Genomic DNA, 56,970 nt, shown 5'->3' on the forward strand with positions numbered 1-56,970 from the left:
AGGCGCTACGCTTCAGGAAAGCACCGCAGCCGATCCAGAGACCATCAAGACCGCCGAAGCCTCAACTACCTCTATCAAACAAGAAGCAGGCACCCTGCGCTGGTTGCTTGGCATCAATGCACTCCTATTTCTAATAGAAATGATTTCCGGCCTGGCAGCCCAGTCCACTGGCCTAATTAGTGAGTCTCTTGATAATTTCGCAGATGCGGCGGTATACGGGCTCGCCCTTTATGCTGTTGGGCATAGCATAAGAATGCAGGTGCGTGCCGCGCATCTTGCTGGTGTTCTGCAGCTAATTCTGGCTGTTGGAGCACTAGCGGAGGTGGTGAGACGCTTTGTATTTGGCAGTGAGCCTGAATCGTTGGTGATGATGGCTATCGCATTCGTCGCATTGATTGCCAATGCCAGTTGTCTGCTGCTCATATCCAAACATCGGGAGGGCGGGGCGCACATGAAGGCAAGCTGGATATTCTCGGCCAATGACGTGGTGATCAATCTGGGGGTCATCACCGCCGGCGTTTTGGTCGCGTGGACCGGGTCCAATTATCCGGACCTGATCATCGGCACCATCGCCGGGGTCATTGTACTGAACGGCGCCAAACGCATTCTGGCTATCAAGGGTTAAGAGCAGTGTCCGTTGCGGGCAAAAATCGCTCACGGCATGACCTATTGCCCATTTCTGGCGTACTTCCTGCGTCGGATCAGGCGATAAAATGTCTGGGGCAACAATCAATGGCCTATGGCGAGTCTGTTTCTGTACCCCGTTCTTTAATTGGGTGCAGACATGGAACACCTGTGCTGCATTCAGTTGCCAATTGAGAAAACCACCAACTCTTCTTCACACGAATCAAGCCGTGCCATGTGAAACTCGGTTTGCTGAAAGATGAAGGATACTTTGAAATGTTAATTCAAGTGTTCCAATTGACCTTACCACCCCAGCTATCAATTATTGTGATGCTGTGAGCTTGCCGTCAAATCACGATACGCATCCATCAATGGACGATCCACGGTGTCATGTTCCGTTCGCTCCTGATCAAGCTTTTCAAGGGCTCTTAGCATAAATTCGGCAATATCAAGCCTTTCGCAGCTGCAGGCATGTTTGAAAGCATGCAAAACTACATACTCCAATTGTTCATCACTTGAGGTCGTCATTTAATCGCTCCTTAATCCGGTATTGGGTAAGAGAGGTTCTTGCCGAGAAGAACTTCTCCTACCGGTACTTTGACGCACTCACGATCTAATAGAACTTTTCAGTTCTTTCTCAATCCAATCACGCGATCACAACATACGCATTACCGGCACAATTTTACGGAGCCGCAATGCATTTGTTAAAACAAAGACCGAAGACAACGCCATTGCGCCTGCTGCGAGAACAGGAGTGAGCAGAATTCCAGAGAAAGGATAAAGCAGACCTGCAGCAACAGGGATAAGTGCGGTGTTATAGCCAAAAGCCCAAAACAGATTTTGCTGAATGTTTCGCATCGTCCGGTTGGATACTTCAAAGGCATTGATGACGCCGCCAAGATCGCCAGACATCAGAACAATATCTGCCGACTCAATTGCCACGTCAGTGCCTGTGCCTATCGCGATCCCAACATCGGCATGAGCGAGAGCAGGTGCGTCATTAATACCGTCACCAACAAATGCAATCTTCCGCCCCTCTCCACGAAGATCATTCAAGGCCGCAACCTTGCCGTCTGGCAACACTCCAGCAACTACATGATCAATTCCAGTTTCCTCTGCAATTACCTGTGCAGTCTCAAGACTGTCACCTGTTATCATTGCGACTTTCAGGTCAAGGCTGTGAAGCGCTTTTATCACGTCCCTGCTTGAAGGCTTTACAGGATCTGACACTCCGATAACAGCAGCAACCTGTCCGTCAATTGCTGCGTACAATGCTGTTCGCCCGTTTCGTGAGAGCTTTTGAACAACTGCAGGAAAATCTTTGAGATCAATCTGTTCTCGTCGCATCAGGCGTTCAGTTCCAACTAGGACAGTTGCATCATCAACCTTTGCTCGGACGCCGTAACCAGTGAATGAGGTGAAATCTGTAACTGGTTGGTCTGCGTCAATATTCTCACGGCGCGCCGTAGATACGATTGCGTTGGCAATCGGGTGTTCCGATCTGGCTTCAACAGCAGCTACATACCTTAAAACTTCAAGTTTTGTGAAGCCTTGAGCAACCACAAAATCGGTTACCTCTGGCCGCCCTTCCGTCAAAGTACCAGTCTTGTCGAGCGCAACGATCTGAACGGAACGAAGTTCCTGAAGTGCGTCTCCCTTGCGAAACAAAATACCCATTTCAGCTGCACGACCTGTTCCAACCATGATGGAGGTTGGTGTGGCTAACCCCATTGCGCAAGGACAGGCTATTATTAGAACAGAAACACCTGCCACCAACGCCATTGTAACGGCTGGCTCAGGACCGAACAAAAACCATGCCAAGACACTTAGTGCAGAAAAAAACATGACTGCAGGTACAAACCATTGAGTTACGCGATCAACCAGACTCTGAATGGGAAGTTTGGTGGATTGGGCTTCTTCAACCATCCGAATTATTTGCGATAATGTTGTGTCTTCACCAACACGAGTTGCGCGAAAACTGAAGCCTCCTGCACCATTCACGGTTCCTCCTGTGACTTTTGAATCAGCTTGTTTGGCAACAGGAATTGGCTCGCCCGTTATCATGCTCTCGTCAATATGACTGTTTCCCTCAACAATTACACCATCAACCGGGATTCGTTCACCCGGGCGCACTATAATAACATCGCCAACTTGAAGGTCATCAACAGGAACAATGACGCTTTCGCCATCGCGTTGTACTCGTGCTTCTATAACTTGAAGTCCCAGAAGTTTTTGGATCGCCGCTCCAGTCCTCCCCTTTGCACGGGCTTCCAGAAAACGGCCAAGCAGGATGAGAACAATGATGACTGCTGCGGCTTCGAAATATACTGCGCGAACTTCCACAGGTATAAGTTCAGGAAGAAATGTGGAAACGGTAGAGAATATATAAGCCGCTCCCGTTCCGAGTGCGACCAGACTGTTCATATCTGGAGAACCTTTCAGAAGAGAAGGGACACCTCTGATGAAGAAGTATCTGCCCGGCCCGGCAAGAATTGCTGTTGTTAAGATAAATTGCAGCGTCCAGTAAGTTTGCTGCCCGATCGTGCTTTCGATAACATTAGCAAGTTCCGGGATGATATGACCGCCCATTTCGGTCAGAAAAATAGGCAGAGTTAGCAAAGCAGCCCAAAGCGTACGGTAGGCTATTTCACGCGCAACCTGTTTATTCTTGATAGAACTGTCCGTTGTTTCTTTGATCTCAGATGGATAACCGGAAGCAGTCAGTTGGGAGGACAATTCAGTCGGAGAGACAACATTCTGTAGGAATTTCACCGCTACAGTCTCAGCTGGAAGGTTGACGGCTACGTCTATTACGCCGGTGACTTGGCCAAGCGACTTTGAGATGCGATTAACACAAGAGGCGCATGACATTGAATTCACACTTAGAGTTACGTTGCCATATTGGGGGGCATAACCAAGTTTCTGAAGCGCTTGAGCAATCTCGACAAGCCTTTGCGCCTTGTCGACCTTCATTCGGGCTGTCTCATTCGCCTGATTGACCGATACTTCTCCGACACCTTTCATCGCGGATAGAGTTTGCTCGATTCTTGCTACGCAAGAGGAGCAGGTTATGCCATCAAGTTTTATTTGCACGTGATTATGGTTTTGCATCTGAACCTCTGATTGTCTGCTGTTTAAGCAAGTATGAAGGTTCCAGTCACTGGAAGGTCAAGTATTTTGTTCGAAGTGTCTCACACGACGTGTACTTTGCTGTTTTCTTCCAATTTTTCGGCAAAAAATAGCGCGCACAAGTCACTGCTAAGAAAGCCATTAAGTGTTGGAAGGTTCTTCCTGGCCCGTCAACCAATGCGCCCCAAAAGCGGGAATGTTTCCAGCAGCCAGAACGCAAAGGCGGACATATAACCGGTCATCATCGCCGTCCCCATAGCAATCATGATCAAGGCCGCCGCTGCACGGAGATAACGCCCAAAGCGTCCTATGGATTTCAATCTGACAGACAGACTCTCGGTAAGCAGTGCTGCCATGAGAAACGGCACACCAAGCCCCACGGAATATACGATCAGCAAAGCAATACCATCGCTGACAGTTGCCGACGCGGCGCTGACAGTCAGAATGGCACCGAGAATAGGGCCAATGCAGGGCGTCCACCCGAACGCAAAAGCAAGCCCAAGCACATATGCCGAAGTCACACGCCCACCAGGCAGATCAAGATGAAAGCGTGCTTCTCGCATCATCCACGCCGGACGGAGCGTTCCCAGCATGAACAGCCCGAACAGAATGACAATGCCGCCACCAATCAGATTCATCTCGAACCGGTACCCGAGCAGGACCTGACCAAGTGCTGTTGCACTGGCCCCCAGAAGGACGAAAACCGTGGTGAAGCCCAAAACGAAACACAGGCTGAAACCAAGAGATGACAATCGACCAACTCGGATTGCCTCCGTTCTGGTCGAAAGAGAGGCACCACCCGCGATATAGGAGATATATCCGGGAACCAGAGGCAGCACGCATGGCGAGAGAAACGATATGAGGCCTGCGGCGAACGCGCTTATTATGCCGATATTGGAAAGTTCAGGCATTAATCTGTATTCCGTAAAATCAGGAACCAAGTATTCAGAGAACAGGAAGGTCAGCTAACCAAACAGTGCTAAGCCTATCTTTGTTCAGGGCTCTTTTCCTACTTTTGAGAACCAGTCTGTTAACTGATCGAGCCACCCCTTTTCAACAGGCGGCTTTGGGGGGTGGACAGCGTTTGTCAATCCGTTCACGTAAAGGATCAGATTCATCTGATTGAAACTCGTGCCGTGAAAAATACCGGCATGGCGGGTATTCCGATCGATAATATGAATCATCGGCGCAGACCCGTCACGCTGGCTCAATTTGGCGAATTTATCGGCAACAGTTACAGCACTGATATCCGAAGACGGCATAACAGGCCGCCAGTTCACCAGATCCCAAGAAGGAGTATCTGAAAAATCTTCGGAATGAACGGTAATGAACGTGACCATTTCCCGCATCGGGCTAATATTCAGCCTCGCCTGAGAGGACGCCAGTAGGGTTTGCTGTTCTGCACAGGCTGCACCACAATCCCTTGGCACAAAACTTAAAATAAGTATCTGATCATCAAGGTCGCTCAAATTAAAGCGACCTTGATTTTGGTTAAAAAGTTCTATCTCTGGAACCTTTCCGGTGTTTGTCACCTCAAAATATGGCTCTTTATCCGCCATCACCTCGTCAAGGTGTTCACCGGGATGATTCGCAAAAGCTGGTGAGGCCGTCAACGCCAGGATCAAAAACAACCACCGGATCATTCTGTTTCCCCCTGCGGCCCGGCGGCAGCTATGCCAAGAATGGCGACGTCAATGCTAATCTCGCCTGCGTTTTCAAAGCGCAATGTCATGGGAAACTTCTCACCTTCACGGAGTTTTTCATGCAATCCCGTCAACATGAGATGCATTGCCCCCGGCGCCAGAGTGACCGGGCGGTTGGCCGGAACATCCAGAGCCATGACATGTCGCATCCGGCGAACATCATCGACCGTGACGACATCATGTATCATCACATGGTCGGCCACAGCTGTGGTGATTTCCAGAAGGCGGTCGGTCGCAGCGCTTGTGATCGTAAGATATGCCACACCCGGACGGGATGTCAGAATCGTGGCACGTGCCCAGGCGTCAGATATTTCGACAAGGTTTCCGGCAGAAACCGGTAGTGCTGATAGCAAGGTCATGACGAGGGCGATGGCTGTTCTTTTCATATTGTACTCCCATTCATGATCGCGAGAATCCGGATTGCCATGTCTTCTGCCGGCTGATCTCCTTCACGAAAGACAGTCAGGTAACGCCCATCCGGTGCCATCAGATAAAGATGCCCGGAATGGGCCATCAAATAGCCGTCCGGTGCTGTATCGTCGTCCAACTTTTCGTAATAGACCCGAAAAGCCTCGGCGGCTGCAGCGACATCCTCCTTACTACCGGTCAATCCGATCAGCGCCGGATGAAAGGCCTCGACATATTCAGCCATGACATCAGGTGTATCGCGTACCGGATCAATTGTAATGAATATCGGTGCCACACGGTCGGCTTCGGATTCCATTCGGTCAAGCGCATCCGCCATATAGGCAAGTGTGGTCGGACAAACATCAGGGCAGTGTGTGAAACCAAAAAAGACAAGTTGCCAACGCCCCGGAAAGCTTGCTTCGGTCACACGGTTTCCCTGATGATCGGTCAAGGAAAAATCAGAGTGAATGGCGGCTTCTCCCGTCCCTTCGGCCCCCGACGACATTTGCTTGCGGTCGGAAGCCTGGAAGATATATGCGCCGCCAAAGAGCAGGGCAGCAAGAACAACCATCCCCCATAATATAGAACGGATGAAACGTAACCGGTTGAAATTATGCGATGTCATGAAACGATCCCGTAGAAAATCCCGCCCGGGTATTTGTCCCGGGCGGGTGTCATGTCACGATGTTATTTGTCGGAAGGCTTCGGCATTTGATCGGTCATTGCAGCCATCATTTCAGTACACTGCTCCATCATCGGACCCATCTGGCTCATCATCTTCATCATACCCATCATGCCCTGCATATCCCCCATGCCGGAATTGCCGTCATGCTCCATCATCGGGGATTGCATGTCCGGAGTTTGGGCTTCCTGGGCATAAAGGGCTGTTGTCGCCAGTCCCGCGACCATCATTGTGGCAATAGCGGTGAGTTTGATTGACTTACGCATCTTTAACATTCCTTTCGGTTGTGGACTCATGTCCCGACTGCGGAGTTAAAGACGCTATATTTGCGCCTGATGCAGCCGGGGACCTTCCGGCCTCATTGCCGGGAAGACTGTTTTTCGGGATTTCATCGGAGGAAGGGGCGATATCGCTGGCGCTCTTTTTCGACGAACAGGCCTTTTTGTTCATGCATAAACCCAGCGCACACATCGCTACGCACGGCAGAACGGAGAGGAGCAAAGGCGCGATGCCGGCGGCAACCAGCCAGCTCCAGTTAAATGCAAGTCCGGCGACAAGTGCGGTTCCTGCCAGCACGAGCAAACCGCGACGTCCCTTCAGGTAGTATCGAACGGCATGAACCACGTCATGTCCAAGCGAGGTATTGCCGGATTTGGTCCGTTGTATTTCAGTCATAGGGGATCCTTCCTCAATCGGTGTAGATGTGGGTTTCAAGAAATTTTATCATCTCTACTGTCGCCCATTCGGTCGGTCCGACAAGTCGACCAAGCTCGCGGCCGTTCCTGTCAATCAGAAGCGTCGTCGGTAAACCGGGGATACCCAGAGCCGTCGTGGTTTTCATGGTTGGATCGATGAAGAAGTCCAGATTCCGGATACCGATTTCGGTATAGAAATCCTGCACGACATCCACTCCGGCCCGGTCGATCGACAAGGCAACGACTTTGAACTCCGAACTGCCGAGTTCGGCCTGCAGGGCATCCAGAGTCGGCATTTCCTCCCGGCATGGAACACACCAAGTAGCCCAGACATTCAGCAAGACGACCGTTCCCTCGAAATCACTCAATGTCATGGGTTGACCTTCGACGTTTTCGAACCCGAACTCGGGAAGAGGCCGGGGAGCATCATGCATGACAAACGAGCGCTGTTGACTCTGCCTTACATTGTCCGCTGCCTGATCGGTGACATTCTTCTCGTTGCGTAACGAAACTATGGTCAATGTGGTAACAACCACCAGTATGATGCCAGCGGCAAACCCCACTTTCAGGTTCATATGCACTAAGAGGCTCTTCATCGAGGTGCCTCCGCAGTTCCGGCACCTGAGGCCTCATTACGCAATTTTTCGACCCTTGGCAGAATGGTCTCGGCCATCACTTTTTCCGTCACCGGCCCGACATGCTTGTATGCAATGTTCCCTTTCGCATCGACAACGAAGGTCTCGGGGACGCCATAGACGCCCCAGTCGATCGCCACACGTCCATTAATATCCGCGCCGGTTCTCGTATAGGGATCACCAAGACTATCGAGCCATTCTGCAGCGTCGTCAGGTTGATCCTTATAGTTCAGGCCATGCAGTGGGACGGTGCCGTCGCGAGCCAGTTTCATAAACACGGGATGCTCTTCGCGACACGCAACACACCAGGAGGCAAAAACATTGACCAGCGACACCTCACCTCTGATATCTGTACTCGACAAACCTTGTGTTCGACCTTTTACCGGTGGAAGGTCAAATTCCGGGACCTGTCTACCCAACAGGGCAGAGGGGAGTGTGTTGGGATCAAGAGTTAATCCCTTCGCTAGGGCCACACCCAATATCAATGCTATGCCAAGCGGTAAGAAATAGATCAGCCGGTTGAACCGTTTCTGCGGGCGATGTTCTTTGGGGACTGCAATCATCTCGCCCTCCCGTCTTTAAGATTGAGATTGTGCTGGAATTCGCGTTCTTCGTCCGACCAGACACTCTTGATATAACCGAGTACCGCGATGATCTCCTCATCACTCAGCACATCCTCAAATGCAGGCATATCGCTCTCATACCCCGGCACGACAGCGCCAACCCCGAACTTGGTGATCGCAAACAGTTCCTGATCGCTATGGCGCCATGTGTGGCCACTGGCATCGTGTGGCGGCGCGGGCATCCGCCCGGTGTCAAGGCGGCGCTTCCAGTTTTTCTGCCCCTCAAGATTTGAGCCATGACACGATGCGCAAAATTCAACATAGTCATCCTTGCCCAGTGCTATCTGTTCCGGAGTGAGCGGCTTTTCGAGAAAAGTCAGATTCTCGGGCTTCGCGCTGGCATCCATCACGCCGAACAACAAAGCCATGCCGACGCCAGCCATTAATCCGGTGACCATTGATCCGGGCGATACCGCACTCATTTCCCGCCCCGAAGATATTTAAACAACGCGAGAACGCTCATGATCAGGATCGCAAGGATCAGAAGAAACACAAGACCGCCTCCTGCCATCATCAGCATCATCATCGGGCCACCCATCATCGAACCATCCATCATCTGTCCAAAACACTCATTCATTGGCGTAAACGGCAATGCCGTCCTCTCCGAACGCATAGGTTTTCAGCGTCCCGGTTTTTTCACGTGCCATGCCCGGCGCATTTGGTGGCATGCCGGGCAGCGTGATACCCGTTATATCCGGGCGTTCATCAAGCATCCGTTCAATGATCTCGGCGGGAACCAGCCCGCTTACGACATATCCGTCAATCTCGGCCAAATGGCAGCCCAGCCCTTGCTCCGGGACACCGGCGGCAACGGATCGCTTGTCGAAATCGCGATCATCGACACGGGTAACCTGATATCCATTGGTCTCAAGATATTCGCCATAGGCATCACAGCATCCGCAGTTCGGGTCCCGATAGATTGTGATCGATTTGCTTCTCTCACCAGCTACTGTCACGTTCGTTTGCGCCTCTCCTTTTCCCGGAGCAAACATTGTAAATGCAGCACTTCCGGCAACAGCCAGAATCGCAACACCTGTCACAATCACTAATTTTCTCATCTGTTTCTCCATCATCATATGTTCGCAATGGCGGTCCACGTCCTGCCACCGTCTGGGCTTTGTAAAACCCCGTCGTTATTCACAATTACGAGATCATCAGCGCGTAGCGGATGAACCGCGAGTGCTGTTGCGATAACTTCTGAACGCTTTAACCAGGTGACACCCGCATCCTGCGATTGCCAAATTCCGGATGGCAATCCGGCATAAAGTGTGGCCGGTCGCGATACCGCACTGACCAGCGCACTCACAGGTTCACCCTCAGGTAAGGGTACTTTGGGAGTTGCCTGCTTTCCGGACGCAAGAGCATCCATGGCATCGCCCGGCTGAACATCCTGCCAACGGCAGAAACAATCCGGCACACGCGTTACACCGGTATCGGTTCCGGCATATAGCCAGATCCCACCCATTCCGGTTGCCAGATCGACTGAAGACAGTGCTGTCAGATCTCGCTCGGCATTCGCTAACCATGGCCGGTCCATGACAAACACCCATGACTGACCAGCATCATCGCTCTGCCATAAGCCGTCACCGCGAATGGCGGCATATATGGTATCTGGGTTTGTCGCCGCAGTTGTGATGGCAGTGACTGCCGCTTTTGGCAGTCCTTGCCCACGTACGTCCCAACTTTTCCCGCCATCTACAGACAGAACAATCCTGCCGGTATCCAGACCACCAATAACTCGGCCCGGCCGTTCCGGATGTGTTGCAAGTGTGAGAATGGAACCTGCCGACATCTCCGGCAATGTTATCCAGTTTCGATCCCTATCGCGATACAGAAGCAATGACCCGCGTGCAATAATCAGCGCATTGCTATCAAAAGCAATTGCACTGTTTGAGCTTTCACTAACCGCGGCAAGGGTTGTTGCTGGCAACAGGTAGAGGCCAGCACATGTCACGAGACCGCGAAGCAGCGCACGTCTGGAAACAGAGCCCGCGACTATGGTATTTCTTTTCATATGCAAGTTTCTCAAGGAGTTGGAGCATCAGAACGTAATCCGAATCCCGCTCACAATGATCCTATAAGGTTTGATCTTCAGAGGCCGGGCACCAGTAAAAGCGGGACGCTCAAGGCCGGGGCGGATTGCCGCCTGCTCGTTGAGTGAAGCTGAAGCTATGCTTTGGTGCATGTCGCGACTGCGCCAAGAAATACCGACCAAAGCCGACATTTTGGCACCCGTAGATCGGAAAACATGATTTCCAACCTTGTCTGAAGAAGCTGTAAGGCCCACAACAAAAATTGCGGGCACGAAGCATGTCATGAGAAATCGCGGTGATGCCCCATGACACTGATATCCTCAAACCAAAACGGATTAAGGAGATATCAGTTCAGAGTGTTGGTTCTGGGAGGGAATGGATCGGGAGAGTTTGAGCGGCCGGTAAGGCTGCCTGTCGGCCCGAAATGCTCGACTGAGGCGAGTGCAGGTATTGCAACTTGTACAGGCGAAATTGCGATAGTTGATACCTGAGGGCACGCAATATCGCAGTCCGGCATGATGTCGCCGCTGCCAGAACAATCCTGACAATTGTCCATTGCCAATTCCGCCATCGGCATCCCGACCTCCATAACAGCAGCATTGACCGTCTGGAAACTTGTCCCGACGGCAAAAGCAGCTATCAAAAGTATGGTCAAAAACCTGATGCGATTGAGCATGGTTTACTTCTATCCCAAGGATGCGATGCTGTCTATATCGAACTACAGTAAATCCTATTGCTGCACCTCTGTGCCCATATCCAGAGACTAGGAGAATTGTTGGGTTACGCAGCATTTAATAGGATTTGATTGTGCTTCATCTATAAATTGATTGTTAGCAAGTCATACCCGCAGATTAGTGAATAACTCAGCACAACAGGTTGTTCATCTGTAGCGCATAACGTGATTTCATGGCGACGAATGCAGTAATCTATTGTTTTCACCTTGCTGATGGCTCAAGCAGCAGATGTAAATTCGTGAAATAGTCTGTCTTTGCCACAATATTGCCACTTGACCGCATTGATACATCAAGATAACCATTGCGCTGCAACATTGTGATAGGATTCTCCTTTTGCGGATCATCTCGTGCATACTTTCGGTTATCATCGCGTTGACAGTAATGCTGTCTGGCGCTGAGGCCGTGCATGCCAAAGCCGCTGATATTAACAGTGGCCATCACAGTGTTGTCTCCGTCATGGCTGACAGTAGTTCTCACACACAGGATCCATCGCACAACGATGTTTGTGGCATGGCTGTTTGTGGTCCCTATGTGCAGCAAATGTCTGGTAACTGGAACGCTGCACCTGTTTTGTTGTCTGTAAAGTACTGGGCAAAAGACAGAACGCTCTCGCCTGCAGAGCTTGATGTTAGCGTCAAACCTCCCCGCACCTAAGATATTCAGTTCCTTATCTAAACTGCATTCGTGACGTAATCTGTCGCTATGAGTCCGATCACTGACTCTGTGTAAGGTTTGCGTAACGAGATCCTTTATACTGAATTATCTCGGGAGCATTTTCATGCCCAAATACACTACTTCTGTCCTTCGCCTTGCTGTTGCTTCCGCCCTTGCTATGGGTAGCCTTGCCGGTATCCAGACTTCTGCATTTGCTGGTGCAGGTCATAGTGGCGGTCATAATGATGGCGTCGAAATCGGAGCGCCTGGCGATATCTCTGATGTTCGCCGGACAATTCGGATCACGATGGAAGACAATTTCTATGACAAGGAAAAGATTGTTGTTCGCGGCGGCGAAACCGTTCGTTTTCTAGTCGAAAACAAGGGTGAGTTCGTTCACGAATTCAACATCGGCACCGCAACCATGCATGCTGACCATCAAAAAGAAATGATGATGATGATGGAACACGGGGCCCTTGAAGTAGACAAAATCAACATGGACATGATGGAAATGGACATGGGGAACGGTGAAACCATGAAGCACAACGATCCGAACAGCGTACTTCTGGAGCCGGGTGATTCTGCCGAGGTGATCTGGACCTTCCCGAAAGACGCAGAACTTGAATTTGCGTGCAATGTACCAGGCCACTACGAGAGCGGCATGGTCGGTAAAGTTCGCCTGCAGTAACCACTGCGCAGGGTCTCGCGCCAGAGGGAATCCCTCCCTGTTGCCTCTGGCGCACCTCAACCATCGGAGATCATGAGAATGAGAAAACTTCTTGGGCGTGCCCTTTTGGGGGCGCTAAGCACTATTGCTGTGTCAACAGCAGGGTATGCGGCAACCTATAATCTGTCTGTCGATTACGTTACCATCGACACAGGTGATATGAAAACCAAAGCAATTGGCTATAACGGGTCCTCGCCCGGTCCGACCTTGCGCCTCAAAGAAGGCGAAGATGCCGTCATCAACGTGACGAACAACCTGGACGAGACTACATCTATCCATTGGCATGGGTTGATCCTTCCCTACCAGATGGACGGTGTGCCGGGCATCAGCTTCACCGGGATCGAACCGGGCGAGACTTTTACCTATCGCTTTCCTGTCAAACAGAGCGGGACCTATTGGTTTCACAGCCACTCTGGCTTCCAGGAACCAGATGGCGCTTACGGCTCAATTGTTATCGAACCCGAAAAACGCGAGCCATTCAAGTTCGACCGTGAATATGTCGTTGTTCTGAAAGACAAGCACCCTCATTCCGGGGCGCGTATTCTGCGCAACCTAAAGATGATGCCGGACTACTACAACCGTAACCAACGCACGCTCGGAGACTTCATCTCCGACGTTTCGGAAAACGGTTTGGGAGAAACTCTCTCTGAACGTGGAGACTGGGGCAGCATGCGCATGATGCCAACAGATATTGAAGACGTTCAGGGCTTCGTCGGCCTCATCAATGGTAAATCACCGGAACAAAACTGGACCGGACTATTTGAGCCAAACGAACGTGTGCGCCTGCGCTTCATCAATGCATCGGCCATGACTTACTTCGACGTCCGCATTCCGGGACTTGAAATGACTGTTGTCCAGGCTGACGGCAACAATGTTCAACCGGTCAAGGTTGATGAATTCCGCATTTCGGTTGCAGAAACATACGACGTGATTGTTCAGCCGACAGCTGAAAAGCCGTATGCAATCATGGCCGAATCAATGGGACGCTCGGGTTATGCATTCGGATCGTTGTCGCCGCAAGAAGGGTTGAAAGCTGAAATGCCAGCCAGACGCATGGACGCTCCGTTGCTGACAATGGCGGACATGGGAATGGATCACGGTAGCATGGCCGGAATGGATCATTCTTCGATGGGCAGTGGTAACGAGAACGGTATGGCTGGAATGGACCATTCGAATATGGCCGGAATGGATCATTCTCAGATGGGAATGTCCAAAGATGATCCCTTCTATGCCGCTGGAAGTGGTTTGACACCAAAAGCAGCCAATGGCGGAAAGTTCCTCTCCTATGCCGACCTGAAGGCACAGAAGCCTTTGTACCCTGAACGGCCTGCAACGCGTGAAATTGAACTGCGCCTTACCGGAAACATGGAACGCTATACGTGGTCAATCAATGGCGTCAAATATGAAGATGCAGAACCTATCCGCTTGAAATATGGCGAACGGGTGCGCTTCAAGTTCGTCAATGAGACCATGATGTCACACCCGATGCATTTGCACGGGATGTGGTCAATCCTCGATACTGGCAACGGTAAATGGGATCCGGTTAAACACACCATCAATATCAACCCTGGCATGACCGTTTATTCGGAAACCGAAGTTGATGAACCTGGGCAATGGGCTTTCCACTGTCACCTTAGCTATCACATGGCTTCTGGCATGTTCCGAAAAGTGGTTGTAGAGGGCGGTCCAGCCGTCGCGGCACTTGAGAATGGAGTTCAATAACAATGAAAACACTAACTTTGGCCGCGATTGGTGGTGGTGTTCTTTCCACGATCCTGTCCTTCTCGTTCACTGCCAAAGCAGACAATCACATCTTTTATGGCATTCAAATGGAGCAGTTTGAATACCGCTCTGGTGACGAAGGGGAAAATCTTTTCGTTTGGGATGGTGATGCATTTGTTGGCACCGATGAACTGAAGTTACGTTGGCAAGGCGAAGGCGAGCGTGATCTCAAAAACGACCTTTACGAAAACTTCGAGAACAGACTGGTCCTGCAAACACCAATCAGCGACTTTTTCGATGCCAAAGCCGGTATTCGTCTGGATACGCCAAGCACAACAGATCGTTGGTATGGAACCGTTGGAATCATGGGGCTTGCTCCTCAATGGTTTGAAGTCGACGCTGATCTGTTTGTCAGCGAGACCGGAGACGGCAGTGCGCGGCTTGATGTTGAGTATGAAGGCTTGCTGACCAATCGTTTAATCCTCACACCTTCGCTTGAGCTGAATGCTGCGTTCTCTGACGATCGCGAGATTGAGGTCGGACGCGGGTTTTCAAGCGCAGAGATCGGACTGCGGCTTAGCTATGACCTCATCGACCGTGCCGTTGCACCGTATATCGGGGTTGCCTATGAGCGGAAACTCGGCAAAACCGCAGACTTTGCAAAAGATGACGGCGAAGATTACGAGGCAACTTACCTCGTAACCGGTCTCCGCCTTCTTTTCTAAGCATCACACGACAGGGAGGACTTTCCTCCCTGTCTGTTTTGCCGAACCTTCTCAAGGAACCTAACTACAATGATGGAAATCGTCCACGATATGGGGCATCGCTTGACGCACTACATATCAAGCGATGCACACTGGTGGGTTCATCTTGTATTCCATTTGGTGGTGTTTGGGGTGCCGGTTGCGCTAATTATTATTCTCAGCGCGACGGGATACAGGGCTTTAAGACGCCGCAGATCTGTTCTTGCGCAACAGGCTCAAAAGCCCTCGGCAAAGAGCGGAACAGCGCTCCTGCAGTACATATTCAGAGCTTCATGGAAGCGGCAGATAAAACTGGGGCTACTGGCGACGGCCTCTTTGCCGGCTCTTTACATGAGCCTCGAGCTTCCGAAGTTGATCATCAACAACGCCATTGAGTCAGGACATTTTCCAGTTACCTATTTAGGAATGGAGTTCTCTCAAACGATGGCTTTACTTACTCTCTGTCTGCTTTTTTTATTGGCGATTGGCGTGCATGGCTGGCTGAAATATCAGGTTAATTTGCAATCCGGTGCGCTGGCAGAACACATGTCACGCCGCCTACGGCTTGATATTTCAAAATTCAGCTTTCGAAAGCCATCCCCCAAAGGAGGGGAATTGATTCCGGTTATTGTGCAGGAGGTAGAGCCCGTAGCTGGATATGCTGCAGAGTCGATTGTGCTGCCTTTGTTACAAGGCGGTACATTCCTGACGATTCTGACTTTCATGCTCGTGCAAGATTTGGTTTTGGGCATCGCCGCAACCGCACTGTTGCCGCTTCAGATTTTTGTCATCCCCAGATTCCAGAAGAAAATTAATGCTTTGTCTCGAACGCGGCTGAAGGAAGTCAGAGTTCTCGGCGAGAAGATAGGGAACATCTCAAACGATAACCAGCCAGGTGCCCGGGATATTTACGGGTCATACAAGCGACTTCACGACCTTCGTCTCTCTATCCACAAGAACAAGTTCGCCATGAAGTCTTTAAACAATTTCATATCACAGATGACGCCCTTCTTCTTTTACACAATTGGAGGGTATCTGGTGATAAAAGGCGATCTCACGCTCGGGGCTCTAATCGCAGTATTAACTGCATACAAAGACATGGGCGCTCCGCTAAAAGAGCTCTTTCGCTACTATCAGGCGCAAGCCGATGCTCACGTCAGATACTCCGAAATCAAACCTTACATCTCAAAGGAAATCAACAGTACGGACAACCGGCTTGCAGATGTAACGGTTCTGTCTGAAGTCGGTTAAAAAAAACGTCCCCTTAATTGAGGTAGGTCAACGTAACTCGATATTTAAGGGCATAAGTGTTACGTTACTGCCCAAAGGAAGTTTGATCAATGAATGCACAGCAAGCACTAATACGCGCCGTACTGATCCTGCTCGTCGGGATGAGCGCTATTATGCTTGCTCCCCATATTGCAGTCGCGTCGACTGGATCTTTTCCTGCGCATTCTGCAGAACTCAATGGTTTTGACGTTGAACACCAGCATGACCTGGCTTCGTGCTGCCCTCAGGTTTCTTGTCACTCCACATCAGCGGTCCTTACCGAGATTATCCTACCGGTTTCCGAGTTTTCCCATGTACAGAACGGGATAGAAGAAGTGTCCCTTCAGCCGGTATCTCGGTCATGGATTTTCCAGCCTCCCATATCCTGATCCTCCCGAACAAATAGCGAATAACTGTTCTGGGTTCTGCACCTGCCGATGGCATGCGTACAGATTGAGCCTTGGTGTTCTGCACCATGCTGCTTTCAGACGGAACAGTCATACCTAAAGGTATTTATGGGATGGCGAAGAGAAATGGAAAATATTCTCAGTTGGTTGCTTTGGGGAGCCTTCATCATATTGATGATGCGCTTTGGTTGCGGTGCTCACATGTTTGGGCACAAAAAGCACACCCACAATAAGAAACAAGCGGACGGTCAGGCTGAGGCAATCCGATGGGAGCACCCTCAGTCCGCCGTTGACCCGGTTTGTCATAAAACTGTCGATCCGCGCATCGCCAAAACAGCCATTTATGGCGGTGAAGTATTCTACTTCTGTTCAGACACCTGTCGTTCGAAATTTGAAGTGTCGCCAGATACCTATGTCGATGGCAGCGCAATTAGCCGACAAACTCACGTATCGCCAAGCTAGTTCAGCGAAATCAATAGGCGGCAGCAACAGGACCAGGGTTGACTAGTTCCCTTGGTCTCACGTGTCTTCGAATATTTGATACATACGCATAAAACAAAGGCCCGAAGAAAATGAAAAAACAAATCAATTGGCCAAAGTATTTGGTTATCGGTTTTTTCGCAGTAGGGATCATCGCCATGACCCTGAATTCGTTTCTGCCCGGGAAAGATGACATCAAAGATCTTGAACTGACTGATAGCGGGATTGCGCTCCCCAGTTTCAGCAAGGAAGCCATGGTAGGAAACCAGCTTTTCGATATGAACTGTGCTGCTTGTCACGGAGGCAATGCAACAGGCACAGAGCAAGGCCCGCCGCTGATGCACAGAATCTACAATCCGGGACATCATTCAGATCGCGCATTCTATCTAGCTGTTCAAAACGGGGCAAAACAACATCACTGGCCCTTTGGCGATATGCCAGCCCAGCCTCAGGTCAGTTCGGAACAGGTAGCACGGATCATTCGTTATATACGCGAGCTGCAAGAAGCAAACGGCATCGCGTACCAAAAACACCAAATGTGAGGCAGGAATGGATCATCAGGCAGAATACAAGAAAAACAGTATCTCGCTCCTTGGCGCCATATCCATGGGCACCGGTGTTATGATCGGAGCAGGAATTTTTGCTTTGACCGGACAAATTGCCGAACTTGCAGGAAAGTGGTTCCCGTTGTCGTTCCTGTTTGGCGCACTTGTCACTGCTTTTAGCGCATATACCTACATCAAGATGTCCAATGCTTTCCCGTCTGCAGGCGGGATCGGAATGATCCTCCAAAAAGCATACGGGCCGGGAGCCATAGCAGGCGGCGCAGCATTGCTGATGGCCTTTTCGATGGTCATCAACGAGAGTTTGGTCGCAAGAACATTTGGAACCTATGTTTTGCGGGCGTTTGACCTGACAGAGCTTGAAGTTCTTATACCGGTATTGGGTGTTTGCCTGATAATTTTTGCATATGCTGTTAACAGAGCTGGCAACAAATCGGTTGGCCTGTTTTCAATGGTCATGGCCGCGTTGAAGATCGGCGGCATTGCATTGTTTGCAATTGCAGCGCTGTGGGCTGGTGGATACTCGTTCGAGCCGTCATCACCCGACGGCGCGAGCTTTCCATTGGCCGGTTTTGTCGCATCAATTGCTCTTTCAATTCTGGCCTTCAAAGGGTTCACAACGATCACAAACAGTGGTGCTGAAATCGTGAGCCCTCATAAGAATGTGGGTCGTGCGATTACGTTCTCAATCCTGATTTGCGTTGTCGTATATATTCTCGTGGCGCTTGCTGTTGGTTCAAGCCTTGACTTGGACGAACTGATAAAAGCCAAAGACTATGCCCTCGCCCAAGCTGCACAGCCAGCATTGGGGCCCATCGGATTTTATCTGACTGTGCTGCTCGCAGTCGTTGCGACGGCGTCCGGTTTGCTAGCAAGCGTGTTTGCGGTGTCAAGAATGCTCGCGATGCTGACCGATATGGAGATGATCCCGCATAGTCATTTTGGAATGTCGGGTTCAATCAAAGACCACACACTTGTTTACACGGTTGTCGTGGCAGCGCTGTTGACAATCTTTTTTGATTTAAGCCGGATCGCTTCACTTGGCGTGTTTTTCTATCTGGTCATGGATGTGCTCATCCACTGGGGATGCTTTAAGTACCTACGACAAGAAATAGGAGCACGCGGCTTTGTTATGATTACAGCGATTGTCTTTGACATCATCGTATTGATCGTTTTTGCCGGCATGAAATTGCAAAGCGACCCATCCATTGTTCTCATTGCAACTTTGATGATCGTTGCTGTGTTCATTTTTGAACGTTGGTTCCTGTCAAACTGGATAAACCAGTCGGCCAAGGCGCACAGTCACGATCACTCAGGACATTGATAAACCGCAGTGACATTGCGGCATAACAGCAGGAAGCAGACCATGTCTGAGCATCATCATAAGAAGCACCAGCATAATCACAAAATGTCTGATCAATCAGGACACGCGACGGATCCTGTTTGCGGTATGTCGGTCACAGTGGATGCCGATACACCACGCTCGAGGTACGGCAGTGAGACATATTATTTCTGTTCGCAGAAATGTAAGGGCAAGTTCGATAGCTCTCCTGAGAGCGTATTGTCCACTGAGGAAGAGGCATCTGCTGCAAACAGCGCTTCGTCATCGACTTCGGGTCGCTACACCTGCCCGATGCATCCAGAGATCATACGATCCGAACCTGGTTCCTGTCCGATCTGCGGAATGGCACTGGAACCGATGGATACACCAACAGAAAATGACGAACCAAACCCCGAGATTCAGGATTTCAAAAAGAGATTCTGGTTAGGCGCAGCTCTTACGGTGCCGCTGATTGTTCTAACGATGGGGCCCTTTGTTGGTTTGGGTTTCATCCGGGAAATGATTGGAGAACGCGTTACTCTTTGGGTTGAGTTGGTTCTCGGAACGCCTGTTGTCCTGTGGTCCGGCTTCCCATTCATGGTTCGTGGATGGCATTCTGTGGTGAACCGTTCTCTCAACATGTTCACATTGATCGGGATGGGTGTTAGCGCAGCTTATATATTTAGCGTCGTCGCAGTGATTTCTCCTGACATTTTTCCTGATGGATTCAGAGATGCACAGGGACATGTCGGTGTGTATTTCGAAGCTGCAGCTGTCATCGTTGTCCTTGTGCTTCTTGGCCAACTGTTGGAATTGGGGGCACGGGAACGAACCGGTTCGGCAATCAAGGCGTTATTGGGTCTTGCTGCAAAAACAGCCCGCATTATTGAAGATGATGGTTCTGAACGAGAAGTTCCTCTTGAAGATGTGACCGTCGGAATGAGCTTGAGGGTTCGTCCAGGTGACAAGATACCTGTCGATGGCGTTGTCGTTGAAGGACGGTCGTCAGTTGATGAATCCATGATTTCGGGTGAACCCGTTCCAATTGAGAAGAATCCAGATGATGATGTCACCGGAGCAACAATCAACGGGAATGGCAGCCTGATCATCCAAGCCAAACGGGTTGGCAAAGATACTGTCTTGAGCCAAATCGTTGATATGGTCTCCCATGCTCAGCGAAGCAAAGCGCCAATCCAAAAGGTTGCAGACACGGTTGCAGGCAAGTTTGTGCCTGCTGTTATCCTGGTTGCTTTGATCGCCTTCGTCGCTTGGGCCATCTGGGGACCAGATCCGTCACTGTCATACGGGCTTGTCGCAGCAGTCGCTGTTCTGATCATTGCGTGTCCTTGCGCTCTTGGTTTGGCAACACCAATGTCAATCATGACCGCTACCGGTCGTGGTGCGCAAATTGGTGTGCTCATTAAAAATGCAGAGGCCCTGGAGCGATTTGCGAAGGTCGATGTGCTCATCGTCGATAAAACCGGGACTTTGACAGAGGGTAAACCGAAACTAGCAGGTGTAATCGCTCAATCAGACTATCAGGAGGAGGAAGTTCTTTCTGCCGCTGCGGCGCTCGAAAAAGGATCCGAACATCCATTGGCTGACGCCATTGTTAGTGCTGCTCAGGAGCGCGGCTTGTCCCTTGATAAGGCAGAGGACTTTGAAGCTGTAACCGGTCAGGGCGTCACCGGAAAGGTGGATGGCAAGTCGGTTGCCCTAGGTAATAGTAAACTCCTTCAGACTCTCAATATCGATCATTCTGCTGTTGATAAAACAGCAAATGATCGGCGAGATATGGGGGAGACGGTAATGCATGTCGTTATTGATGGAAGAATTGCCGGGCTCATTTCCGTAGCCGATCCGATCAAGGACACGACGTTGGAGGCTTTAAAGGCGCTCAAGAAGCAAGGCTTCAGAATCGTCATGGCAACCGGTGACAACCAACGAACAGCAAAATCCGTTGGCAATAAACTTTCCATTGACGAGATTCGGGCCGATGTCTCCCCAGAAGACAAAGCCAATTTAATTATGGAACTCAAGGCTGAAGGCCATCAGGTAGCCATGGCAGGTGATGGCGTCAACGACGCCCCTGCTCTTGCTCAGGCTGATGTCGGAATTGCGATGGGTACGGGCGCTGATGTTGCAATTGAAAGTGCTGGTTTCACCCTCGTCAAAGGTGACTTGAGCGGGATTGTTAGAGCCCGAGAACTCTCGGAAGCAACGATGCGCAATATCCGGCAAAACCTCTTCTTTGCGATGGTCTATAACGCAGCCGGTGTGCCTGTTGCTGCGGGTCTGCTCTATCCGTTCTTTGGCATTCTCATCTCACCAATGTTTGCAGCTGCAGCCATGAGCTTATCCTCGGTATCAGTCATTGCGAATGCACTGAGGTTACGTCGAGCAAGTTACTAGCATCCCAATATTGACTGATTGGGCGAGGGGTGAACCAGACAAGGCTGACTTTAATACAAGACAGTTCACCCCTCGCCCATTTTAAATGACATACCAGCCAGCACTCAGAACTTTAAATCTCTTCTGATCCGTTCCCAAAATTCATCTGTCGGCTTTTTACACTTGGTAGCCAGAAATCTATTTTCACCTTGATAATTTCGGGTATACGGATTTAATGGTTGATGGGGCACCTTCACCCCATCAATCTGATACCACCCTCAGATGGTTGATAGATCGACTCCGTAGTTGAGTTCCTCTGCGAAGTCCGGCAGTCCGTAACCGATGGTTTTCTTGTAGAAAGGAGAGACCTTCGCAGTCGGTGCCTTCTTCTTGTGCTTCGTGGTGTAGAGCATTCGTGCCCGCATCACCTCGAAGGAGTAACCGCGCCCTTCACGGTTCTTGTCCTTGGCCAGTCGGTTGATGGACTCCGTGTAAGCGTTGGTGACGGGCATGTCCGTCTCGAAGTAGGTCATGGTCTCTTCGCGCCAGTTTCCCACTGCCCTGACCAGATCGCTCCAGACTTCCTTTTGGCCCTTCGGGATGGTGGCTATCCACTCGTCCAGGGCGGCTTCTGCCTGGAGCCGTGTGGTGGCGTCCCAGATGCCGTAGAAGCGCTCCTTGTGCTCGTAGGCGGCCAGCAGTTGCGGGAACGCGCCTGTCCAGGTCTCCATGATGAGGCGCTCCCGGTCTGAGACTTCGTGAGCGCGTTTCAGCAGGATTTTCCGGTCTCCCTTGAGAGTCCGGCTCTGGGACGGTTTCAGCTCCTTTCTGAGGCCCTTGCGCACTCTCTCTAGGGCATCGTTGGCCATGCGCACCACATGGAACTTATCGACCACGATACGGGCCTGGGGCAGCACAGCCTTGACCGCTGCCCGGTAGGGGTTCCACATGTCCATGCTGACGATCTCGACCTTCTGCCGGTCTTTCAGCTTCATCAGGTAGTTGGTCACCACGTCCTGGCGGCGGGTGGCCAGCAGGTCGAGCAGGGTTCGCTCCTCAATGTTGGTCAGAATGCAGCGGTAGCGCTTGTTCAGGTATAGCTCGTCAATGCCCAGGATGCGGGGCGTCTCGAAGCGGTGCCAGCGCCCCAGGAACTCGGCGCGGGCGTTGAAGATGTCGCGCACCGTCTTCTCGTCCAGGCCGGTCTGTGCCGCCACAAAGGTGTAGGGGTGGTTGAAGGATTCCTTCTCCACGTACTCATGCAGCCGCAGTGTCATACGGAATCCGTCCACCATCTCCGGTAGCTGGGGCCTGAATGTTGTCTTGCAGGCCCGGCAGGTGTATCGGCGGCGGACCACCCAGAGAGTGACCCGCTTGCCGTGGATGGGCAGATCACGATAGGGAACGTCACGCTTGCCGAACCGTACGAACTCACCCTGCACGCCGCATTCCTCGCAGGCGATGGGATCGGGCACGTCCACCTGGAAGTGCATTTCGTCGTCGGTTGATTTGCAGCCCAGTACTTGGTATTGCGGCAGGTGAAGGATGTTGTCGGGAAGTTCGGTCATGGTGTTGTATAGGCGTAGGTGTCAGTCAGATCCATCCGGCTCGGCATTGGTGTTTGCTTTTTTACCCAACAAGCTGCTGGAAACGAAAAGTAAGGCACCGAGGACAATTGCAATATCAGCCAGGTTGAAGGCCGGCCAATGCCAGTCTCGCCAATAGAAATCAAAGGAATCCACAACATAGCCGCGAAAGACCCGGTCAATCAGGTTGCCCATGGCGCCACCGAGGATAAGACTGTAAGCGATGGCTTCTCCTTTATGACGATTTTCAAGGATCAGCTTGATCAGAAAAATCGAGACCACTACCGCGATTCCGATAAAAAAGTAGCGCTGCCAGCCTCCACCATTCGCAAAAAGACTGAATGCGGCACCGGTGTTCCATAGGTGCACCCAGTTAAAGAACGGGGTCACCGAAACATACTCGCCATAGGCCATTGATTGCTGCACCAGCCACTTTACAGCCTGATCAGACGCTGCCAGCAGGCCCGATATGGACAATAGGGCATACGGCGAGAGCTTTTTGCCAATAATGAGCATTATTTAACCCTTCAACGCCAAAATGCGTCTGGCACCGTTAAGTACAATGCCCCCCGCGATGGTGCCGATAATCAGATCCGGATAATTGGAACCGGTCCACGCGACCAGGGCGCCGGCGGTGATGACCCCCAGGTTGATCACCACGTCGTTGGCCGAGAATATCCAGCTTGCCTTCATGTGCGCCCCGCCTTCCCGATGTTTGGATATGAGCAGCAGACAACTGGGATTGGCAATCAATGCGACGAATGCGATAGCCATCATCACCAGCGATTCAGGCTCACTACCGAATACAAAGCGTCTCACCACCTCTACGAGCACGCCCACAGCCAAGATCAGTTGCAGTACACCAGCAAGATGCGCGGCACGTACCTGCATTTTCACGCTATGTCCAACCGCATAAAGGGCAAGCCCGTACACCGCCGCATCGGCAAAATTGTCCAGGGATTCTCCAATCAGGCCGGTGGACTGGGCGATCAGACCGGCAGTCATTTCCACCACGAACAGAAGTGCATTGATGCCGAGCAACCAGCGCAGGGTCCCGGATTCTTGCTTAGCAGAAGCTGCCGAAAACTCGGCGGCCTTGATGGTCTCCGGATTTGCAGCGACGGTTTCCTGAAGCGAGGCGCCTAGCCCCAAGGTCTTCAGTTTCGAGGTGACGGGCTCGACCTCGCCGTCATGCACGACCTTCAGCCGGCGGTTCGACAAGTCGAAGGACAGCGCCCGAATCTCCTCAAAGCCGTTCAGGGCTAGGCGAATCATTCGTTCTTCTGATGGACAGTCCATCTTCGGCACGGCATAAACACTGACCCATCTCCCTGGCGCCTCGGAGGAGGCCTGTATATCGGTATCCGCTGCGGACGTTGCATCACCGCCACAGGCACCACCACAGGATTTGCTCATGATACGACTCCACTTGAACAATGTTGTGGTACCATTTAAAACTATAAAGCTACTATAAGGTCAATAGAGTAAAGAATCCGTTGGGGAGGAGGCTGATGCGCATTGGTCAGTTGGCGCAGTTGGTAGGGGTCGAAACACAGACGATCCGCTTCTATGAACAGCAGGGCTTGTTGCCGCCGCCTGATCGGCAGGACAACGGTTACCGTGTCTATACCGAGAAGCATGGTGAGGGGCTGGCCTTCATCCGTCGCTGCAGAATCCTGGGCCTGTCACTGGCTGAGATTCACGAACTACAGAGCTATCAGGACGATCCTCATCAGCCTTGTACCGCCGTCAACGCCTTGCTCGATGATCACATCTCTCATGTGCGGTCGCAGATAACCGCTCTGCAAGCGCTTGAGAAACAACTCGTTTCACTGAGAGCGAGTTGCAACGATGACCGGGAAGTTGAGGCGTGTGGGGTTCTTGCTGGAATTAGCGAAGGAAACATGCACCAGCAGTAGGTGAAGCATCAACCAGATAATCCGATGAGATGCCGGTCTGTCTCACTCTCATGCAAAGGTAAGATCAACCATTTAATCCGCTTACCCATAATTTCGAGTTTACGCACTGATAGATGCAATCCTGTATATTTACATTGTAGGGTTACATACATGCGATCATCATCAATTGGCCAATCTATTTTCATCGAGTCAGTGTTGATGCATTTATCTTCTAACCGCCTATACAATTTGACTGAACAGTTTTTGTATGAACAAAAATAATAATATACTTGTATTTACTCTTTTAAATCAGAGATCTGAATAATAACGAACTATATTAAATGTAATATAAATAATGCTGGCTGTGCCGGTACATCCATGTCCCAAAGATCATGATGCACCGTCTGGCGCACCCACTGGACCTGACCAGTCTCAAGGCTGAGTGCCACGATCGACGAGGAATAGGTTTCCACATTTTCATCGCGGTTCATGCCCAACTGATCAGGGACCTTGTTGCCCAGCGGCACGTAAATCATCCCAAGCGCCTCGTCCGCACTGGAAACCGACCAGCTGTTGGGCGAATTGGCGGTATAGGTCTGATCATCGGGGATCGGTTCGGTTTGTTCCGGATTACCGGAATCCCAGTTCCAGATCAGCTCGCCAGTATTGATGTCATAGGCGCGAATAACGCCAGACTGCGATTTGGTGGAATAGTTGTCATTCACGGCCCCGCCAATGATGATCTTGCCATCAGCGGCCACCGGCGGCGACGTTGAATAATAATAGCCCGCCGGATTGTAGGGCATGTTGGTTTCCAGATGCACCGTGCCCTCATCCCCGAATGACGGGCAAATTTCACCCGTTGCCGCATCAAGGGCGATCAGACGTGCATCGGATGTCGGCAGGAACACACGTTCGGTGCACGGGCCGGTTTCGTTGGTGGCCGCATCCTTGTAATAGGTGACACCCCGGCATGTCTGATGCTGACGGTCGGGATTTTGCGGAATACCCGGATCAAATTTCCACTTTTCCTGTCCGGTTTTAGCATCAATCGCAATCGCCCAACTGTGCGGTGTGCAAAGATACAGCGTCTCGCCGATCTTAAGCGGTGTGACCTGATAGGTGGTTTCAGGCACGTCACTTTCGCGTTTCAAATCACCGGTCTGATAGACCCAGGCCTGTTCAAGCGATGCAACATTATCGGTATTGATCTGATCAAGCGGTGAATAACGTTGCCCATAGCTCGTTCGCCCATAATGATGCCAATCGCCATTCGGCACGGAGCCCCCATATTGCGGGTTGTCGACAACCTTACTGGTTGGCAGGGTGCCCTCGATTGCATTGGGATTGTTCATCATCGAATAGACCGCAACGATCACGGCGATGACAATACTACCTTCAAGCACAAAGGACCGAACCGGTGTCGCATTCTCGCTTGCGCTGTCCTGATCCTGCGACGCCCGGACCAAAGTTTTGCGGAAAACAGGCGTCATCAGCCAAAGCCCGACAACAATGATCAGACCGCCGCGCGGGGCCAGTTGCCACCAGTCAAACCCGGCCTCCCACACAGCCCAGACCAGGCTTGCGAGTGTAAACACGCCATAAAACGGCAACAGAACGGGCTTGCGTGAAAAGGCCAGAAAGCTTGCAAACAGGAAGGCCAATCCGGCAAGCGCGTAATAGAAGCTCCCGCCGACCGCAATCAGCCATGCACCGCCAACAGCAAGTGCAAGACCAATCAAAGCCAGAAGGCCTGATGTCACTAGATTAATCATGGGGTAACCCTCGGCTAAATGAGGTCGCCAACCGTCATCAAAGACAGTGGACCGGAACTTGAGTCTTCAAAGGGGTTTATCCACAAACGCCTGAAAACCTTGCAAGTTCCACCGAGGACAAAAAAATCCCACCGTCAGACATGAGCCGGTGGGATGCGTTGATTGCGGTGCGTTCGCAATTAGTGGTGGGTTTCGATCACCATACCGCTTTTGACAACCTCGGTAATCGTCACACCCAGATTTTCATCAACGACAACCAGTTCCCCGCGGGCGACCAGACGGTTGTTGACGTAGATATCAACCGGCTCCCCCACGCGGCGGTCCAGCTCAAGCACGGCACCACGGGTCAGGCGCATCAATTGCGCGACCTGGATCTGGCTTTTGCCAATCACCGTTGACACACGCACAGGCACGTCATAGGCCGCCCCAATGTCAGAGGCCCCCATACGTACGCTAAACGGGTCCTTATCGTCGTCAGCCATGATTTCGCGCCATCCCGTCAAATCGAAAGAATCGTGAAGCTTGTATCTTAAAGGTGAGCTTTGAAAAAAGTGTTAGCAAGCCCAATCTGATAAAATCGACGATTGCTGATCGGTTCTGAAAATGTATCAGCACAATTTTACTGTCGTTTTTTGTATTATATTGCCCTAAACAGATGACGATTCCGGGCCAAACTTGGCCAAAAAGTGATCCAACCAGACATCAGGATGTTTCATGCCTTATGACCGCCAATGGGTGGCCGATGCCATCAGCACGATTGAAGCCGATTTCAACCGGTCTGCCGATACCCATCTGATCCGCCTTGATCTGCCAAAGCTTGGTGACATTGGCCTGTACCTTAAAGATGAGTCGACCCATCCGTCCGGCAGCCTCAAACATCGTCTGGCGCGATCGCTGTTTCTCTATGGGCTGTGCAATGGCTGGATCAACAATGACACCCCGATCATCGAGGCATCCAGTGGCTCGACCGCCGTGTCAGAGGCCTATTTTGCCCGCCTTCTTGGCCTGCGCTTTATTGCGGTGATGCCGAAATCCACATCACAGCAAAAAATCGATCAGATCGCCTTTTATGGCGGCGAAAGCCATCTGGTCGATCACAGCGGTCAGATTTATGAGGAATCGCAACGTCTGGCGCGCGAGCTGGGCGGCCATTACATGGACCAGTTCACCTATGCCGAACGCGCGACCGACTGGCGCGGTAACAACAACATCGCCGAAAGCATCTTTGATCAGCTCAAACGCGAACCCCACCCCATTCCACGCTGGATCATTGTCGGCGCCGGAACAGGCGGCACATCATCGACCATCGGGCGCTATATCCGTTATGGCCGAAGCCTTGGTCAGGGCTGTGAGCTTTGCGTGGCCGACCCGGAAAACTCGGTTTTCTATAATGGATATGAAACCGGTGACTGTTCGGTCACCAACAGCAAGGGATCGCGCGTTGAAGGCATTGGTCGCCCGCGTGTCGAACCCAGCTTCAACCCGACCGTGGTCGATCGCATGTATCGCATCCCAGATGCGGCCAGCTTTGCGGCCCTCTATTATCTAAAAAAGCATCTTGGTCGGCGCTGCGGCGGATCGACAGGCACCAACCTGATCGCGACCCTGTCGCTGATCTCGGAAATGAAGAAAGCCGGTCAAACCGGGTCGGTCGTGACCTTGCTCTGTGATGGCGGGGATCGCTACTGCGATACCTATTACAATCCCGACTGGCTCAAGGCGCAGAACATCGACCTGACACCGTGGACAGATGCACTCGACCGCTTTGACGAAACAGGCCTCTTTGACATGCCGCTTGATCATTGCAGCGGTTACGCCGGGCGTTCGGCAACCTAAGCCTCACCAATCTGCGAACACAAAAAAAGACGGGCGGTTAAACCGCCCGTCAGTCTTATCAGGGGAAGCTTCTCAGGGAGGAGAGACAGTCCTTAGCCGGTCACCGCAATCTTGCGCGGTTCGGGCTTCTGTTCTGCTACCTTTGGAAGAGTAAGCAACAGAACACCGTTCTTGAAGGATGCGGTAATATTGTCGGCATCAATGGTGTCATTCAGGCGGAAGGACCGCTTGAAGTTGCCATAGCTACGCTCGACAACATGGGCGCCATCCTTGCTTTCACGGCTGAATTTCTTCTCGCCGGTGATGGTCAGAACACCGTCAAGCACTTCGACATTGACGTCGTCCTGTTCAACGCCCGGGAGTTCGGCGGAAAGTTCAAAGTGATCTTCGCCGTCATAGATGTCGATCCGCGGGCTCAGCAACGGTTGGGTCACTTCGCCTTCTTCGGAAGATACCTGTGCCGACGGGGCTGCACGGTGACCAAAGATCGAACCGATCATGCGGTCAACGTCACGGGAAATAAGAGTGAAAGGATCACCGTAAGTCGGTGCAGAAGACGGACGACGGGATCCATTAAGAGTCTGAAGACCAGTCATTGTAGTACCCTCCATTACAGACGAGTATTCTTGCGCCATCAGTCCAGACCAGGCTGCAACCTTGACGCGTATCGGGGCACCATGCCCCTTTCCAATCTTGAGATAGATCGGGTGGAAATTTCTGCAAGTGGGTCGATGCATTTTTTTGCGAATTTTTGATTTTTTCTGATCGGCTGCTTGGAAAACTCCCTTCTGGCATTCCATTCCCTGGAAAAATTCAACACGACGCTGGCGCCCGCCCCGCCCTCGGATTAGCTTCATCCCATTGATTGGCGCACGCGCGTCACTGTCCGAGTTAAAGGAACGCATATGAGCACTCTTTTCACCCCGCTTTCACTGGGCAAGCTATCCCTTGATAACCGCATTATCATCGCACCGATGTGTCAGTATTCCGCCGATAACGGCAAGGTCACCCATTGGCATGACATGCATCTGGGCAATCTGGCGCAATCGGGTGCCGGTCTTCTGATTATCGAAGCCACCGCCGTCGAACCGGAAGGACGCATTACCTATGGCGATGTCGGCCTGTGGGATGACGAAACCGAGGCAGCACTTGGTAAAACGCTTAAAGCTGTGCGCAGCCATTCCGACATGCCGATTGCGGTTCAGTTGGCCCATGCCGGGCGCAAGGCATCTTGCGAAAAACCGTGGCTCGGGGGTCATGCCCTTTCCCCGGATCATGAAAATGGCTGGCAGGTCTCAGCCCCCTCTGCCCTGCCATTCCGTGACGGCGACCCAATCCCTGAGGCAATGACAAAATCACGCATTGCAGACGTCATTCAGGCCTTTGTCGAGGCGGCTGAACGGTCCGTACGGCTGGGCTTTGACGCGATTGAAATTCATGGCGCGCATGGTTATTTGCTCCATCAATTCCTGTCACCGCATGCCAACAAGCGTGACGATGAATATGGCGGTTCGTTTGAAAACCGCACCCGCATCGTGATCGAAATCTATGACGCCATCCGCAAGGCCGTTGGCGCCGACTATCCGCTGGGCATCCGTATTTCGGCAACCGACTGGGTCGAAGGCGGCTGGGATATTGATCAAAGCGTCGCGCTTGCCAAACTCCTCAAGGACCGCGGATGTGATTTTATCGACGTTTCGTCAGGCGGCCTTCATATCGATCAGCAAATCCCGCTCGGCCCCAATTATCAGGTGCCGTTTGCCGCCCGCATCAAGGCCGAAACCGGCATGACCACAATTGCGGTCGGCCTGATTACCGAGGCCGAACAGGCAGAAGCCATCACCTTTACCGGGCAGGCCGATGCCATCGCCCTTGCGCGCGGCATTCTGTATGACCCGCGCTGGCCGTGGCATGCCGCCGCAACGCTGGGCGCCGAGGTCAAGGCAGCTCCGCAATATCTGCGCTGTCAGCCCAGAACGCTTAAAAAGCTGTTTGGCTGACACCTTTTGAATTCATCAAAGAGCCCGCCAGTGTGCGGGCTCTTTTTTATTGCCGCTTAGACAAAGAAAAGGGGCCAGCCAATGGCGAGCCCCTTCCCTTATGCGATAGGTCGGTTGGGTAAGGCTTAGAAGCCCATGCCACCCATGCCGCCCATACCACCCATGCCGCCCATGTCAGGCGCGCCGCCAGCCGATTTGTCTTCGGCTTTCTCGGCGATCATGCATTCGGTGGTGATCAGCAGGCCAGCGACCGATGCTGCGTCCTGCAGAGCAGTACGAACAACTTTGGCCGGGTCGATGATGCCAGCTTTGACGAGGTTGGTGTATTCGCCCTTCTGAGCGTCGTAACCGAACTCTACGTCGTCCTGCTCAAGCAGTTTGCCAGCAACAACAGCGCCGTCTACGCCAGCGTTCTGTGCGATCTGGCGAACCGGTGCCTGCAGGGCACGGCGAACGATGTCAACACCGATGGTCTGGTCGTGGTTTTCACCTTCAAGGCCTTCGAGGGCTTTGACAGAGTACAGCAGAGCCGTACCACCACCAGCAACAATGCCTTCTTCAACAGCAGCGCGGGTCGCGTGCAGGGCATCGTCAACGCGGTCTTTGCGTTCTTTCACTTCGATTTCCGAAGCGCCACCGATTTTGATCACTGCAACGCCGCCTGCGAGTTTCGCAAGACGTTCCTGCAGTTTTTCACGATCGTAGTCAGAGGTGGTTTCTTCGATCTGGGCGCGGATCTGGCCAACGCGTGCTTCGATCTGTGCTTTCTCACCAGCACCATCAATGATGGTGGTTTCTTCTTTGGTGATGGTAACCGATTTCGCGGTACCGAGCATGTCGAGGGTGACGCTTTCCAGCTTGATGCCGAGATCTTCGGAGACAACCTGACCACCGGTAAGGATGGCGATGTCTTCGAGCATGGCTTTACGACGGTCGCCGAAGCCCGGTGCTTTAACAGCAGCGATTTTCAGACCACCGCGCAGCTTGTTGACAACCAGGGTTGCCAGTGCTTCGCCTTCGATGTCTTCAGCAATGATCAGAAGCGGCTTGCCGGACTGAACGACCGACTCAAGCAGCGGAAGGATCGGCTGAAGCGAGGAGATTTTCTTGTCGAACAGCAGGATGTACGGAGCATCCATTTCTGCGACCATTTTCTCCGGGTTGGTTACGAAGTACGGAGACAGGTAACCACGGTCGAACTGCATGCCTTCGACAACGTCGAGTTCGGTGTGCAGGCCTTTGGCTTCCTCAACGGTGATAACGCCTTCGTTGCCAACTTTTTCCATGGCTTCTGCGATCATGTCGCCGACTTCACGGTCACCGTTAGCAGAAATGTTACCAACCTGTGCGATCTCATCGCGACCGGCAACTTTACGTGCACGGCTCTGGATGGATTCGATCACTTTGGTTGTCGCAAGGTCGATACCGCGCTTCAGGTCCATCGGGTTCATGCCGGCAGCAACAGACTTGTTGCCTTCACGAACGATGGCCTGTGCCAGAACGGTTGCGGTCGTGGTGCCGTCACCAGCCAGATCGGCGGTTTTCGACGCGACTTCGCGAACCATCTGTGCGCCCATGTTTTCGAACTTGTCGGTCAGTTCGATTTCTTTGGCGACCGAAACACCGTCCTTGGTCACGCGCGGTGCGCCAAAGGACTTTTCGATAACAACGTTACGACCTTTCGGGCCGAGGGTCACCTTGACAGCATCTGCCAGGATGTCGACACCGCGCAGCATTTTGGCGCGTGCGTCAGTGGAGAATTTTACTTCTTTAGCAGCCATAATATTCTTTCCTCTCTATGAGACGGATGAACGTGGACAAATCACCCAAACGGGCTGACTTAGTCCATGATGCCCATGATGTCGGATTCTTTCATGATCAACAGCTCTTCGCCGTCGACCTTGACTTCGGTGCCCGACCATTTGCCAAACAGGACTTTGTCACCTGCTTTGACGTCGAGGGCTACGACCGAGCCATCTTCTTTACGAACGCCAGAACCAACAGCGATGACTTCGCCTTCCTGCGGTTTTTCTTTGGCGGTATCCGGAATAATGATGCCACCGGCAGTTTTGGTGTCGGATTCGACACGACGTACCAGTACTCGATCATGCAGCGGACGGAACTTCATTTTAGACAACTCCGTGTTTAAGCTAAGGCTCGTTAATAACTAAGACTAACCGGGATGAGCCCGTATTAGCACTCACCCCCGGCGAGTGCTAACAGCATTTATTGGAGTACCAGTTCAAAGTCAATAGGGAGATGTAAAAAGACGCAGAAATGTCACGATTTTTGGCGATTTCCGCGCACGCAGCGCAGCAAAAATCCGCCCCCGTTTTAAAGCGGGCTGATCAAAACATTTTCATGCCCGGGAAACAAGCCCCGACACAACACCGCAAAAGAATATATATCGGGCTGTCACACTTGCTTTTGTCAAAGGGCTGTTTGGCAGATCCGGTTCAAGCGACGAAGATGCATGGTTCAAACACCTATGAAAAAGCGGGTTTCACGTCTAAGCTCCAGCCAAAGAACGCAAATAACGTCCAATGACCGCGCAAACACCCGGATTGCAGAAAATGTCATGCAGTAAAAATTCATCGGCCCTGACGTCCGGGCCTTCAGGCAAACGACAAGAGCTGATGGCGCCTGCTTTTCTGTTATTTGCCCTAGTCGGTTTGTTTTCTTCGCAAACAATCAGCACTGATGCTTGGGCCGATGAGGCCGATGTCGAATGCCCGAAAAAGATTGCCTATGTCGAAAATGACCCGATGTCGCAGAAGTCGATTGTGATCTTGCAAAAACTCTATGCGGATCTCGGCTGCCCGCTTCAGGCCGTCAAACTGCCGGGGCGTCGCGGCCCCTTGCATTTCAATGAAGGTCTGGTGGACGGTGAATTGCTGCGTACGGTTGCCGCTGAAAAGAACTATTCGCGCGCCTTTGTCAGATCATCGGTTGCCCTGCGCGAGATCGCAAACCGGCTTTGGCGCAATCCGAACGATCAAGACCCGTCAACGCCGATTGCCTTTACGCTCGGCGTGATATGGCAGGAAAAGTACGTCCATGCCGATACGGCCAAAACCGGCATCACGCACAAGCCAATGATGTATAATACCGAAAAGCACCAGGCCTATGCCGAAGGGCGCATCACGCGTTTTCTGTCCGCAGATAGCAATATCGACGACATGCTGACACAGGGCATCCTGGGCAACACACCAGCACCGGTAATCGAGGAAACAATTTCGGTCTTGCCGCTTTATCATTATCTTGGCGCGGAATTCGCCCCCTTCATGAAAAAGTTCTCTGCCCTCGTCGCGCTAACGGATCCATTTCGCAAGGCCCAGAATCAGTAATCGCAACGACGGGTGCCGCAGCTTTGATAAAGCCGACCGCCCATTCAATTGCCAAGCTCAGAATTTTATAAAAATGCGCATATGCACGAAGGCCAAGCTTCTGCTATCCATAGTCTGGACGAATTAATTTACCCTGCACAAGGCAGCACGGATGCAATTTGAAGAGCTGGAAATTCCCGATGTTAAGCTGATCTTCCCGAAGAAATTTGGCGATGAGCGGGGTTTTTTCTCTGAAACCTATAATCTGGAAGCCTTTGCCAAAGCTGGCATCGATCCGCAGTTTGTGCAGGACAATCACTCTTTATCGAGCAATGTCGGTGTGCTGCGAGGACTGCATTTTCAATGCCCGCCCTTTGCCCAAGACAAGCTGGTTCGGGTCATCAGAGGCCGCATTCTGGATGTCGCAGTCGACATTCGCGCCAAGTCAAAGACGTTCGGGAAATGGGTATCGACTGAAATCAGCGCAGAAGACTGGAACCAGATATTCATTCCCGCCGGTTTCGCCCACGGCTTTGTCACGCTCGAGCCGAACACGGAAGTGAACTACAAGGTATCAGCACCTTATGCTCCGGAAAGCGAACGCGCGATCATGTGGAATGATCCGGACCTTGGCATCGACTGGCCGTTTGACGAAAACCAGGTCACGCTGTCGGCAAAAGACGAGAAAGCCATGAGTTTTGCGAGCTATCGAGAGAACCCGGTATTCTAGTTCCGCTCACAGGATATCGTAGGTTCGCAGAACCGTCTGAAGATATGCCTTGTAAGAACTCTCGCCAAACTCACTCGCAAGCTTTTCAAACTGTTCGACCGTGATCATGCCCTTTCTCAGCGCGATTTCTTCAGGACAGGCAATCTTGAGGCTTTGGCGGCTCTCGACGGTACGGACAAAATTGGCGGCCTCAAGCATCGCAGCGTGCGTTCCCGTATCCAACCAGGCATAGCCCCTGCCCATCTTCTCGACCTTAAGCGTGCCACGCTTAAGGTAAGCCTTGTTAACATCGGTAATTTCAAGCTCACCACGCTTGGACGGCTTGATCGATTTGGCAATGTCGACAACATCTGAGTCGTAAAAATACAACCCCGTCACGGCGAAATTCGATTTGGGGTTGGCCGGTTTTTCCTCGATATCCAGGGCCACACCATTGCGGTCAAACTCGACCACGCCATACCTTTCGGGATCCTGAACGTAATAGGCAAACACGCTCGCCCCATCGGATTGGGCCATGGCGTTGCCCAACAATTTCGTCAGGTCGTGCCCAAAATAGATATTGTCACCCAAAATCAAACAGCACGGATCGTTCCCAACAAAATCCGCACCGACAATAAACGCATCGGCAAGGCCGCGGGGTTCAGGCTGAACCGCATATTGAAGGCTGATCCCCCATTTCGAACCATCACCGAGCAGATCTTTGAACAGCGGCACATCGCGGGGCGTGCTGATAATCAGGATGTCTGTGATTCCCGCCAGCATCAATGTAGTCAGCGGATAATAGATCATCGGCTTGTCATAGACGGGCTGCAGCTGCTTGGAGACAACCAGTGTCGAAGGGTGCAAACGCGATCCTGTACCGCCTGCCAGTATGATCCCTTTACGCATCCGAATTTTCCTTCCCAAGCCCTCTGATAACAGCCGTCAGGCTGTCCTCTACATTTGGCAACTTGATACCAAACGTATCATTGATAAGCCTGCAAGACATTACAGAGTATTCTGGCCTTTTTGCCGCCGTTGGAAATTCCGAGGACTTGATTGGCAAAACCACACAATCTTTGCCTTTCCAATCCTCACCCCACTCCTGCAAAGCGATCTTGTGAATGCTTTTGCCAAACTCAAACCATGTCATTTCTTGATCTGAGGTCAGGTGATAGGTGCCGAATTTATCAAACTCGGCAGAGATCGCCACACAACAAAGCTCCAGAATCGCATGTGCCAGATCATGGGCGCTTGTCGGGCATCCGGTCTGATCATCGACAATTCGAACTTCATCCCTTTGCGCCATCAGATTAAGCATGGTTTTGACGAAGTTTTTCCCAAACTGGCTATAGACCCAGGATGTGCGCAAAATCAGATAGTTTTGGAGTGTCTCTTTTACGGCAACTTCACCCGCAAGCTTGCTGTTGCCGTAAACACCCAAGGGCGAGACAGCATCTTCCTCGCGATAAGGCTTTGTTCCCTTCCCGTCGAAAACATAATCCGTTGAGACATGGATCAGCGAGACGGAGCGTTTGGCAAGGGCCTGCGCCATTGCGCGAACCGCATCGCCGTTAACCTTGAACGCGATATTTTCCTGCTGCTCAGCCAAATCGACCGCAGTGTAGGCCGCTGCATTGACAACAATATCCGGGTGCACGCTATCGATAACGGGCTCGATTTGGGACGCATCCTCAAGATCACATTCTTCCCGACCAACAAAGGTCAGTTGGGCTTTGGGAAATTCATGCGCGGATGCAGCCAGACACCTGGCAAGCTGACCATTTTTGCCAAAGACCAGTATTCTAGGCATCGGCTTGCCCCTTGGCACTTCCCAGACGTTCTCCGGCATATTTGTTCTGTAAAATCGGCTCCCACCATGCGCGATTGTTCACATACCACTCAATGGTTTGCCGCAGGCCGGTTTCGAAATCGTATTTCGGCTTCCAACCCAACTCATTCTGCATTTTGGTTGGATCGATGGCATAGCGCCAATCGTGACCGGGACGGTCCTTTACATATGTCACCGCGCCATCAAAACTGTCGAATGCGATGTCCGGTATGATCGCGCGGACTATATCGAATATCCGTTTCACGACATCGATATTGGTCAGTTCGTTACAGCCGCCAACATTGTATTTCTCGCCAATGCGGCCTTCGGTCAGGATCTTGACCAGTGCCTCTGCATGATCTTCAACATGCAGCCAGTCGCGCGTATTCAAACCATCGCCATAAACCGGAAGCTTCCTGCCATGCAGCAGGTTCAGCACCATCAACGGGATCAGCTTTTCCGGGAACTGAAACGGCCCGTAATTGTTGGAACAATTGCTGATGACGATGGGCAATCCATAGGTATGGTGCCACGCCTGCACCAGATGATCCGAACTTGCCTTGCTGGCAGAATAAGGTGAGGTCGGCGCATAAGCCGTTTCTTCGGTGAACAGCCCTTCGCTGCCAAGCGATCCATAAACCTCGTCTGTCGAAATATGGTGGAACCGGAATGTCGCTCGCCTGCCTGCCGACAGCTTCTCAAAATAGGCGCGTGCGACGTCAAGCAGGGTAAACGTGCCAACCACATTGGTCTGAATGAAATCAGCCGGTCCGTCGATCGAACGATCAACATGACTTTCCGCCGCCAGATGCATCACCGCATCGGGCTGGAATTCATCAAACAGTTTGGCAATGGCGTCCCGGTTGCAGATATCCTGATGGGCAAAATGGTAGTTATCGCGTGCGGAAATTGACGCCAACGTCCGCAGATCACCCGCATAGGTCAGTTTATCGATATTAAGGACTTCATAGCCCTTCAACCCGGTCATCAGCCGACAAACAGCAGACCCGATAAAACCTGCACCGCCCGTCACGATAACTTTCATTTTGCTCTCATTGAAAATTTGTGGCTTGGAACCGACGTCGTCACTACGAGATTACATTGCGCAAACGATAGTGTCGAACCTTCGGTTAACTTATTGCAAAGAAATGTTATTTTTGTGCACCTTTCGTGTCGCCATCCCATAAAGCGCAAACAAAATGCCGGACGCGATTGCATCCGGCATTTTTTGATAATTTTGAATAATCGCGGTGATTATTCAACCGTTACTGATTTCGCAAGGTTGCGTGGCTGATCGACATCGGTGCCTTTGTGAACCGCAACATGATAGGCCAGCATCTGTACCGGGATGGTGTAGAGGATCGGTGCGACGAAGTCGGCGACCTTGGGAAGCTCGATCGTAGCAGAGGCCATATCGCCCAGTTTGGCCAGTCCCGGCGCATCCGAGATAAAGATCACCCGTCCGCCACGTGCCGCCGCTTCCTGCATGTTGGATGCGGTTTTTTCAAACAGCTCGTCAGACGGCGCAATGACAATGATCGGAACCGACTGGTCAATCAGGGCAATCGGGCCGTGCTTCATTTCACCAGCTGCATAGCCTTCGGCGTGGATATAGGAAATTTCCTTGAGCTTGAGCGCCCCTTCCATCGCAATCGGATAACCCAGACCACGACCGAGATAGAGCACGTCACGCGCATCGGCGACATCAAGCGCAAGCTGTTTAAGCGCTTCGTCATGATGCAGGATTTCGGCCGCATGTTTCGGCACTTCGGTCAGCGCAGTGACGATGGCGGCTTCTTCGTCCTTGGCGAGGGTTCCGTTTTCACGACCAATGGTCACCGCAAGGCAGGCCAGAACCGTGAGCTGCGTCGTAAAGGCCTTGGTCGAGGCCACCCCGATTTCAGGTCCGGCATAGGTCAGAAGCACGACGTCACTTTCGCGGGCAATCGTGCTTTCCGGTACGTTGACGATCGATACGATCTTCTGGCCCTTGGACTTCGCATACCGAAGAGCTGCCAAGGTATCAAGCGTCTCGCCCGACTGCGAAATGAACAGCGCAACGCCACCTTTTGGCAGCGGCGGGCAGCGATAGCGGAACTCGGATGCGACGTCGACATCCACGCCCAGACCGGCATAGCGTTCGATCCAGTGCTTGGCTACCAGACCGGCATAAAACGACGTGCCGCAGGCGACAATCGTCAAACGCGTTGCATCGGCAAAGGAAAACGGCATGTCCGGCAGTTTGATCGTCTGGGTCGCCGGGTTGATGAAGGCATGCAGGGTATCGCCAATCACCGCAGGCTGCTCGAAGATTTCCTTCTGCATGAAGTGATTGTAGTTGCCCTTGCCCATCATCGCACCGGAAACGGCCGAAAGCTTGGTTTCGCGAGTGACATCCTCGTCATTTTCATCGCGGACCTGAACGCTGTCGCGGGTCATTTCGACCCAATCGCCTTCTTCAAGATAGATCAGCTTGTTGGTCAGGTGCGACAAGGCCATGGCGTCCGATCCAAGATACATCTCACCCTCGCCCAGACCAACGGCCAGCGGCGTACCACGGCGTGCACCAAAGATCACGTCATGCTGACCGGCAATCATGATCACCAGCGCAAAGGCCCCTTCGATGCGATGCAAAGTGGCGGCAACCGCATCCCGCGGGGATTTGCCCTGATCAAGGAAGTCAGATACCAGATGCACGACCACTTCGGTGTCGGTATCGGTGGCAAAGACACGTCCCTTGGCAGAGAGCTCTGCCTTGATTTCCTGGAAGTTTTCGATGATGCCGTTATGAACCACGGCAACCTTGCCATCGGTGTGCGGATGGGCATTGTTTTCGGTCGGCACACCATGGGTCGCCCAGCGGGTGTGACCAATACCAACGTCACCGGCAAGCGGGCTTTCATCCAGACGCTTGGCCAGATTGATCAGCTTGCCTTCTGCGCGGCGGCGTTCGATATCGCCATTAACCAGCGTTGCAATGCCGGCACTGTCATAGCCGCGATACTCAAGGCGTTTGAGCCCTTCCAGAATTCGCGTACTGACGCTGTCTTTGCCGATAATCCCGATAATGCCGCACATATTGGTTTTCTTCCTGCTTTATATCGCGTGTCGTCTGGCCACCCGGAGGCGAGTGGCAATTTCAAAATCTTTGTTTTGGGCTATTTCTTGCCGGTCAGTTGGCGCATTTTTTCGCGAAACTTGGCCGCCCAGCCCTTTTTCTCGATCCGCTCGGCCCGGGTCAGGGTCAATGCATCCGCTTCGACCTTGCCGGTGATCGTGCTGCCCGCGCCAACAATTGCGCCATCGCCAATTTCGACGGGTGCGACAAGCGACGAGTTCGAACCGATAAAGGCCCCTGCCCCGATGTCGGTATGCTGTTTGCGGAAACCGTCATAATTGCACGTGATCGTCCCGGCGCCGATATTGGCCTTGGCACCAACACGGGCATCGCCGATATAGCTCAGGTGATTGACCTTGGCGCCGTCTTCAACAACGGCCTTCTTGATCTCGACAAAGTTGCCAACCCGCGCCCCGGCACCGATTTCTGCCCCCGGCCGCAATCGGGCATAGGGCCCGATATCGGCACCATTGCCAACCACACAACTTTCAAGATGGCTGAACGCCTTGATCACGACATTGTCGCCCACGGTCACGCCTGGTCCGAAAACAACGTTCGGCTCAACAATAACATCCCGGCCAAGCTTGGTATCGGCACTCAAGAATACCGACGCCGGATCAACCAACGTCGCACCCTCTGACATCGCGGCCTCGCGCAGGCGATTTTGCAGGATGGCTTCGGCAACGGCCAACTGGGTGCGGGAATTGACGCCAAGTGTCTCTGCCTCGTCCACCTCGACCGCGACACAGCTTTGGCTGTTCTTTTGCGCCACTTCGACCGCATCGGTCAGGTAATATTCACCCTTGGCATTGGCGTTATCAATCGCCTCAAGGGTTGTGATCATGTCCTCGGCCTTAAAACACATCACACCGGAATTACAGAAATTGATCTGACGCTGCGCGTCGTTGCATTCCTTGTCCTCGACAATCGCGGTCAGGTTGCCGTTCTGATCTGTGACCAAACGGCCATAGCCGGTCGGATCTTTGGGCCGGAAGCCCAGAACCGCCACCGCATGATCATTTTCTTCGCGCGCGGCGACAAGGCGCGCCAGTGTTTCGGCGGTGAAAAGCGGGCTGTCGGCATAGAGCACCAGAACATTGCCCGTAAGACCCTTCAAACCATCCTTGGCAGCAAGAACGGCGTGCGCAGTCCCAAGGCGGTCGGTCTGCTCAAAGGTCGGATGCGGGGCAACGGTCTTGATCAGGTCCGGCATATCCGGACCGACAACCACCATGGTCTTTGCGGCCTTCATGTGGGCTGCGGTGTCAATCACGTGACCCACCATCGGCTTGCCCGCGACCTTGTGCATGACTTTGGGCAGTGCGCTCTTCATGCGCGTGCCCATCCCGGCGGCCAAAACAACAACACTTAGTTCAAGCGACATCTATAACCCTGTTGGCTGCGCCATTCCGCAGCATCCCCTTTGCAGGCACCATCACAATGAAGTGTGATGCAAATATTCCCGTTCGCAGCAAGTCTTAGAACATATTCCCTGGCAGCAAAAGCCCATAAAGAATCACGTTTTGTTACCGGCTGTTAGCAGATGTTACCGATTGTTAATGGCACGATATCGGTTAAGTTCCTATAAAGGATGCCAAGCCCGTCACCACGACCTTAAAGTCCGCCCAAGGAGCCCCACCCGATGGCCAAATTCATTCTGTTCGACCTTGATGGCACCCTGATTGACGGGGTCGATGACATCCTGTTTGCGATGAATGATTTGCTGGCCGCCCATGATCATGCGCCGCTTGTTCGTCATGATATCGAGGCGATGCTGGGCGATGGCACCTGGATGCTGACCAAACGCGCCTTTGCCGCACGCGGATCGGAGCCCACGGATGCGATGCTGGACGAGCTTAATGTCGATTTCAACGCGCGCTATGTCGAAACCGACTATGCCTATACCCGCCTGTTTGAAAATGCCGAAACAGTCCTGCGCCAACTGAAATCAAACGGCTGGACCATTGCACTGGCATCGAACAAGCCCGAAGCGCCTTGCAAGGCAATCCTGACCAAGCTTGGTGTCGCGGATCTGTTTAGCATCATTGCTGGCGGGGACAGCTTTGACGTCAAAAAGCCCGATGGTCGCTTTCTTGAATTTGTGCTTGGGCAACTTGGCTTTGATAACTCAACCGACACCGCCATCATGGTCGGCGATCACGCCAATGATGTAACCGCCGCCCGTGCGGCAGGCATTCATGCAATTGCCGTTGCCATGGAAGTCGATGATACGCGTGCCAACTCGCTTGGCGCGGATGCGGTTGTGACCGGCTACGCCGACCTTGTATCAGCGATAAACGGCGTTATTGATCGAGCCTGACAAACCAAAACCGGCCAGCAATGCAATGCTGGCCGGTCTGGCGTGTATCACATGTCACCCCCCAGCAACATGTGATCGGAATTCATATTCCGGTAGGATCAATCAGTGACTGTCCTTCGGAATTGCCTTGCCGCGATGACCGACGAGGAAGTCGAAGTCGGCCCCGCGATCAGCACCAATGACCGATTTGTAATAGAGCGAGGCATAGCCGCTTTCAGGGACGGGAACGCTGTTTTTCCAGTCTTTCAGGCGCTGGGCCAGCTCTTCATCGCTGATATCGAGATGCAGGCGACGGTTGGGTACATCAAGCTCGATCATGTCGCCATTCTTAACGACCGCCAACGGTCCACCTGCCGCGGCCTCGGGCGAGGTATGAAGCACCACCGTGCCGTATGCAGTGCCGCTCATGCGGGCATCTGAAATACGGACCATGTCGGTGATGCCCTTGCGCAGCACCTTGGGCGGCAGGCCCATATTGCCGACCTCTGCCATGCCCGGATAGCCTTTTGGACCACAGTTCTTCAGAACCATGATGCAGGTTTCATCGATATCAAGGTCCTCGTCATAGATCTTGGCCTTGTAATCATCGATGTCTTCAAACACCACGGCGCGCCCACGATGGGTCAGAAGCTCCGGGGTTGCGGCCGACGGTTTCAGGACCGCACCATTCGGTGCGAGGTTGCCTTTGACAACGGCAATGCCGCCACTGGCGGTCAGGGCCTTTTCGAACGGACGAATAACGTCCTCGTTCCAGTTGCGGACATCCTTGACCTGTTCCCACATGGTTTCACCCGATACGGTCAGGGCATCGTTATGAAGTTTGCCAGCCTCGGCCAGTGCCTTGATCACCACAGGCAGACCACCGGAATAGAAGAATTCCTCCATCAGGTAATCACCAGACGGCTGCAGGTTCACAATCGTCGGGATATCACGCCCCAACCGATCCCAGTCATCAAGCGACAGATCAATGCCGACACGTCCGGCAATGGCAAGCAGGTGAATAACCGCGTTGGTCGAACCACCGATTGCGCCGTTGACCCGGATGGCGTTCTCGAACGCTTCCTTGGTCATAACATCAGACGGTTTCAGGTCATCCTTGACCATCTGAACGATACGGCGACCGGTAATGTGCGCCATCACGCGACGGCGGCTGTCGACAGCCGGGATGGCCGCATTACCCGAAAGCGCCATACCAAGCGCCTCGGCCATGCTGGCCATGGTCGATGCTGTGCCCATGGTGTTGCACGAGCCCGGCGACCGCGACATGGCAATTTCAGCTTCAAGGAAATCTTCGGTGCTGATCTTGCCAGCCTTGCGGTCCTCGGAAAGCTGCCAAAGCGATGTGCCCGATCCGATATCCTCACCGCGCCATTTGCCATTGAGCATCGGCCCACCGGTGACAACAATCGCCGGGATATCAACACTGGCCGCGCCCATCAGAAGCGACGGGGTTGTTTTATCGCAGCCGACCATCAGGACAACGCCATCAAGCGGCGTTCCGCGCAACATTTCCTCGACATCCATCGATGCCAGGTTACGGAACATCATCGCGGTCGGGCGCAGCGTGCTTTCACCGGTTGAAAACACCGGGAATTCAAGCGGCAGACCACCGGCCTCGTAAATGCCGTGTTTGACGCGTTCGGCCAGATCGCGCAAATGGGCATTACACGGGGTCAGTTCCGACCAGGTGTTACAAATGCCAATCACCGGACGCCCGTCAAACAGATCCGATGGCAAGCCCTGGTTCTTCATCCAGCTGCGGTGATAGATATTGTCCTTGCTGGTTCCGCCAAACCATCCCTCTTGCGAGCGGAGGGTGCGCGGCCAGGGTGCCGGTTTGAACTTCGTCATGCCCGTTTTCCTTTTTGACTTATTATCGTGACGGATCCGGTGATGTGCGGTTGGGATGGCCGCACACAGGACTTTGAACGACACGCATCAGCAACCAGCGCCATAAACCAATTATGGTGAAACCGGTTGGTGTGACCCCGATGCGTATCGTTCCGCGTCATCGTGTTGTTACGCCTTGTTTTTGTTGTAGACGTCGAGGATCACAGCCGCCAAAAGCACAAGTCCCTTGATCACCTGTTGCCAGTCAATACCGACACCGATAATCGACATCCCGTTATTCATGACACCCATGATCAATGCGCCAACGACGGCACCAATGACCTTGCCAACACCGCCTGACATCGACGCGCCACCAATAAAGACAGCGGCAATAACGTCAAGCTCAAACGCAAGACCGGCCTTTGGCGTTGCCGTATTGAGACGGGCGGCAAAAACCAGCCCGGCAAGGGCGGCCAACATGCCCATATTGGCGAACGTGAAGAAGGTCAGGCGTTTGGTGTTGATGCCCGAAAGCTTGGCTGCTTTTTCATTCCCGCCGAGCGCATAGATACGACGACCAAGGGTGGTTGAGTTGGTGATGAAGGTAAAGATCGCAATCAGAACCGCCATAATCACCAGAATGTTTGGCAATCCGCGATAGGTCGACAGCAGATAGGTCACAAACAGGATCGCAATCCCCGCCACCGCATGTTTGATGACAAATACGGCCATCGGTTCTTCGACCGCGGCAAACTTTTCCTGCTTGGCGCGCGAACGCAGACCAAGGATCGGCAGCAATGCCGCCAGAACCACACCCAGCGTCATCGAAAAGACGTTAAAGCGTCCCTCGATCAGGCCACCAAAGAAGTCCGGGATAAAGCCCGACGACATCGCCTGGAAGCTGTCGGGGAACGGACCAACCGATGCCCCGCCCAGAAGTGCCAGCGTCAAGCCCTTGAACACCAGCATCCCGGCAAGCGTCACAATGAAGGATGGAATGCGCCAATAGGCCACCCAATACCCTTGGGCCGCACCAATGATCGCCCCGGCAATCAGGCAGACCGGAACGACAAGAACGGTTGGCAAGTCCCAATTGACGATCATCACCGCCGCCAAAGCACCGATGAAGCCAACGACAGAGCCGACCGAAAGGTCAATATTGCCGCCGACAATTACCAGCAACATGCCAACAGCCATGATGATGATATAGCTGTTTTGCAGGAACAGGTTGGTCAGGTTGACCGGCTTGAGCATGATGCCGTCGGTCAGGACCTGGAAGAAGGCCAGAATGGCAACCAGCGCAACTACCATGCCGTATTCACGAATGTGGGTGCGCAGATAGTAGCCGATTGATTTGGTTTCAGTATCCGTCATTGTCTGTTCCTCAGCCTTTCAGGATCATGCGCATGATTGCTTCCTGGCTTGCGTCTTTTGCCGCAAGCTGTCCTTTGATCTCACCTTCGTTCATGACGTAGATGCGATCGCACATGCCCAGAAGCTCCGGCATTTCCGACGAGATCATGATGACCCCCTTACCGTCGGCTGCCAGTTGGTTGATAATCGTATAAATCTCGTATTTCGCCCCGACATCGATGCCGCGCGTCGGCTCATCAAGAATGAGCACCTCGGGTGCCGCAAACAGCCATTTTGACAAAACGACTTTCTGCTGGTTGCCGCCCGAAAGGTTCATCACCTTCTGTGCGACATTGGGGGTTCGAATGTTGATTTTTTCCCGGTATTCCTCGGCAACAGATCGTTCTGCGCCGTCATTGAGAACACCGTTTTCCGAAACACCCGGCAAGTTCGCCAGTGTAATGTTGGTCGTGATGCTTTCTTCAAGGATCAGACCCATTTCCTTGCGGTCTTCGGTGACATAGGCCAGTCCTGATGCAATCGCCTTTTCCACGGTCGATACATCGACCGGCGTGCCATTGATCAGGACTTCACCGGAAATATCTGTGCCATAGGACTGACCAAAGATGCTCATGGCAAGTTCGGTCCGACCAGCGCCCATCAGGCCCGCAATACCGACAACTTCACCGGCCGCAACATCAATGCTGACATTATCAACGACCTTGCGTTCGGGATGCAGCGGATGGGTTGCCGACCAGTTGCGGACTTCCATCAACTTGCCTGAACCGATACTTGGCGTGCGTTCCGGATAGCGGTGCGCCATATCGCGCCCGACCATGTCCTTGACGATATGGTCTTCGGTTATGTTGCCACCGCGCGCATCAAGGGTCGAGATCGCCTTGCCATCGCGAATAACCGTGATGCGGTCTGCCACCCGGTTGATTTCATTAAGCTTGTGCGAAATCAGGATCGAGGTAATGCCCTGCGCCTTGAATTCCAGCAACAGGTCGAGCAGCTTCTGGCTGTCATTTTCCTGCAAGCTCGCAGTCGGCTCATCAAGGATCAGCAGCTTCACTTTTTTCGAAAGCGCCTTGGCGATTTCGACCAGTTGCTGTTTGCCAACCCCGATATTGGTGACCAACGTCGCCGGGTTTTCTTTCAAACCGACTTTTGACAGCAACTCACCGGTGCGCGCAAAGGTCGCAGGCCAGTTGATCACGCCATTTTCGCTGATTTCGTTGCCGAGAAAAATGTTTTCGGCAATCGACAGCAACGGCACAAGTGCCAGTTCCTGGTGAATAATGATGATCCCGCGTTCTTCACTGTCGCGGATATCCTTGAATTCCTGCACCCCGCCATCGTAAAGGATGTCACCTTCATAGGTTCCGTGCGGATAAACACCGCTCAGCACCTTCATCAGGGTGGATTTACCTGCACCGTTTTCGCCACAAAGCGCGTGGATTTCCCCGCGTTCAACTTTGAGGCTGACATCATCCAGTGCCTTCACACCCGGAAAGGTCTTGGTGATGTTCTTCATTTCCAGGATGGTATCCATCCGGTCCTCCCACTGCCATTGACACTGCAACGGCGTCTTCGTCTGCTTTGGTCTTTGTTTTCCTGGAAACCAGTCGGGCGATTTGCCCTAGAAACCTTAAGAAAAGCGGCCCCGGCGCAAACGCCGGGACCTTCAATGCCTAAGCGCTTATTGCACTTCGTCTTTGGTGTAATAGCCTGAACCAATAAGGATTTCTTCCCAATTGGATTTATCAACCATGATCGGCTCAAGCAGGTAGGAAGGAACAACCTTCACACCGTTGTCGTAAGTGCTGGTGTCGTTGATGGTCGGCTTTTCGCCCGCAAGGACACTGTCCACCATCGAGACGGTTACACGTGCAAGTTCACGGGTATCCTTGAAGATGGTGGAATACTGTTCACCAGCCAGGATCGACTTGACCGACGGCAGTTCAGCATCCTGACCGGTAACGATCGGCATTTTCATATCGCCGGAACCGTAACCAACGCCTTTAAGCGACGACAGGATACCAATCGACAGCCCGTCATAGGGCGACAGAACACCATCGACTTCTTCATCGGTGTAATGTGCCGAAAGAAGGTTATCCATACGGGCCTGGGCAACCGCACCATCCCAACGCAGGGTACCGACCGTGTCCATGCCCATCTGGCCGGATTTGATCACGATGGTTCCCTCGTCGATCAGCGGCTGCAGGATCGACATCGCACCGTTATAGAAGAAATACGCGTTGTTATCATCCGGCGAACCGCCGAACAGTTCAACATTATAGGGCGGCTCACCCGATGCAATCAGGCCATCAACCAGCGAGGTGGCCTGCTGGACGCCGACCTGGAAGTTATCGAAGGTGGAATAATAATCCACATTCGGGCTTTCAACGATCAGGCGGTCATAGGCGAAAACCTTGATGCCTGCTGCTGCTGCGTTTTCCAGCGCATTCGAAAGCGTGGTACCGTCAATCGCCGCGATCACAAGGACATCGACGCCCTTAACGATCATGTTTTCGATCTGGGACAGCTGGTTGGGAATATCGTCTTCTGCGTACTGAAGATCGGTTTTGTAGCCGGCAGCTTCAAACTGCTCGACCATGGAATTCCCGTCGGAAATCCAACGTGCCGAAGATTTGGTGGGCATTGCGATCCCGACATAGCCTTTTTCATCGGCATGGGCGTAACCGCCGGAAATCATCGGGCTCATCATTGCGGCCGCACCAAAGGCGACCCCTGCCATTACGGCACCGAGACGTTTCATAGCTATCCTCCCTAAAAGACACGGCATACATGCCATTATTCTTTACGCCCGACTTTCACAGGCATTCGTGACCTGCATACGTCGTGTCTTTGTTTTCAATTGATATTGCATCCTATTTCCCAAAGGACACGGCGCCATTATTCAGACGCCCTACATAACAATCAAATAAACATTTTCGAAACTTGCATATCAAAATTGATATACTAAAATCACGCCATACCGGAGGAATCCATTATGGCCAAGACATCCAATCTGCTCCCGCTCAGTTCTGCGAAGTCCCTGCTTTTCCGCTCTGGCAACCTGTTTCAGAGGGGGCTTAAGCTTAGTCACCTGCGCATGATTGTCGCGATGGAAGAGACCGGTCAGATCAGTCTGGCGGCTGACATGCTCAAGACATCCCAACCGGCTGCCTCTAGACTATTGTCTGAGATGGAAACCATCCTTGAGGCGCGCTTGTGTGTCCGCAGTGCGCGCGGGATCGAGATGACCAATGCCGGACGCGCCCTTGCCAGACGCGCGCGCAGCATGCTGATTGAAATCCGCGAAGCCGAACGCGAGATCGAGGATATCAAACATGGCGGCGGCACTGTGTTCATCGGGGCGGTGACCGCGGCGGCCGTTGAACTGGTCGTGCCCGCCATCCGAAGCGTTCAGGCCGTCAACTCCTTGCTTGAGGCCCATGTTGGTGTCGGACCTTCGCATTTGCTGATCAAGGATTTGCTGGCCGGTGATCATGACTTTGTCATTGGCCGCGTGCCCGAGGATATGGACCCCCGCCTGTTTAACATCCGCGAAATCAGGAGCGAGAAAATCCGCCTCATGGTGCGTACGGGGCACCCGCTGCTTGAAAGCAACAAGCCGATCACCCTTGCCCGCCTTGCCCAGTTCGAATGGATTTTGCCGCCACCCGGCAACCTGATGCGTCGCACGATCGAAGATGTGTTTATTTCACGCCACCTGCCCTTGCCGCATTCGAGTTTGAATTCCGCATCCCTTCTGGTGACGCTGGCGACCCTCTCGGACACCAATGCCATCGCCCCGATGGCCGAGGAAGTCACAACCCTACTGACCAGTGGCGGGCTGATTACCGAACTGCCCTTTGATGGCGCGATTGAAATCAAACCCTATAGCCTGATCACCGCGCGCGGCCATCGGCTTTCACCTTCGGCACAACTGGTTTCCGATCATATTCTCGCACGCATCGAAAAACCGCATGGCTAGGCTGATCGTCATGCAATTGTTTGCACTGTGAAGCGTCTCAAAACTGGCGTAAGCTTCTGAGACAAAACAAGACATGTTGTGACCGAGAGTAAAACATGCCCGCAAGCCTTCGATATCTCAGCGCCCTGTTCGTCGTCGTCTCGCCCCTGATCGCAACGGGTGCGCACGCCAGTGCGACCGATGACAGCACGGCGGAAATGTCCGATATGGACCGCCCGGCCGCCTTTGCGGTCATGGACATGCGTGCCAGCACTGCATGGGCGATCAATCATTTTCAGTGGCTGGATCCGAACGAAGAGGCGCTTGAAACGCTTGTGTTTTCGGCGGGCAAAGGGCCTATGCGGCTTGATTTCGTCATGGGCAATATCGTTCCGTCCTATTGCGAACTCCGCCCCGATCCCGAGAATTGCGATGGTCCGGGCGTCCCGGTCAGCTGGATGGAAGATGTCCCGCAAACCATCTGCATGGATATTCCCCTCGTGCTTAAGGCGCGCCACAAGGATGTTTTGAAAAAGGCCGATCTTCTGTGCCTGCAACCACAAAGCAACCTGCTTTTCCCCGATGACTGGATTGCTGGCAACGGCTGGCCACAGGTCCATCTGCACCAGACTGTCACGCCAAAAAAAATCCGCCATGACGGCAATACGGCGATCATTGACCTTGTGATTACCGATGCCATTGCCACGGGCATTGCCAACCTGTCCGAACAGGGCTATGGCCCGGCCAAAATCGGCATGAGCGATGATGAACTGCGCGACGTCATCGGCCCGAACCTTGATACGTTTATCGCCGGCGATGATGAAAGCTGCACCTATCTGCAGCGCGATCTTGATCCGTCCGGACTGGGCTACATGGTCCTTGATGGCAAACTTGCCCGCGTGTCGCTTTATGGTGACGAACATGACGTTGCCACAAGCCTTGTGCGCACCCGCAATGGCCTTTCCATCGGATCGACCAAGGAAGACGTGTATGCCGCCTTTGCCGGTCAAACCTTGATCGAGGAAGAAAACGAATATCTTGGCCCGGACGGGCGCTATGTCACCTGGTGGCAGGATGACGCAAAAACGCACGGCATCCGGTTTGAGATTGATGAAAACGGCACGGTCATCGCCATTCATGCTGGCAGCGATGCCATCACATTGATCGAAGGCTGCGTCTAATCCCCGACAACCAAGCGTCACCGCATTTTCTTTGCCGTTGACTTGGCAATTGACTTGCAGGGCCAAGCCGGTAAAAGCGCGTCTTGCGCAGATCATACAGATCTCGCCACTACCCAAAACCAACAACAATATTGCCATCCCCTTGCCGCAAAGCCCGACCAGAACGGCGTGCTTGCGGAGACACGAACACGAATGCAAACACCCATAACGTCCAACCTTGTTGTCCTTACCGGCGGTCCCGGTACGGGCAAAACCACATTGATCAACCATCTTGATGACCGGGGCTTTGAAACAAGCCCCGAGGTGGCGCGCGCCATCATCGAAGAACAGCTTGAACGCGGCGGCACCGCCCTGCCGTGGGAGGATAATGATGCCTATGCCGGGCTGATGTTTCGACGCTCCATCCGCGCATGGCAGGAAGACATCCAAAATCACCCGCGCACGGTTTTCTGTGACCGCGGCCTGCCCGACACCTTGGCGCACCGCAGGCTTTCGGGATTACCGGAGAACCCCGACCTCATCCGCGCGATCAATACCTATCGCTATCACCGGGTGGCGTTCGTCCTGCCGCCCTGGTCGAAAATCTATAAAAACGATGCGGCACGAACACAAAGCTTCTCCGAGGCCGTCAGAACATATGTCGTGCTGTGCCGGACCTATCATGAATGCGGCTATGAACTGGTCGAAATTCGCAAAGGCCCGGTCGAACAACGCGCCGCCCAGATCCTTGCCCGCCTCAAACTCTAAGAAACACGCCCCACGATGACGTCAAACAAACCCGCATCCCGATTTGCCAAGCGTGCCGTCATGGCATGCACGGCCGCCGTAACGATGATCGCCAGCCTGCCGGCGATTGCCGCCTGCTATGACTGGCCGCTGCGCGAATATCGCGGCAACTATGCCTATGACGGCGACACGATCTATGTCGCCATTCCCGGCCTGCCTGATGAGATCGCCAATATGTCGGTGCGCGTGCGCGGGGTCGACACGCCTGAAATGCGCGGCCAATGCGACAGTGAAAAGCAACTGGCGCAAAAGGCGCGGGACTATGCCCGCCAACGCCTGAAGTCTGCGACATCGGTACAGTTCTGCGAACCGGAATGGGGTCGCTATGGCGGGCGCGTGGTGGCGTCTGTAAAGATTGATGGCAGCCCGCTTGATCTTGAGCTGATCGAAAACGGCCTTGCCCGCCCCTATGACGGCAAAACCAAACGCCAGTCCTGGTGCCAAGGTTGAGTGCCAAGGCTGAGTGTCAGAGCTGGCCAAATCAGCCTTTGATGTCACTTCGGTGTGAAGTCACTGGACAACGGCGATATTCCAACCATCTTTGCAAACAGGAAATTGCCGGACCGAAGTTCAGAAAGGCTTGAGTGACGAAATATGAGCAAATATCACAAAGACCCGGATGCCATCCGCGACCTGTCGCCCGAACAGTATTATGTGACACAGGAAAGCGGCACCGAACCGCCGTTTCGCAATGATTTCTGGGATCACAAGGAAGACGGGCTTTATGTCGATATCGTCTCGGGCGAGCCGCTTTTTACCTCGCGCGATAAATTCGATAGCGGCTGTGGCTGGCCAAGCTTTGTGAAGCCCGTTCAGTCCGAACATGTCGTCGCCAAGGAAGACAACACGCACGGCATGCGCCGGATTGAAGTCAGATCCAAACATGGCGACAGCCATCTTGGCCACGTTTTCCCCGATGGCCCGAAGGATCGCGGTGGATTGCGTTATTGCATCAATTCCGCATCCCTTCGCTTTGTCGCGATCGAGGATCTTGAGGCCGAGGGATATGGCGAGTATCGCCACTTATTCGAATAAACAGACAAAAAAGACCGGCATCTGGCCGGTCTTTTTATTTGTATGATGATTAGAAATCACACTCAAAAATCACCGGGTGCACATTGCAGGCAAGTCAGCCCCATATCGCGCCATTTATCGACCACCCGTCTGCGATCATCGACCACAAGCCACGGGTTAAAGCCATCCTCGATGATCTTGGCCAGCAGGTCTTCCTTGACCTCTTCATCACTGCGGTGATCGGCGTCCATGGGGCGCAGATACATGCCATCAAAGGGAATATCATGCGCACGCAGCCAGGCTTCTGATCGGTGTTGCCAGCCCGCCGGACGGCCCGAACAGATCAGGATTGCATGGCCGGATGCATGAAGGATGCGCAACAGTTTCTCGATATTTTCAATCGGTTTGGCGTGGTCCATGGCGTCAAAGAACGCATCCCACTGTTTTTCCACACCATGAACCAGATGCCCCAAAGCATCGGCATCAAAATGCGCCAACGTGCCATCCATATCGAACACGACGGCATCACGCGCATCACGGGCTCTGGGTTCAGTCACGCAGAAATCTCCTTGATCAGGTTTTCGGTCAAATTTTCATACTCCCAGCCGATTTCCATCGGGCGGAACAGGATCGGGGTGGCGTTGGGCACGCGCGGGCCATCGGCCTCAAACCCGGTCATGTAAAGAATGCAGCGCGCCACACCGGAATGGGCAACAATCACCGTCAGCTCATCACTGACCTCGGCCAGGGCCTGTTGCATGGCAAAGGATACGCGCTGGCACATGGCATCAAACCCCTCGCCATTGGGCGGGGTGTCAAAGCGCGGGCAAAGTTCGGAGATCGGACGGCCTTCCAGATCGCCCCAATGACGTTCGCGCAGGCCATCAAGCACCCTGGCGTCATAATCGGGCAACACCAGATTGGCCGTCGTCCGCGCCCGGTCCTGTGGGCTGACATAAACCGCCCGCCATTTCGCCATCGCCATTAATGGCGCAATCGCCACCGCTTGTTCGCGCCCGGTTTCATTCAGTGGCGGTTCGTTTGATCCGGCAATGATCCCCGCCCGGTTGGCATCGGTTTCCCCGTGCCGGATGAAGACAAACGGCAGTTTGGGAAAATCGAACTTTTCAGCGGCATAGATCATGACCGGACATCACCTTTGTTGGAGAACGCATGCATTACAAATAGAACCGATCTGCAAGCTGTAGCCGCCCGTCAAACCCGTCGACAAGTCCAAAATCTTCGGGCCGGCTGGTGAAAAGCGGCACGACCTGCATGGCATGGCATTGATTGGCGAGATCAATCACATGGCTTGCCAATGGGTGCACGTTCCAGCGCCGGAAATGGGCATGGCCCTTTTCGACCATCTTGCGCGCCTCAATCGGCATGAAACCGGTAAAGATCACATGCGCACTTGCCCCCATGCGCCCGGCATCCTGCCATTGATCAATCAGTTCGCGCGCCTTGCCAAAGGTTGCGCACGGCGCATGACACAGCAGCAAGCGTGCATCGGGATTGAAATGCTTTGCCTTGTCCTTGAGGCTGCGCAACTGGCGGATCGCATCACTTGCAACGTAATCCGATCCATGGGCATCAAGCACCTGCTTGACCTGCCCATAGCAACGATCATCCATCGACCAGTCGGTCAGGCCATGACGTTCGAACAACAAGGCCATTTCCGCCGCCCGGCCACTGGGCGGGACGGGAAAGAGGATCTGCCCATCCAGCTTGGTCATGGTGGTCAAAAGGCTATCAATGCGGACCTGCTGGGTCAGTTGTTCCATGCCATAGGACGCATCAAGCAGGACCGTTGCGGCATCAGGCGGCGTGTCATAGAGGAAATAATCGGATTCCTGACAAAAATCGCCGGAATACAGCACCCCGCCCCCCAGTTCGAAATGCAGCCACACCCCGCCAAAGGAATGGCCGGTGCGCCCGGTGGTCACGGTCACGCCATCCACCTGAATTTCCCCATAAGGCGGCAGCGAGATGACATTGGCGCCCTTGGGAAGGGAGCGCGCGGTGACTTCGGTGCAATAGATCGGCAAACCGGCATCGACGATTTCGCCCGCCGCCCCGATATGGTCGATATGATCGTGGGTAATGAAAACGGCGTTAACTTTATTCAGCCACGCCGGATCAAAACCCTGATCACTTTCGGGACCGACCCCGCAATCCAGCAGCCAGCGACGGTTAAAGAATTCCAGTCGCAAACAGGCCGGTCCCTTTTCACCAAGACCGGAAAGAACACGCATACGGGCTGACATCAGGCGGCCTCACCCGACATGCGGTCAAACACCCAGCCGTCATTGACCTGAAGGCCGACTTGCTCCCCGATCCGGGCACGGCGGTTGGCATAGACCGGCAAGGTCTGATCCGCGCCAATCCGGACCGACAGGCGGAACCGCCCGCCGAGATAGACGCAATCATCGACCTGGCCGCGCAATGGCGCATCATCGATGACCCAGACGTCCTCGGGCCGCAGGCAAAGACCGGCATTGGCAGTCGTAAGGCCATCAGCCAGTTTCGGGCAGATGCGCGCGGTAATGCTGCTTTGCCCCAACTGGACAGAGCAATTGCCATTACTTCCGACCGTCACACCTTGCACCGGCAGGACTGCCCCCGCCCCGACAAAGCCCGCCACCATCAGATCAGCCGGTTCACGATAGAGCGTTTCGGGCGCTGCCATCTGGCGAATATGGCCCTTGTCCATCACGGCAATCCGGTCGGCCATTGCCATGGCTTCGGACTGGTCATGGGTGACGTAAATCATCGTCGCCCCGGTGCGACGATGGAAATCCAGAAACGCCTGCTGCATGGTTTCACGCAGGTGGACATCAAGGTTCGCCAACGGTTCATCGAGCAACACCGCCCGCGGTTCCATGACAAGGCAGCGCGCCAGTGCCACACGTTGACGCTGCCCGCCTGAAAGTTCCGACGGGCTGCGATTGGCATAGGGGCCAAGGGCGACGATATCGAGTGCCTCGGCAATCTTGCGGTCCTGATCGGCCCGGCCGAGCCCGCGCACCTCCAGCGGATAACCGACATTGCGCGCGACTGTCATATGCGGCCAAAGGGCATAGGACTGAAACACGATGCCAAGATTGCGGTCCTCGGGACTGATCATGACGTTGTTTTCAGGGCTTGCCATGATCTGACCGCCCAGTGAAATCTGCCCGTGATCAGGTTCTTCGAACCCGGCCAGCAAGCGCAGAAGTGTTGTCTTGCCACAGCCGGACGGGCCCAAAAGGGCTACAAATTCCCCATCGGCGATATCAAGCGAGACCTGATTGACCGCCCGATAATCGCCAAAGCATTTGGTAATGCGCGAAAGATTTATGTCTGCCACGGTACAACTCCTTTGGGCAAACGACGCGCGGCAAGCTGAAAACAGCTCATCAGCGCGATCACCACCAGCACGACCAGAACCGCCACGGCCGAGGCCAGAACGGTGTCGCCACTGTCATCAAGATTGAAAATCAGAACGCCCAACGTCTCGTTCCCGGCCGACCACAAAAGGGCCGAAACGGTCAGTTCGTTAAAGGCGGTCAGGAACACCAAAAGCGCACCGGCCGCAGCCGAAGGGGCAGCAAGCGGCAGCAAGATATCGCGTAAGCGGCGCGACAACCCGGCACCACAGGCCTGGGCGGCTTCTTCCAGGGCCGGGTCAAGCTGGGTAAAGCTGTTCATCACCGGACGCAGCGCAATCACCAGAAAACGCGCCAAGTACGCGACAAAAATGATCGCAAGCGTGCCATACAGACTGACATCAATCAGCGGAATGCGGATGAACAACAAAATGCAGGCAATCGCCAAAACCACACCGGGCAAGGCATAGGGCACCTCGACCAGAAGATTGATCAGCTTGGTCAGGTTCGAAGGCCTGCGCACCATCACATAGGCCAGCGGCAGGCACATCAGAACAAGCGTCACCGCCGCCCCCACGGACAGAACAAAACTGTTCTGAAACGCGCGTATGGTGGATGGTTGCACGAACATGACTTCGTGGAACGCCTCGAACGTCGCGTTGGCGAATGTCAGCTTGACGCCGAAGGCCGGAACCAATGCGGTGGTAAAAAGCGCCAAGAGCGGAATGACCAGAATGGCGACCAATACCGTCCAAAGGGCCATTTCAACCAAGCTTCGGCGCGCACCGAGTTTGACATCCAAAGGACGCCCGACCATGCCCATCAGGCGATAGTCACGTTTGGACAGCAAACGGTGATGCAACGCCACGCCACAAATCGCAATCGCCCCGATCAGCATGGCAAGGACGGAAACCTCGCCCAGAACGGACGGGCCGAACCCGGCAAGCTTTTGATAAATCAATGTCGGCAGCGTCTGGTAGCCTGCCGGAATGCCCAGCATCGCCGGAATGCCAAAGTTGCCAAGCGCGGTGACAAAGGCCATGGCGGTTCCGGCAATAAGGCCCGGACTGGTCAGCGGCAAAATGATCTGCCACCACAAACGCCCGCCGCGTGCACCCGCCAGACGGGCGGCTTCGATCTGTTCGCGTGGCAACATGCGCAAATTGGCGCGCAGCGTCAGAAACACGATGGAGGCATGCTGGATCCCCAACAAAAGGGCGATGCCCTCGGCGGAATAAAGCGGCTGGGGCGATCCCAGCGGCGGGGCCATGCCAATGGCATTTAAAAGCGCACTGCTGGGCCCGGTCAGTTGCACCCAGCTGAGTGCCGTAATCTGTGGCGGGATCATCATCGGGATCATGAAACAGAACACCAATGCCGCCTTGGCACGTATATCGGTCAGTGCCACCAGAAAGGCAAAGGCACCCCCGATCAAAAGGGAGATAATCGTTCCCAGACCGGCGGTATAAAGACTGTTTGCCGTGGCCCGCCAAGTTGATGAATTGCCCAGCACG

At 53.3% G+C, this 56,970-nt stretch carries 58 protein-coding genes (2 of these 58 running past the window's edge); 20 read left to right on the forward strand and 38 right to left on the reverse strand.

Features of this window, described 5'->3' with window-relative positions:
- On the forward strand, nt 1-625 hold the 3' portion of the coding sequence (locus TH4_RS14175) for a cation efflux transmembrane domain-containing protein (RefSeq protein WP_062956568.1). The gene continues 272 nt to the left of window position 1, outside the view; 625 of the gene's 897 nt are visible here — the last part of the coding sequence; its start codon lies beyond the left edge, outside the window; it ends in the stop codon at nt 623-625.
- Nucleotides 626-942: 317 nt separating this feature from the next.
- On the opposite strand, the gene TH4_RS14180 is transcribed toward TH4_RS14175, so the two are convergent.
- The 16 genes from TH4_RS14180 to TH4_RS20675 all read right to left on the reverse strand — a co-directional run bounded on the left by TH4_RS14180 (nt 943) and on the right by TH4_RS20675 (nt 11,704).
- On the reverse strand, nt 943-1,152 hold the full coding sequence (locus TH4_RS14180) for a hypothetical protein (RefSeq protein WP_062956569.1): 210 nt from the start codon (nt 1,150-1,152) through the stop codon (nt 943-945).
- A gap of 126 nt (nt 1,153-1,278) precedes the next feature.
- Complete coding sequence (locus tag TH4_RS14185) at nt 1,279-3,735, reverse strand: heavy metal translocating P-type ATPase (RefSeq protein WP_063093927.1); 2,457 nt, start codon at nt 3,733-3,735, stop codon at nt 1,279-1,281.
- Nucleotides 3,736-3,923: 188 nt separating this feature from the next.
- Nucleotides 3,924-4,664: a cytochrome c biogenesis CcdA family protein gene (locus tag TH4_RS14190; protein WP_064781632.1), complete on the reverse strand. Its 741-nt coding sequence runs from the start codon at nt 4,662-4,664 to the stop codon at nt 3,924-3,926.
- An 84-nt stretch (nt 4,665-4,748) separates the two neighbouring features.
- Entirely contained in the window at nt 4,749-5,396 is a 648-nt protein-coding gene (locus TH4_RS14195; RefSeq protein WP_062956572.1) for a thioredoxin domain-containing protein, read from the reverse strand.
- Entirely contained in the window at nt 5,393-5,842 is a 450-nt protein-coding gene (locus TH4_RS14200; protein WP_062956573.1) for a copper chaperone PCu(A)C, read from the reverse strand. The genes TH4_RS14195 and TH4_RS14200 overlap by 4 nt, the downstream gene beginning before the upstream one ends.
- A complete protein-coding gene (locus tag TH4_RS14205; protein ID WP_063093931.1) occupies nt 5,839-6,489 on the reverse strand; it encodes an SCO family protein in 651 nt (216 codons plus the stop codon). Before TH4_RS14205 ends, TH4_RS14200 begins: the two co-directional genes overlap by 4 nt.
- Nucleotides 6,490-6,551: 62 nt before the next feature.
- Nucleotides 6,552-6,812: a hypothetical protein gene (locus TH4_RS14210; RefSeq protein ID WP_063093933.1), complete on the reverse strand. Its 261-nt coding sequence runs from the start codon at nt 6,810-6,812 to the stop codon at nt 6,552-6,554.
- On the reverse strand, nt 6,805-7,221 hold the full coding sequence (locus tag TH4_RS20815; RefSeq protein WP_197464517.1) for a hypothetical protein: 417 nt from the start codon (nt 7,219-7,221) through the stop codon (nt 6,805-6,807). Before TH4_RS20815 ends, TH4_RS14210 begins: the two co-directional genes overlap by 8 nt.
- 13 nt (nt 7,222-7,234) lie before the next feature.
- Nucleotides 7,235-7,837, reverse strand: coding sequence for a TlpA family protein disulfide reductase (locus TH4_RS14220; RefSeq protein WP_245227898.1), 603 nt, complete (start codon nt 7,835-7,837; stop codon nt 7,235-7,237).
- Nucleotides 7,834-8,439, reverse strand: a complete 606-nt coding sequence (locus tag TH4_RS14225; protein WP_063093935.1) for a DsbE family thiol:disulfide interchange protein — start codon at nt 8,437-8,439, stop codon at nt 7,834-7,836. The genes TH4_RS14220 and TH4_RS14225 overlap by 4 nt, the downstream gene beginning before the upstream one ends.
- Entirely contained in the window at nt 8,436-8,921 is a 486-nt protein-coding gene (locus TH4_RS14230; RefSeq protein ID WP_063089329.1) for a c-type cytochrome, read from the reverse strand. The genes TH4_RS14225 and TH4_RS14230 overlap by 4 nt, the downstream gene beginning before the upstream one ends.
- The gene (locus TH4_RS20670) at nt 8,918-9,076 is read right to left on the reverse strand and encodes a hypothetical protein (RefSeq protein WP_022733241.1); all 159 of its coding nucleotides are present in this window, start codon (nt 9,074-9,076) and stop codon (nt 8,918-8,920) included. Before TH4_RS20670 ends, TH4_RS14230 begins: the two co-directional genes overlap by 4 nt.
- The gene (locus TH4_RS14235) at nt 9,069-9,557 is read right to left on the reverse strand and encodes a DUF411 domain-containing protein (protein ID WP_196871077.1); all 489 of its coding nucleotides are present in this window, start codon (nt 9,555-9,557) and stop codon (nt 9,069-9,071) included. The genes TH4_RS20670 and TH4_RS14235 overlap by 8 nt, the downstream gene beginning before the upstream one ends.
- 14 nt (nt 9,558-9,571) lie before the next feature.
- Complete coding sequence (locus tag TH4_RS14240; RefSeq protein ID WP_196871078.1) at nt 9,572-10,513, reverse strand: WD40/YVTN/BNR-like repeat-containing protein; 942 nt, start codon at nt 10,511-10,513, stop codon at nt 9,572-9,574.
- Between the two features lie 365 nt (nt 10,514-10,878).
- A complete protein-coding gene (locus TH4_RS14250; RefSeq protein WP_063089330.1) occupies nt 10,879-11,208 on the reverse strand; it encodes a hypothetical protein in 330 nt (109 codons plus the stop codon).
- A gap of 259 nt (nt 11,209-11,467) precedes the next feature.
- Nucleotides 11,468-11,704, reverse strand: coding sequence for a hypothetical protein (locus TH4_RS20675; RefSeq protein ID WP_147252120.1), 237 nt, complete (start codon nt 11,702-11,704; stop codon nt 11,468-11,470).
- A 340-nt stretch (nt 11,705-12,044) separates the two neighbouring features.
- On the opposite strand from TH4_RS20675, the gene TH4_RS14255 reads away from it, so the two are divergent.
- The 8 genes from TH4_RS14255 to TH4_RS14290 all read left to right on the forward strand — a co-directional run bounded on the left by TH4_RS14255 (nt 12,045) and on the right by TH4_RS14290 (nt 21,564).
- Entirely contained in the window at nt 12,045-12,608 is a 564-nt protein-coding gene (locus TH4_RS14255; RefSeq protein ID WP_083997108.1) for a cupredoxin domain-containing protein, read from the forward strand.
- 78 nt (nt 12,609-12,686) lie between these two features.
- Nucleotides 12,687-14,369, forward strand: a complete 1,683-nt coding sequence (locus tag TH4_RS14260) for a copper resistance system multicopper oxidase (protein ID WP_064781635.1) — start codon at nt 12,687-12,689, stop codon at nt 14,367-14,369.
- 2 nt (nt 14,370-14,371) lie between these two features.
- Nucleotides 14,372-15,094: a copper resistance protein B gene (locus TH4_RS14265; RefSeq protein WP_063093944.1), complete on the forward strand. Its 723-nt coding sequence runs from the start codon at nt 14,372-14,374 to the stop codon at nt 15,092-15,094.
- A gap of 69 nt (nt 15,095-15,163) precedes the next feature.
- The gene (locus TH4_RS14270) at nt 15,164-16,363 is read left to right on the forward strand and encodes an ABC transporter ATP-binding protein (protein WP_064781636.1); all 1,200 of its coding nucleotides are present in this window, start codon (nt 15,164-15,166) and stop codon (nt 16,361-16,363) included.
- A gap of 551 nt (nt 16,364-16,914) precedes the next feature.
- Nucleotides 16,915-17,250 (forward strand): YHS domain-containing protein, encoded by a 336-nt coding sequence (locus tag TH4_RS14275; protein WP_064781637.1) that lies wholly within the window; start codon nt 16,915-16,917, stop codon nt 17,248-17,250.
- A gap of 110 nt (nt 17,251-17,360) precedes the next feature.
- Nucleotides 17,361-17,810, forward strand: coding sequence for a c-type cytochrome (locus tag TH4_RS14280; RefSeq protein WP_064781638.1), 450 nt, complete (start codon nt 17,361-17,363; stop codon nt 17,808-17,810).
- Between the two features lie 7 nt (nt 17,811-17,817).
- On the forward strand, nt 17,818-19,155 hold the full coding sequence (locus TH4_RS14285; RefSeq protein WP_064781639.1) for an APC family permease: 1,338 nt from the start codon (nt 17,818-17,820) through the stop codon (nt 19,153-19,155).
- A gap of 42 nt (nt 19,156-19,197) precedes the next feature.
- Nucleotides 19,198-21,564, forward strand: coding sequence for a heavy metal translocating P-type ATPase (locus TH4_RS14290; protein ID WP_245227900.1), 2,367 nt, complete (start codon nt 19,198-19,200; stop codon nt 21,562-21,564).
- A gap of 257 nt (nt 21,565-21,821) precedes the next feature.
- On the opposite strand, the gene TH4_RS14295 is transcribed toward TH4_RS14290, so the two are convergent.
- Genes TH4_RS14295 through TH4_RS14305 form a run of 3 tightly spaced genes read right to left on the reverse strand, consistent with a single transcriptional unit; the run spans nt 21,822 to nt 24,545 of the window.
- The gene (locus TH4_RS14295) at nt 21,822-23,111 is read right to left on the reverse strand and encodes an ISL3-like element ISPpu12 family transposase (RefSeq protein ID WP_004574636.1); all 1,290 of its coding nucleotides are present in this window, start codon (nt 23,109-23,111) and stop codon (nt 21,822-21,824) included.
- 21 nt (nt 23,112-23,132) lie between these two features.
- Nucleotides 23,133-23,645, reverse strand: coding sequence for a signal peptidase II (lspA, locus tag TH4_RS14300; protein WP_004863699.1), 513 nt, complete (start codon nt 23,643-23,645; stop codon nt 23,133-23,135).
- A 3-nt stretch (nt 23,646-23,648) separates the two neighbouring features.
- Nucleotides 23,649-24,545: a cation efflux transmembrane domain-containing protein gene (locus tag TH4_RS14305; RefSeq protein WP_064781641.1), complete on the reverse strand. Its 897-nt coding sequence runs from the start codon at nt 24,543-24,545 to the stop codon at nt 23,649-23,651.
- Between the two features lie 95 nt (nt 24,546-24,640).
- On the opposite strand from TH4_RS14305, the gene cadR reads away from it, so the two are divergent.
- A complete protein-coding gene (cadR, locus tag TH4_RS14310) occupies nt 24,641-25,048 on the forward strand; it encodes a Cd(II)/Pb(II)-responsive transcriptional regulator (RefSeq protein WP_004364961.1) in 408 nt (135 codons plus the stop codon).
- A gap of 311 nt (nt 25,049-25,359) precedes the next feature.
- On the opposite strand, the gene TH4_RS14315 is transcribed toward cadR, so the two are convergent.
- Both TH4_RS14315 and fliN read right to left on the reverse strand, forming a co-directional pair.
- On the reverse strand, nt 25,360-26,802 hold the full coding sequence (locus TH4_RS14315) for a PQQ-binding-like beta-propeller repeat protein (RefSeq protein WP_245227903.1): 1,443 nt from the start codon (nt 26,800-26,802) through the stop codon (nt 25,360-25,362).
- A 179-nt stretch (nt 26,803-26,981) separates the two neighbouring features.
- Entirely contained in the window at nt 26,982-27,284 is a 303-nt protein-coding gene (fliN, locus tag TH4_RS14320; protein WP_040823589.1) for a flagellar motor switch protein FliN, read from the reverse strand.
- Between the two features lie 232 nt (nt 27,285-27,516).
- Between fliN and TH4_RS14325 the strand changes: the two genes are divergently transcribed.
- Nucleotides 27,517-28,638 carry a PLP-dependent cysteine synthase family protein gene (locus tag TH4_RS14325; RefSeq protein ID WP_064781642.1) on the forward strand — a complete coding sequence of 374 codons (1,122 nt, stop codon included), beginning with the start codon at nt 27,517-27,519 and terminating at the stop codon, nt 28,636-28,638.
- A gap of 92 nt (nt 28,639-28,730) precedes the next feature.
- On the opposite strand, the gene TH4_RS14330 is transcribed toward TH4_RS14325, so the two are convergent.
- Nucleotides 28,731-29,234, reverse strand: coding sequence for an Hsp20/alpha crystallin family protein (locus TH4_RS14330; RefSeq protein WP_064781643.1), 504 nt, complete (start codon nt 29,232-29,234; stop codon nt 28,731-28,733).
- Between the two features lie 309 nt (nt 29,235-29,543).
- On the opposite strand from TH4_RS14330, the gene TH4_RS14335 reads away from it, so the two are divergent.
- Nucleotides 29,544-30,638, forward strand: coding sequence for an NADH:flavin oxidoreductase/NADH oxidase (locus TH4_RS14335; RefSeq protein WP_064781644.1), 1,095 nt, complete (start codon nt 29,544-29,546; stop codon nt 30,636-30,638).
- Between the two features lie 125 nt (nt 30,639-30,763).
- Here the strand turns inward: TH4_RS14335 and groL are convergent, their stop codons facing one another.
- Nucleotides 30,764-32,419 carry a chaperonin GroEL gene (gene groL / locus TH4_RS14340; protein WP_063088383.1) on the reverse strand — a complete coding sequence of 552 codons (1,656 nt, stop codon included), beginning with the start codon at nt 32,417-32,419 and terminating at the stop codon, nt 30,764-30,766.
- Nucleotides 32,420-32,478: 59 nt separating this feature from the next.
- Entirely contained in the window at nt 32,479-32,766 is a 288-nt protein-coding gene (gene groES, locus TH4_RS14345) for a co-chaperone GroES (protein ID WP_008890518.1), read from the reverse strand.
- A gap of 508 nt (nt 32,767-33,274) precedes the next feature.
- Here groES and TH4_RS14355 point away from each other — a divergent pair.
- Both TH4_RS14355 and rfbC read left to right on the forward strand, forming a co-directional pair.
- Nucleotides 33,275-33,985 carry a hypothetical protein gene (locus tag TH4_RS14355; RefSeq protein ID WP_157097759.1) on the forward strand — a complete coding sequence of 237 codons (711 nt, stop codon included), beginning with the start codon at nt 33,275-33,277 and terminating at the stop codon, nt 33,983-33,985.
- A 151-nt stretch (nt 33,986-34,136) separates the two neighbouring features.
- Entirely contained in the window at nt 34,137-34,694 is a 558-nt protein-coding gene (gene rfbC / locus TH4_RS14360; RefSeq protein WP_064781647.1) for a dTDP-4-dehydrorhamnose 3,5-epimerase, read from the forward strand.
- Between the two features lie 6 nt (nt 34,695-34,700).
- Here rfbC and rfbA read toward each other — a convergent pair whose 3' ends face one another.
- The 5 genes from rfbA to glmU form a co-directional block, all read right to left on the reverse strand.
- The gene (gene rfbA, locus TH4_RS14365) at nt 34,701-35,582 is read right to left on the reverse strand and encodes a glucose-1-phosphate thymidylyltransferase RfbA (RefSeq protein WP_064781648.1); all 882 of its coding nucleotides are present in this window, start codon (nt 35,580-35,582) and stop codon (nt 34,701-34,703) included.
- Nucleotides 35,575-36,525: a dTDP-4-dehydrorhamnose reductase gene (gene rfbD, locus TH4_RS14370; RefSeq protein WP_245227904.1), complete on the reverse strand. Its 951-nt coding sequence runs from the start codon at nt 36,523-36,525 to the stop codon at nt 35,575-35,577. The genes rfbA and rfbD overlap by 8 nt, the downstream gene beginning before the upstream one ends.
- The gene (rfbB, locus tag TH4_RS14375) at nt 36,479-37,549 is read right to left on the reverse strand and encodes a dTDP-glucose 4,6-dehydratase (protein ID WP_064781650.1); all 1,071 of its coding nucleotides are present in this window, start codon (nt 37,547-37,549) and stop codon (nt 36,479-36,481) included. The genes rfbD and rfbB overlap by 47 nt, the downstream gene beginning before the upstream one ends.
- Nucleotides 37,550-37,758: 209 nt before the next feature.
- Nucleotides 37,759-39,582 carry a glutamine--fructose-6-phosphate transaminase (isomerizing) gene (gene glmS, locus TH4_RS14380; protein WP_064781651.1) on the reverse strand — a complete coding sequence of 608 codons (1,824 nt, stop codon included), beginning with the start codon at nt 39,580-39,582 and terminating at the stop codon, nt 37,759-37,761.
- An 80-nt stretch (nt 39,583-39,662) separates the two neighbouring features.
- A complete protein-coding gene (glmU, locus tag TH4_RS14385) occupies nt 39,663-41,006 on the reverse strand; it encodes a bifunctional UDP-N-acetylglucosamine diphosphorylase/glucosamine-1-phosphate N-acetyltransferase GlmU (RefSeq protein WP_064781652.1) in 1,344 nt (447 codons plus the stop codon).
- Between the two features lie 258 nt (nt 41,007-41,264).
- Between glmU and TH4_RS14390 the strand changes: the two genes are divergently transcribed.
- The gene (locus tag TH4_RS14390; protein ID WP_064781653.1) at nt 41,265-41,942 is read left to right on the forward strand and encodes an HAD-IA family hydrolase; all 678 of its coding nucleotides are present in this window, start codon (nt 41,265-41,267) and stop codon (nt 41,940-41,942) included.
- A gap of 102 nt (nt 41,943-42,044) precedes the next feature.
- On the opposite strand, the gene araD is transcribed toward TH4_RS14390, so the two are convergent.
- From araD to chvE, 4 genes are all read right to left on the reverse strand, one after another.
- Nucleotides 42,045-43,793 (reverse strand): L-arabinonate dehydratase, encoded by a 1,749-nt coding sequence (gene araD / locus TH4_RS14395; RefSeq protein WP_008890509.1) that lies wholly within the window; start codon nt 43,791-43,793, stop codon nt 42,045-42,047.
- A gap of 168 nt (nt 43,794-43,961) precedes the next feature.
- Nucleotides 43,962-45,146, reverse strand: a complete 1,185-nt coding sequence (gene mmsB, locus TH4_RS14400; RefSeq protein ID WP_008890508.1) for a multiple monosaccharide ABC transporter permease — start codon at nt 45,144-45,146, stop codon at nt 43,962-43,964.
- Nucleotides 45,147-45,156: 10 nt separating this feature from the next.
- Nucleotides 45,157-46,680 carry a multiple monosaccharide ABC transporter ATP-binding protein gene (gene mmsA, locus TH4_RS14405; protein ID WP_063088393.1) on the reverse strand — a complete coding sequence of 508 codons (1,524 nt, stop codon included), beginning with the start codon at nt 46,678-46,680 and terminating at the stop codon, nt 45,157-45,159.
- A 147-nt stretch (nt 46,681-46,827) separates the two neighbouring features.
- Nucleotides 46,828-47,907 (reverse strand): multiple monosaccharide ABC transporter substrate-binding protein, encoded by a 1,080-nt coding sequence (gene chvE, locus TH4_RS14410; protein ID WP_063088394.1) that lies wholly within the window; start codon nt 47,905-47,907, stop codon nt 46,828-46,830.
- 234 nt (nt 47,908-48,141) lie between these two features.
- Between chvE and TH4_RS14415 the strand changes: the two genes are divergently transcribed.
- From TH4_RS14415 to msrB, 5 genes are all read left to right on the forward strand, one after another.
- Nucleotides 48,142-49,128 (forward strand): LysR family transcriptional regulator, encoded by a 987-nt coding sequence (locus TH4_RS14415; RefSeq protein WP_064781654.1) that lies wholly within the window; start codon nt 48,142-48,144, stop codon nt 49,126-49,128.
- A gap of 95 nt (nt 49,129-49,223) precedes the next feature.
- Nucleotides 49,224-50,288, forward strand: a complete 1,065-nt coding sequence (locus TH4_RS14420) for a hypothetical protein (RefSeq protein ID WP_064781655.1) — start codon at nt 49,224-49,226, stop codon at nt 50,286-50,288.
- Nucleotides 50,289-50,480: 192 nt separating this feature from the next.
- On the forward strand, nt 50,481-51,035 hold the full coding sequence (locus TH4_RS14425) for an AAA family ATPase (protein ID WP_064781656.1): 555 nt from the start codon (nt 50,481-50,483) through the stop codon (nt 51,033-51,035).
- 15 nt (nt 51,036-51,050) lie between these two features.
- Entirely contained in the window at nt 51,051-51,524 is a 474-nt protein-coding gene (locus TH4_RS14430; protein ID WP_083997110.1) for a thermonuclease family protein, read from the forward strand.
- 144 nt (nt 51,525-51,668) lie between these two features.
- Complete coding sequence (gene msrB, locus TH4_RS14435; RefSeq protein ID WP_064781657.1) at nt 51,669-52,109, forward strand: peptide-methionine (R)-S-oxide reductase MsrB; 441 nt, start codon at nt 51,669-51,671, stop codon at nt 52,107-52,109.
- Between the two features lie 62 nt (nt 52,110-52,171).
- Here the strand turns inward: msrB and TH4_RS14440 are convergent, their stop codons facing one another.
- The 5 genes in view from TH4_RS14440 to TH4_RS14460 are tightly spaced (at most 34 nt apart) and all read right to left on the reverse strand, a layout consistent with a single transcriptional unit that may run on beyond the window.
- Complete coding sequence (locus TH4_RS14440; protein ID WP_083997111.1) at nt 52,172-52,645, reverse strand: phosphatase domain-containing protein; 474 nt, start codon at nt 52,643-52,645, stop codon at nt 52,172-52,174.
- Nucleotides 52,642-53,232: a histidine phosphatase family protein gene (locus tag TH4_RS14445; RefSeq protein WP_064781658.1), complete on the reverse strand. Its 591-nt coding sequence runs from the start codon at nt 53,230-53,232 to the stop codon at nt 52,642-52,644. The genes TH4_RS14440 and TH4_RS14445 overlap by 4 nt, the downstream gene beginning before the upstream one ends.
- 34 nt (nt 53,233-53,266) lie before the next feature.
- Nucleotides 53,267-54,355, reverse strand: coding sequence for an MBL fold metallo-hydrolase (locus tag TH4_RS14450; protein ID WP_083997112.1), 1,089 nt, complete (start codon nt 54,353-54,355; stop codon nt 53,267-53,269).
- Nucleotides 54,355-55,437, reverse strand: coding sequence for an ABC transporter ATP-binding protein (locus TH4_RS14455; protein ID WP_064781659.1), 1,083 nt, complete (start codon nt 55,435-55,437; stop codon nt 54,355-54,357). Before TH4_RS14455 ends, TH4_RS14450 begins: the two co-directional genes overlap by 1 nt.
- On the reverse strand, nt 55,425-56,970 hold the 3' portion of the coding sequence (locus tag TH4_RS14460) for an ABC transporter permease (protein WP_064781660.1). It continues 191 nt past the right edge of the window; the window shows 1,546 of its 1,737 coding nt (coding positions 192-1,737); its start codon lies off the right edge, out of view; the stop codon is at nt 55,425-55,427. Before TH4_RS14460 ends, TH4_RS14455 begins: the two co-directional genes overlap by 13 nt.

Origin of the sequence: Thalassospira tepidiphila MCCC 1A03514 (genome assembly GCF_001662875.1) — a bacterium.
Classification (GTDB): domain Bacteria; phylum Pseudomonadota; class Alphaproteobacteria; order Rhodospirillales; family Thalassospiraceae; genus Thalassospira; species Thalassospira tepidiphila.

Coding starts and splice junctions, on each gene's coding strand:
- TH4_RS14180 (WP_062956569.1), bottom strand. CDS start 1,152: ATGACGACCTCAAGTGATGAACAATTGGAGTATGTAGTTTTGCATGCT.
- TH4_RS14185 (WP_063093927.1), bottom strand. CDS start 3,735: ATGCAAAACCATAATCACGTGCAAATAAAACTTGATGGCATAACCTGC.
- TH4_RS14190 (WP_064781632.1), bottom strand. CDS start 4,664: ATGCCTGAACTTTCCAATATCGGCATAATAAGCGCGTTCGCCGCAGGC.
- TH4_RS14195 (WP_062956572.1), bottom strand. CDS start 5,396: ATGATCCGGTGGTTGTTTTTGATCCTGGCGTTGACGGCCTCACCAGCT.
- TH4_RS14200 (WP_062956573.1), bottom strand. CDS start 5,842: ATGAAAAGAACAGCCATCGCCCTCGTCATGACCTTGCTATCAGCACTA.
- TH4_RS14205 (WP_063093931.1), bottom strand. CDS start 6,489: ATGACATCGCATAATTTCAACCGGTTACGTTTCATCCGTTCTATATTA.
- TH4_RS14210 (WP_063093933.1), bottom strand. CDS start 6,812: ATGCGTAAGTCAATCAAACTCACCGCTATTGCCACAATGATGGTCGCG.
- TH4_RS20815 (WP_197464517.1), bottom strand. CDS start 7,221: ATGACTGAAATACAACGGACCAAATCCGGCAATACCTCGCTTGGACAT.
- TH4_RS14220 (WP_245227898.1), bottom strand. CDS start 7,837: ATGAAGAGCCTCTTAGTGCATATGAACCTGAAAGTGGGGTTTGCCGCT.
- TH4_RS14225 (WP_063093935.1), bottom strand. CDS start 8,439: ATGATTGCAGTCCCCAAAGAACATCGCCCGCAGAAACGGTTCAACCGG.
- TH4_RS14230 (WP_063089329.1), bottom strand. CDS start 8,921: ATGAGTGCGGTATCGCCCGGATCAATGGTCACCGGATTAATGGCTGGC.
- TH4_RS20670 (WP_022733241.1), bottom strand. CDS start 9,076: ATGAATGAGTGTTTTGGACAGATGATGGATGGTTCGATGATGGGTGGC.
- TH4_RS14235 (WP_196871077.1), bottom strand. CDS start 9,557: ATGAGAAAATTAGTGATTGTGACAGGTGTTGCGATTCTGGCTGTTGCC.
- TH4_RS14240 (WP_196871078.1), bottom strand. CDS start 10,513: ATGAAAAGAAATACCATAGTCGCGGGCTCTGTTTCCAGACGTGCGCTG.
- TH4_RS14250 (WP_063089330.1), bottom strand. CDS start 11,208: ATGCTCAATCGCATCAGGTTTTTGACCATACTTTTGATAGCTGCTTTT.
- TH4_RS20675 (WP_147252120.1), bottom strand. CDS start 11,704: ATGGCCACTGTTAATATCAGCGGCTTTGGCATGCACGGCCTCAGCGCC.
- TH4_RS14255 (WP_083997108.1), top strand. CDS start 12,045: ATGCCCAAATACACTACTTCTGTCCTTCGCCTTGCTGTTGCTTCCGCC.
- TH4_RS14260 (WP_064781635.1), top strand. CDS start 12,687: ATGAGAAAACTTCTTGGGCGTGCCCTTTTGGGGGCGCTAAGCACTATT.
- TH4_RS14265 (WP_063093944.1), top strand. CDS start 14,372: ATGAAAACACTAACTTTGGCCGCGATTGGTGGTGGTGTTCTTTCCACG.
- TH4_RS14270 (WP_064781636.1), top strand. CDS start 15,164: ATGATGGAAATCGTCCACGATATGGGGCATCGCTTGACGCACTACATA.
- TH4_RS14275 (WP_064781637.1), top strand. CDS start 16,915: ATGGAAAATATTCTCAGTTGGTTGCTTTGGGGAGCCTTCATCATATTG.
- TH4_RS14280 (WP_064781638.1), top strand. CDS start 17,361: ATGAAAAAACAAATCAATTGGCCAAAGTATTTGGTTATCGGTTTTTTC.
- TH4_RS14285 (WP_064781639.1), top strand. CDS start 17,818: ATGGATCATCAGGCAGAATACAAGAAAAACAGTATCTCGCTCCTTGGC.
- TH4_RS14290 (WP_245227900.1), top strand. CDS start 19,198: ATGTCTGAGCATCATCATAAGAAGCACCAGCATAATCACAAAATGTCT.
- TH4_RS14295 (WP_004574636.1), bottom strand. CDS start 23,111: ATGACCGAACTTCCCGACAACATCCTTCACCTGCCGCAATACCAAGTA.
- lspA (WP_004863699.1), bottom strand. CDS start 23,645: ATGCTCATTATTGGCAAAAAGCTCTCGCCGTATGCCCTATTGTCCATA.
- TH4_RS14305 (WP_064781641.1), bottom strand. CDS start 24,545: ATGAGCAAATCCTGTGGTGGTGCCTGTGGCGGTGATGCAACGTCCGCA.
- cadR (WP_004364961.1), top strand. CDS start 24,641: ATGCGCATTGGTCAGTTGGCGCAGTTGGTAGGGGTCGAAACACAGACG.
- TH4_RS14315 (WP_245227903.1), bottom strand. CDS start 26,802: ATGATTAATCTAGTGACATCAGGCCTTCTGGCTTTGATTGGTCTTGCA.
- fliN (WP_040823589.1), bottom strand. CDS start 27,284: ATGGCTGACGACGATAAGGACCCGTTTAGCGTACGTATGGGGGCCTCT.
- TH4_RS14325 (WP_064781642.1), top strand. CDS start 27,517: ATGCCTTATGACCGCCAATGGGTGGCCGATGCCATCAGCACGATTGAA.
- TH4_RS14330 (WP_064781643.1), bottom strand. CDS start 29,234: ATGACTGGTCTTCAGACTCTTAATGGATCCCGTCGTCCGTCTTCTGCA.
- TH4_RS14335 (WP_064781644.1), top strand. CDS start 29,544: ATGAGCACTCTTTTCACCCCGCTTTCACTGGGCAAGCTATCCCTTGAT.
- groL (WP_063088383.1), bottom strand. CDS start 32,419: ATGGCTGCTAAAGAAGTAAAATTCTCCACTGACGCACGCGCCAAAATG.
- groES (WP_008890518.1), bottom strand. CDS start 32,766: ATGAAGTTCCGTCCGCTGCATGATCGAGTACTGGTACGTCGTGTCGAA.
- TH4_RS14355 (WP_157097759.1), top strand. CDS start 33,275: ATGGCGCCTGCTTTTCTGTTATTTGCCCTAGTCGGTTTGTTTTCTTCG.
- rfbC (WP_064781647.1), top strand. CDS start 34,137: ATGCAATTTGAAGAGCTGGAAATTCCCGATGTTAAGCTGATCTTCCCG.
- rfbA (WP_064781648.1), bottom strand. CDS start 35,582: ATGCGTAAAGGGATCATACTGGCAGGCGGTACAGGATCGCGTTTGCAC.
- rfbD (WP_245227904.1), bottom strand. CDS start 36,525: ATGCCGGAGAACGTCTGGGAAGTGCCAAGGGGCAAGCCGATGCCTAGA.
- rfbB (WP_064781650.1), bottom strand. CDS start 37,549: ATGAAAGTTATCGTGACGGGCGGTGCAGGTTTTATCGGGTCTGCTGTT.
- glmS (WP_064781651.1), bottom strand. CDS start 39,582: ATGTGCGGCATTATCGGGATTATCGGCAAAGACAGCGTCAGTACGCGA.
- glmU (WP_064781652.1), bottom strand. CDS start 41,006: ATGTCGCTTGAACTAAGTGTTGTTGTTTTGGCCGCCGGGATGGGCACG.
- TH4_RS14390 (WP_064781653.1), top strand. CDS start 41,265: ATGGCCAAATTCATTCTGTTCGACCTTGATGGCACCCTGATTGACGGG.
- araD (WP_008890509.1), bottom strand. CDS start 43,793: ATGACGAAGTTCAAACCGGCACCCTGGCCGCGCACCCTCCGCTCGCAA.
- mmsB (WP_008890508.1), bottom strand. CDS start 45,146: ATGACGGATACTGAAACCAAATCAATCGGCTACTATCTGCGCACCCAC.
- mmsA (WP_063088393.1), bottom strand. CDS start 46,680: ATGGATACCATCCTGGAAATGAAGAACATCACCAAGACCTTTCCGGGT.
- chvE (WP_063088394.1), bottom strand. CDS start 47,907: ATGAAACGTCTCGGTGCCGTAATGGCAGGGGTCGCCTTTGGTGCGGCC.
- TH4_RS14415 (WP_064781654.1), top strand. CDS start 48,142: ATGGCCAAGACATCCAATCTGCTCCCGCTCAGTTCTGCGAAGTCCCTG.
- TH4_RS14420 (WP_064781655.1), top strand. CDS start 49,224: ATGCCCGCAAGCCTTCGATATCTCAGCGCCCTGTTCGTCGTCGTCTCG.
- TH4_RS14425 (WP_064781656.1), top strand. CDS start 50,481: ATGCAAACACCCATAACGTCCAACCTTGTTGTCCTTACCGGCGGTCCC.
- TH4_RS14430 (WP_083997110.1), top strand. CDS start 51,051: ATGACGTCAAACAAACCCGCATCCCGATTTGCCAAGCGTGCCGTCATG.
- msrB (WP_064781657.1), top strand. CDS start 51,669: ATGAGCAAATATCACAAAGACCCGGATGCCATCCGCGACCTGTCGCCC.
- TH4_RS14445 (WP_064781658.1), bottom strand. CDS start 53,232: ATGATCTATGCCGCTGAAAAGTTCGATTTTCCCAAACTGCCGTTTGTC.
- TH4_RS14450 (WP_083997112.1), bottom strand. CDS start 54,355: ATGTCAGCCCGTATGCGTGTTCTTTCCGGTCTTGGTGAAAAGGGACCG.